Annotated in this window: 51 protein-coding genes and 9 pseudogenes; 38 read left to right on the top strand and 22 right to left on the bottom strand. The window is 59.8% G+C overall.

From position 1 onward, the window contains the following. Positions 1-184: 184 nt before the first annotated feature. The gene (locus EJ076_RS10390) at positions 185-937 is read right to left on the bottom strand and encodes a class I SAM-dependent methyltransferase (protein ID WP_109670908.1); all 753 of its coding nucleotides are present in this window, start codon (positions 935-937) and stop codon (positions 185-187) included. A 283-nt stretch (positions 938-1,220) separates the two neighbouring features. Here EJ076_RS10390 and EJ076_RS10395 point away from each other — a divergent pair, with 283 nt between their 5' ends. The 9 genes from EJ076_RS10395 to EJ076_RS10430 all read left to right on the top strand — a co-directional run bounded on the left by EJ076_RS10395 (position 1,221) and on the right by EJ076_RS10430 (position 12,026). Beyond that, a complete protein-coding gene (locus EJ076_RS10395; RefSeq protein WP_164548598.1) occupies positions 1,221-2,735 on the top strand; it encodes a polysaccharide biosynthesis C-terminal domain-containing protein in 1,515 nt (504 codons plus the stop codon). Positions 2,736-2,760: 25 nt separating this feature from the next. Then, positions 2,761-3,543, top strand: coding sequence for an FkbM family methyltransferase (locus EJ076_RS10400; protein WP_109670904.1), 783 nt, complete (start codon positions 2,761-2,763; stop codon positions 3,541-3,543). Between the two features lie 40 nt (positions 3,544-3,583). Continuing rightward, on the top strand, positions 3,584-4,339 hold the full coding sequence (locus EJ076_RS10405; RefSeq protein ID WP_109670901.1) for an AAA family ATPase: 756 nt from the start codon (positions 3,584-3,586) through the stop codon (positions 4,337-4,339). Positions 4,340-4,435: 96 nt separating this feature from the next. Continuing rightward, positions 4,436-5,743, top strand: a complete 1,308-nt coding sequence (locus tag EJ076_RS10410) for an O-antigen ligase family protein (protein WP_109670899.1) — start codon at positions 4,436-4,438, stop codon at positions 5,741-5,743. A 110-nt stretch (positions 5,744-5,853) separates the two neighbouring features. Continuing rightward, complete coding sequence (locus EJ076_RS10415) at positions 5,854-6,093, top strand: Trm112 family protein (protein WP_109670897.1); 240 nt, start codon at positions 5,854-5,856, stop codon at positions 6,091-6,093. 325 nt (positions 6,094-6,418) lie between these two features. After that, on the top strand, positions 6,419-7,639 hold the full coding sequence (locus EJ076_RS10420; RefSeq protein ID WP_109671178.1) for a glycosyltransferase: 1,221 nt from the start codon (positions 6,419-6,421) through the stop codon (positions 7,637-7,639). Beyond that, on the top strand, positions 7,636-7,812 hold the full coding sequence (locus EJ076_RS35150) for a hypothetical protein (protein WP_164548599.1): 177 nt from the start codon (positions 7,636-7,638) through the stop codon (positions 7,810-7,812). The genes EJ076_RS10420 and EJ076_RS35150 overlap by 4 nt, the downstream gene beginning before the upstream one ends. 1 nt (position 7,813) lies before the next feature. Further along, complete coding sequence (gene asnB / locus EJ076_RS10425) at positions 7,814-9,811, top strand: asparagine synthase (glutamine-hydrolyzing) (RefSeq protein WP_109670895.1); 1,998 nt, start codon at positions 7,814-7,816, stop codon at positions 9,809-9,811. 1 nt (position 9,812) lies between these two features. Next, on the top strand, positions 9,813-12,026 hold the full coding sequence (locus EJ076_RS10430; protein WP_109670893.1) for an exopolysaccharide transport family protein: 2,214 nt from the start codon (positions 9,813-9,815) through the stop codon (positions 12,024-12,026). A gap of 225 nt (positions 12,027-12,251) precedes the next feature. Here the strand turns inward: EJ076_RS10430 and EJ076_RS35470 are convergent, their stop codons facing one another. Both EJ076_RS35470 and EJ076_RS10440 read right to left on the bottom strand, forming a co-directional pair. After that, complete coding sequence (locus EJ076_RS35470; protein WP_206438782.1) at positions 12,252-12,557, bottom strand: hypothetical protein; 306 nt, start codon at positions 12,555-12,557, stop codon at positions 12,252-12,254. Positions 12,558-13,035: 478 nt separating this feature from the next. Then, positions 13,036-13,560 carry a helix-turn-helix transcriptional regulator gene (locus EJ076_RS10440; RefSeq protein WP_245462999.1) on the bottom strand — a complete coding sequence of 175 codons (525 nt, stop codon included), beginning with the start codon at positions 13,558-13,560 and terminating at the stop codon, positions 13,036-13,038. A gap of 624 nt (positions 13,561-14,184) precedes the next feature. Between EJ076_RS10440 and EJ076_RS10445 the strand changes: the two genes are divergently transcribed. After that, on the top strand, positions 14,185-15,738 hold the full coding sequence (locus EJ076_RS10445) for a PAS domain S-box protein (RefSeq protein WP_342770059.1): 1,554 nt from the start codon (positions 14,185-14,187) through the stop codon (positions 15,736-15,738). Positions 15,739-15,762: 24 nt separating this feature from the next. Here EJ076_RS10445 and EJ076_RS10450 read toward each other — a convergent pair whose 3' ends face one another. Further along, positions 15,763-16,443, bottom strand: coding sequence for a response regulator transcription factor (locus tag EJ076_RS10450; protein ID WP_126067743.1), 681 nt, complete (start codon positions 16,441-16,443; stop codon positions 15,763-15,765). Positions 16,444-16,911: 468 nt separating this feature from the next. Between EJ076_RS10450 and EJ076_RS10455 the strand changes: the two genes are divergently transcribed. The 8 genes from EJ076_RS10455 (at position 16,912) to EJ076_RS10490 (ending at position 26,641) form a co-directional block, all read left to right on the top strand. Further along, the gene (locus EJ076_RS10455) at positions 16,912-17,634 is read left to right on the top strand and encodes an NDP-sugar synthase (protein ID WP_109671176.1); all 723 of its coding nucleotides are present in this window, start codon (positions 16,912-16,914) and stop codon (positions 17,632-17,634) included. 47 nt (positions 17,635-17,681) lie between these two features. Beyond that, positions 17,682-18,818, top strand: a complete 1,137-nt coding sequence (locus EJ076_RS10460; protein WP_126067744.1) for a DegT/DnrJ/EryC1/StrS family aminotransferase — start codon at positions 17,682-17,684, stop codon at positions 18,816-18,818. Next, a complete protein-coding gene (locus EJ076_RS10465; RefSeq protein ID WP_126067745.1) occupies positions 18,815-19,489 on the top strand; it encodes a sugar transferase in 675 nt (224 codons plus the stop codon). Before EJ076_RS10460 ends, EJ076_RS10465 begins: the two co-directional genes overlap by 4 nt. A 44-nt stretch (positions 19,490-19,533) precedes the next feature. Further along, the gene (locus EJ076_RS10470; RefSeq protein WP_126067746.1) at positions 19,534-20,538 is read left to right on the top strand and encodes an NAD-dependent epimerase/dehydratase family protein; all 1,005 of its coding nucleotides are present in this window, start codon (positions 19,534-19,536) and stop codon (positions 20,536-20,538) included. Beyond that, complete coding sequence (locus EJ076_RS10475) at positions 20,535-21,770, top strand: hypothetical protein (protein WP_126067747.1); 1,236 nt, start codon at positions 20,535-20,537, stop codon at positions 21,768-21,770. Before EJ076_RS10470 ends, EJ076_RS10475 begins: the two co-directional genes overlap by 4 nt. A 27-nt stretch (positions 21,771-21,797) precedes the next feature. Then, positions 21,798-23,057, top strand: a complete 1,260-nt coding sequence (locus EJ076_RS10480) for a polysaccharide biosynthesis/export family protein (protein ID WP_126067748.1) — start codon at positions 21,798-21,800, stop codon at positions 23,055-23,057. Between the two features lie 459 nt (positions 23,058-23,516). After that, the gene (locus tag EJ076_RS10485) at positions 23,517-25,271 is read left to right on the top strand and encodes a type I secretion system permease/ATPase (protein WP_109670878.1); all 1,755 of its coding nucleotides are present in this window, start codon (positions 23,517-23,519) and stop codon (positions 25,269-25,271) included. Positions 25,272-25,297: 26 nt separating this feature from the next. Beyond that, positions 25,298-26,641 (top strand): HlyD family type I secretion periplasmic adaptor subunit, encoded by a 1,344-nt coding sequence (locus EJ076_RS10490; RefSeq protein ID WP_126071003.1) that lies wholly within the window; start codon positions 25,298-25,300, stop codon positions 26,639-26,641. Positions 26,642-27,349: 708 nt separating this feature from the next. Here the strand turns inward: EJ076_RS10490 and EJ076_RS10495 are convergent. Both EJ076_RS10495 and EJ076_RS10500 read right to left on the bottom strand, forming a co-directional pair. Beyond that, positions 27,350-28,370 (bottom strand): annotated as a pseudogene (locus tag EJ076_RS10495) (integrase core domain-containing protein). Positions 28,371-28,611: 241 nt separating this feature from the next. After that, positions 28,612-28,827 (bottom strand): hypothetical protein, encoded by a 216-nt coding sequence (locus tag EJ076_RS10500; RefSeq protein ID WP_126067749.1) that lies wholly within the window; start codon positions 28,825-28,827, stop codon positions 28,612-28,614. Here EJ076_RS10500 and glmS point away from each other — a divergent pair. The 3 genes and pseudogenes from glmS to EJ076_RS10515 form a co-directional block, all read left to right on the top strand. Further along, positions 28,798-30,621, top strand: a complete 1,824-nt coding sequence (glmS, locus tag EJ076_RS10505; RefSeq protein ID WP_126067750.1) for a glutamine--fructose-6-phosphate transaminase (isomerizing) — start codon at positions 28,798-28,800, stop codon at positions 30,619-30,621. The genes EJ076_RS10500 and glmS overlap by 30 nt on opposite strands. Before the next feature lie 37 nt (positions 30,622-30,658). Beyond that, a pseudogene (locus EJ076_RS35735) lies at positions 30,659-30,775 on the top strand (addiction module antidote protein, HigA family); the annotation flags it as partial. 111 nt (positions 30,776-30,886) lie between these two features. After that, positions 30,887-31,163 (top strand): annotated as a pseudogene (locus tag EJ076_RS10515) (alcohol dehydrogenase catalytic domain-containing protein); the annotation flags it as partial. Between the two features lie 294 nt (positions 31,164-31,457). Here EJ076_RS10515 and EJ076_RS10520 read toward each other — a convergent pair. Together EJ076_RS10520 and EJ076_RS10525 are read right to left on the bottom strand one after the other, a co-directional pair. Continuing rightward, positions 31,458-31,880 (bottom strand): response regulator transcription factor, encoded by a 423-nt coding sequence (locus EJ076_RS10520; protein WP_126067751.1) that lies wholly within the window; start codon positions 31,878-31,880, stop codon positions 31,458-31,460. Between the two features lie 422 nt (positions 31,881-32,302). Next, positions 32,303-32,557, bottom strand: coding sequence for a hypothetical protein (locus EJ076_RS10525; protein ID WP_126067752.1), 255 nt, complete (start codon positions 32,555-32,557; stop codon positions 32,303-32,305). Between the two features lie 112 nt (positions 32,558-32,669). On the opposite strand from EJ076_RS10525, the pseudogene EJ076_RS10530 reads away from it, so the two are divergent. Further along, positions 32,670-32,858: pseudogene (locus tag EJ076_RS10530) on the top strand (IS5/IS1182 family transposase); the annotation flags it as partial. Between the two features lie 425 nt (positions 32,859-33,283). Beyond that, a complete protein-coding gene (locus EJ076_RS10535) occupies positions 33,284-33,847 on the top strand; it encodes a hypothetical protein (protein WP_245463001.1) in 564 nt (187 codons plus the stop codon). A gap of 146 nt (positions 33,848-33,993) precedes the next feature. On the opposite strand, the pseudogene EJ076_RS10540 reads toward EJ076_RS10535, so the two are convergent. Beyond that, a pseudogene (locus tag EJ076_RS10540) lies at positions 33,994-34,574 on the bottom strand (MgtC/SapB family protein). A gap of 119 nt (positions 34,575-34,693) precedes the next feature. Then, the gene (locus EJ076_RS10545) at positions 34,694-35,050 is read right to left on the bottom strand and encodes a hypothetical protein (RefSeq protein WP_245463002.1); all 357 of its coding nucleotides are present in this window, start codon (positions 35,048-35,050) and stop codon (positions 34,694-34,696) included. Positions 35,051-35,218: 168 nt separating this feature from the next. On the opposite strand from EJ076_RS10545, the gene EJ076_RS10550 reads away from it, so the two are divergent. From EJ076_RS10550 to EJ076_RS10560, 3 genes are all read left to right on the top strand, one after another. Continuing rightward, entirely contained in the window at positions 35,219-35,407 is a 189-nt protein-coding gene (locus EJ076_RS10550; RefSeq protein WP_126067754.1) for a DUF2934 domain-containing protein, read from the top strand. A 67-nt stretch (positions 35,408-35,474) separates the two neighbouring features. Continuing rightward, on the top strand, positions 35,475-35,657 hold the full coding sequence (locus EJ076_RS10555) for a hypothetical protein (RefSeq protein ID WP_126067755.1): 183 nt from the start codon (positions 35,475-35,477) through the stop codon (positions 35,655-35,657). Positions 35,658-35,696: 39 nt separating this feature from the next. Then, positions 35,697-36,104, top strand: a complete 408-nt coding sequence (locus EJ076_RS10560) for a DUF427 domain-containing protein (protein ID WP_126067756.1) — start codon at positions 35,697-35,699, stop codon at positions 36,102-36,104. Positions 36,105-36,147: 43 nt separating this feature from the next. Here the strand turns inward: EJ076_RS10560 and EJ076_RS10565 are convergent. Beyond that, positions 36,148-36,568, bottom strand: a pseudogene (locus tag EJ076_RS10565) (HD domain-containing protein). A gap of 25 nt (positions 36,569-36,593) precedes the next feature. Continuing rightward, positions 36,594-36,989: a GFA family protein gene (locus EJ076_RS10570; protein ID WP_126067757.1), complete on the bottom strand. Its 396-nt coding sequence runs from the start codon at positions 36,987-36,989 to the stop codon at positions 36,594-36,596. A 190-nt stretch (positions 36,990-37,179) separates the two neighbouring features. Here EJ076_RS10570 and EJ076_RS10575 point away from each other — a divergent pair, with 190 nt between their 5' ends. Beyond that, a complete protein-coding gene (locus tag EJ076_RS10575; protein ID WP_126067758.1) occupies positions 37,180-37,788 on the top strand; it encodes an isochorismatase family cysteine hydrolase in 609 nt (202 codons plus the stop codon). A 28-nt stretch (positions 37,789-37,816) separates the two neighbouring features. Here EJ076_RS10575 and EJ076_RS10580 read toward each other — a convergent pair whose 3' ends face one another. The 5 genes and pseudogenes from EJ076_RS10580 to EJ076_RS10600 form a co-directional block, all read right to left on the bottom strand. Continuing rightward, positions 37,817-38,260 (bottom strand): PPC domain-containing DNA-binding protein, encoded by a 444-nt coding sequence (locus EJ076_RS10580; protein WP_126067759.1) that lies wholly within the window; start codon positions 38,258-38,260, stop codon positions 37,817-37,819. Between the two features lie 21 nt (positions 38,261-38,281). After that, entirely contained in the window at positions 38,282-38,599 is a 318-nt protein-coding gene (locus tag EJ076_RS10585) for a plasmid stabilization protein (protein WP_109672689.1), read from the bottom strand. 76 nt (positions 38,600-38,675) lie between these two features. Further along, positions 38,676-40,256 (bottom strand): annotated as a pseudogene (locus EJ076_RS10590) (DHA2 family efflux MFS transporter permease subunit). Positions 40,257-40,267: 11 nt separating this feature from the next. Beyond that, positions 40,268-41,242, bottom strand: coding sequence for an HlyD family secretion protein (locus EJ076_RS10595; protein ID WP_245463003.1), 975 nt, complete (start codon positions 41,240-41,242; stop codon positions 40,268-40,270). Positions 41,243-41,571: 329 nt separating this feature from the next. Then, positions 41,572-41,742, bottom strand: coding sequence for a hypothetical protein (locus tag EJ076_RS10600; protein ID WP_126067761.1), 171 nt, complete (start codon positions 41,740-41,742; stop codon positions 41,572-41,574). A gap of 164 nt (positions 41,743-41,906) precedes the next feature. Here EJ076_RS10600 and EJ076_RS10605 point away from each other — a divergent pair, with 164 nt between their 5' ends. Genes EJ076_RS10605 through EJ076_RS10620 form a run of 4 tightly spaced genes read left to right on the top strand, consistent with a single transcriptional unit; the run spans position 41,907 to position 46,316 of the window. After that, positions 41,907-42,524, top strand: coding sequence for a (2Fe-2S)-binding protein (locus EJ076_RS10605; RefSeq protein ID WP_126067762.1), 618 nt, complete (start codon positions 41,907-41,909; stop codon positions 42,522-42,524). Between the two features lies 1 nt (position 42,525). Beyond that, positions 42,526-43,548: a xanthine dehydrogenase family protein subunit M gene (locus tag EJ076_RS10610; protein ID WP_126067763.1), complete on the top strand. Its 1,023-nt coding sequence runs from the start codon at positions 42,526-42,528 to the stop codon at positions 43,546-43,548. A gap of 3 nt (positions 43,549-43,551) precedes the next feature. Continuing rightward, positions 43,552-45,831, top strand: a complete 2,280-nt coding sequence (locus EJ076_RS10615) for a xanthine dehydrogenase family protein molybdopterin-binding subunit (protein ID WP_126067764.1) — start codon at positions 43,552-43,554, stop codon at positions 45,829-45,831. A gap of 23 nt (positions 45,832-45,854) precedes the next feature. Beyond that, positions 45,855-46,316 carry a RidA family protein gene (locus EJ076_RS10620; protein ID WP_126067765.1) on the top strand — a complete coding sequence of 154 codons (462 nt, stop codon included), beginning with the start codon at positions 45,855-45,857 and terminating at the stop codon, positions 46,314-46,316. Between the two features lie 53 nt (positions 46,317-46,369). Here the strand turns inward: EJ076_RS10620 and EJ076_RS10625 are convergent, their stop codons facing one another. Beyond that, positions 46,370-48,079: an HAD-IIB family hydrolase gene (locus EJ076_RS10625; RefSeq protein ID WP_126067766.1), complete on the bottom strand. Its 1,710-nt coding sequence runs from the start codon at positions 48,077-48,079 to the stop codon at positions 46,370-46,372. 238 nt (positions 48,080-48,317) lie between these two features. Here EJ076_RS10625 and EJ076_RS10630 point away from each other — a divergent pair, with 238 nt between their 5' ends. After that, a complete protein-coding gene (locus EJ076_RS10630; protein WP_109672712.1) occupies positions 48,318-48,824 on the top strand; it encodes a ferritin-like domain-containing protein in 507 nt (168 codons plus the stop codon). Positions 48,825-49,058: 234 nt separating this feature from the next. On the opposite strand, the gene EJ076_RS10635 is transcribed toward EJ076_RS10630, so the two are convergent. Together EJ076_RS10635 and EJ076_RS35155 are read right to left on the bottom strand one after the other, a co-directional pair. Beyond that, the gene (locus EJ076_RS10635; protein ID WP_126067767.1) at positions 49,059-50,030 is read right to left on the bottom strand and encodes an SDR family oxidoreductase; all 972 of its coding nucleotides are present in this window, start codon (positions 50,028-50,030) and stop codon (positions 49,059-49,061) included. A 64-nt stretch (positions 50,031-50,094) separates the two neighbouring features. Next, complete coding sequence (locus tag EJ076_RS35155) at positions 50,095-50,316, bottom strand: hypothetical protein (protein ID WP_164548600.1); 222 nt, start codon at positions 50,314-50,316, stop codon at positions 50,095-50,097. Between the two features lie 202 nt (positions 50,317-50,518). On the opposite strand from EJ076_RS35155, the gene EJ076_RS10645 reads away from it, so the two are divergent. From EJ076_RS10645 to EJ076_RS10660, 4 genes and pseudogenes are all read left to right on the top strand, one after another. Next, entirely contained in the window at positions 50,519-51,253 is a 735-nt protein-coding gene (locus EJ076_RS10645) for an SDR family oxidoreductase (RefSeq protein ID WP_126067768.1), read from the top strand. An 84-nt stretch (positions 51,254-51,337) separates the two neighbouring features. Then, positions 51,338-51,505 (top strand): annotated as a pseudogene (locus EJ076_RS10650) (NADP oxidoreductase coenzyme); the annotation flags it as partial. 3 nt (positions 51,506-51,508) lie between these two features. Continuing rightward, on the top strand, positions 51,509-52,012 hold the full coding sequence (locus EJ076_RS10655) for an SRPBCC domain-containing protein (protein ID WP_126067769.1): 504 nt from the start codon (positions 51,509-51,511) through the stop codon (positions 52,010-52,012). A gap of 55 nt (positions 52,013-52,067) precedes the next feature. Beyond that, positions 52,068-52,880, top strand: a complete 813-nt coding sequence (locus EJ076_RS10660; protein WP_126067770.1) for an SDR family oxidoreductase — start codon at positions 52,068-52,070, stop codon at positions 52,878-52,880. A gap of 43 nt (positions 52,881-52,923) precedes the next feature. Here EJ076_RS10660 and EJ076_RS10665 read toward each other — a convergent pair whose 3' ends face one another. Further along, on the bottom strand, positions 52,924-53,760 hold the full coding sequence (locus tag EJ076_RS10665) for an AraC family transcriptional regulator (RefSeq protein ID WP_245463004.1): 837 nt from the start codon (positions 53,758-53,760) through the stop codon (positions 52,924-52,926). An 82-nt stretch (positions 53,761-53,842) separates the two neighbouring features. Here EJ076_RS10665 and EJ076_RS10670 point away from each other — a divergent pair, with 82 nt between their 5' ends. Both EJ076_RS10670 and EJ076_RS10675 read left to right on the top strand, forming a co-directional pair. Continuing rightward, positions 53,843-54,229: a hypothetical protein gene (locus EJ076_RS10670; RefSeq protein ID WP_126067771.1), complete on the top strand. Its 387-nt coding sequence runs from the start codon at positions 53,843-53,845 to the stop codon at positions 54,227-54,229. A 234-nt stretch (positions 54,230-54,463) separates the two neighbouring features. Continuing rightward, positions 54,464-55,381 carry an NADP-dependent oxidoreductase gene (locus tag EJ076_RS10675; RefSeq protein ID WP_126067772.1) on the top strand — a complete coding sequence of 306 codons (918 nt, stop codon included), beginning with the start codon at positions 54,464-54,466 and terminating at the stop codon, positions 55,379-55,381. 272 nt (positions 55,382-55,653) lie between these two features. On the opposite strand, the pseudogene EJ076_RS10680 reads toward EJ076_RS10675, so the two are convergent. Next, positions 55,654-56,578: pseudogene (locus EJ076_RS10680) on the bottom strand (LysR substrate-binding domain-containing protein). Positions 56,579-56,676 lie beyond the last annotated feature (98 nt).

The raw sequence follows: 56,676 nt of genomic DNA on the forward strand, positions 1-56,676 counted from the left end.
GGCCTATGCCACGGAGTGCGGTCTGCAGTTGTTGAGGTTCGATCAATATCGTGAGAACGGCCTGGGTGCTCGGCTTCGGACCACCGGCGCATTAGGCGAAGCGGTGTGTATCAGTCTTTAACAACTATCGGCGGCCTGGTCCCGTGATGGCGGTGCGCTATCGAAAGGCCTTCAAACCGGCACGTCAAGCCTTTACCTTCTCAAGGACGAACAGCCGTTCGCAGGATAGCAGTGGGAGAACGCTGAAGGAGTCCGTCAGGGCGAGCCCGACTTCTTCGAAATCCTGTCGCGCAACGTCAAGTCTCACGGGATGGGGTGCGGAAATTCCTCCGGTAATCATCTTTCGCAGCTTCAGACGTATTCGCTGGAAACGAGTTGTCAGACCGTAGGATACGATTAGCCGATAGCTGGAAATGCGCGCCAGTTCATTGATAATGTCTCGTCTGAGATGGGGCGGAATAAGATGGATGAGCCGGAGACAGACTACCGTGTCAAAGCTCTCGTCGGCGAACGGAAGCTTTGTCACATCGCACCGGATGAATCCTCGAAAACCCGGCTGACCTTCGTACGAGGTCTTTGCCAAAACCATCATTTCCATTGAGATGTCCGCGGCGAGCACCTCGCGACCTTGCTGGCTCAGCACCTGAGCCAGCTTCCCGGTTCCACAAGGGACATCCAGCAGTCGAGACGGACGCGGGCTGCATCTCTCCAGCGCCTTGCCGATGCAGCGCTGCTCTCTTCGGGCGATGATGTACGATGCCAAGCTGGAGAGCTTCAAACGGCCCTCATACCCCTTCAGGTACCAACTCGCAATGCTTGGATCTTGGTACTTCTGTTTGGTTGCAAGCTCATAGCTCGCGACCTCGTCGTCGTAATTGACAGGTTCAGTGATGGGTGCGTTCGATACGGCGCGAGCCATCTTCAAATCCTCGATCATCGGCTCACTTTCGCTTTTGTCTTCTCTTGTCCGGTGTTCGTAACCGCTTTGCCAAGGTTCAAACTACCGTTGGCTCGCGATGCGCGCGATTGGGCGCGGCTCGGAAGTCAGCAACCCGAAGGCGTACGTTGCGGAAGCGAGGCTTCCAGAACGCGCAATGTTTTGCATCCATCGAACGGATGAAGACTTGCCCGGAGTTGACGTTACCGTGCTTGCCTCACGGATGCACCGCGGGAAATTCCCGATCGACCTTTGTCGGGAAGTGGGAGGAACGGAAAAGCGGATGGAGGAGGAATCCAGAAAATCGGTGAAGGAAACGATGCAGTTGGAACGCCAGCACGCAATCGCGGCAACGTCCGTTTTCGATGATTTGGCGACTGACGACTTTGAGCTAAAACGCGATAGCTGCAAGAGGGGTTTCGAGCCACCTGGCCAGCAGCTGACTGCCAAAGAAGGGACCGGCAGTCATGGTTTAACCCGACGCCTGTCTCACGCAAGCGTTTGGGCCTTGTTTATTTACGCGGCGGGTGCCGGGTTGACCTTCGTAACCCAGATCGCGATCGCCCGTCTGGTGGGCGCGGCGAGCTTTGGAACCTACACCTACGTGTTCGCCTGGATCACGCTTTTGTCTTATGGCTCGACTCTCGGTTTTCACGTGGCCGTATTGCGGTTCGTGCCAGCATATGAGGCAACAAACCAATTTCCGATGGCCCTCGGGTTCATCCGTTTTGGATCCAAAGCCTGCATCATATTGGCAATTCTGATCGCGGCGGTTGGCGCGCTGATCGTGGTGGAGTGGCCTCACCATCTGGAACCGGAGCTTGCCATCAGTGTGTTAATCGGCTTGGCGACGCTTCCGCTAATCACAATCTATCTCACCGGCGCAGGCGTCGTGCGCGCCTTTGGGGGTGTTATTTCCGCACTCCTGCCCGAGCGAATTGTCCGTGACGGACTTATGCTCGCCCTGCTCGGCCTCGCAGCTTATTTCACGCCGTGGCGGTTGGACGCGACGGCGGTGATGTGGATGCTGCTGATCAGTTCAGCCACCGCAGCCTTCATAACGGGTGTCAGCGTCTGGCGCCTGTGGCCCGCTGGCCTAAGTGCCGCGCCGCCGACCTATGCCTTCAAGGATTGGTGGCCTTCGCTTCTTCCCATCATGATCATGACATTCGTGGACGTTCTGATGAACCGGACGGCTGTGGTGCTGCTCGGAAAAATCGGCTTCATAAAGGGGGCCGGGATATTCGGGGTCGGATCGAACATCTCGTTGCTTCTCACTCTACCACGTGTTGCGGTGAGCACCGCTTTCGCCCCGGCTATCTCGCGCCTGTTCGCGCGTAAGGATTTGACGGGACTCCAAGCACTATTCGCAAGAGCCACAATATTGTCCTTTGCGGGCGGCGTGGCGCTGGCGCTTCCACTGCTCGTGCTTACCGAACCGGTGTTGCGTGCGTTTGGAGGTGAATTCACCTCCGGCGCGCTGATAGCTCGGATTCTGATAGTGGGACAGCTATTCGCGGCGGCAGTAGGGCCGCAGCAGCAACTCTTGACGATGACAGGCCACGAGCGCGCCGCGGCTATACTGATGTCTGTCGCGGCACTCGTTAATGTCCTTGGTTGCATCGTAGGTATCGCGTTGAATGGAGCTGTTGGGGCAGCCATCGTCACCAGCGCGACGGCGGTTTTCCTGAGCGTTTGTCAAGCGATCTACATCCGCTCCCGGTTAGGGATTCATCCCGGATTAATCTGGGCGATCAGACATGTGCGTGAAGCCGTGATGGCGGGTCAGTTGCGCTAGCAAACCAATAAAATGGAGTCGATGGATGCTCATGGCCGCAGAGGGATTGACGACAAAGTTCATCGGAAAGACGCGGCAATCAGTGGACGTTTTGCGAACTGATGGGCTTGGACGATTCCTTCAACTCTCGGCCTTGTCGCTAAGCGAACCGCTTAGGTTTCAATGGCTTCGTCGTCGTGTTGCGGCCGATGCACGGCAAGCATTGACTAGACTAAAGGTGGCAAAGCGAAGCCGCGGCTTGTTTATCGATTGCGGCTCGAACATTGGCCAAGGTTATAAGTTCTTTTCTCAGTACTTTACGCCAGACCACTATGACTACGTCCTGATCGAACCCAACAAAAATTGCTTTTCGTATCTTTGCGCTTTGTGCACTGGGGAAATAAATATTGAGATCATCGGCAAGGCGGCCAGCGTCAGGGACGGTCAAGTCGAACTATTTGGCCCCCCCGCGGACCGGGCGGAGCCCACTCACGAAGGTTGCTCGATTGTCGCGGACCACAATGGAAGTCTGTATCAGTCAGAGAGGTTTGCACCGGATCTTGTCGAAACGTTTTCACTGTCGCAGATGATTCGAGCAAAGCGTGATCTATACGACATTGTCATTCTAAAGCTCGATGTTGAAGGCGCTGAGTATGACATACTCGACGACGTTCTCAGCTCCGGCACACATCGTGATATCTTCGCGGCATATGTAGAGTTTCATTCTCTGTATGTGCGGGGTTCCGAGAAAAGACGAAAACAAGTCGTCGAGCGCGAAATAGTACATGCTTTCTCGGATGCAGGCACTCGCTTCAGAAGATGGATATAATATCCCTGGTGAAGGGCTATCTCTTGGTTTGGGTTGAACAATGATCCTAGAGTTATTCGGGCCTTCTGCTGCCGGCAAGACGACCTTGGCGTCTGAGTTGATGCGCCTTCTGAAAATTCAGGGATACACCGTCGTATTACAAATCGGGGATCGCCGGCATCCGCTCAAAAGAGCCGCCTTAAAGTCATTTTCGAGTTTGTATTTGAGGTGGACAGGACAGCGATCTCCGGCTGCGGAGATGCTTGAAATGTTTCCGCCTAGGAACGAACTGTGGGCCATTCGTCTGAAGTGGCATCTAGAAGTTCTTATCCGGGCTTGGAGTATAGCTCAGGCGTCCGATGACGTTATTTCAATTTTTGATCAGGGAATGGTTCAATCCGTCTGCTCACTCATTTTATTCAGCGGCATAACCGATCGTGAGAGCTTGGCGCGCGCTCTTGATTTAGCGCCTAAACCGGACCTGCTCATCCGATTACAGGCGCCGAGAGAAGTTCTAGAGGCGCGCCTTCGGGAACGCCGGCGTAACCTTGGCATCATTCAACAGCTTCTCGAAGTCGATCTACAGAGCAGTCTCGATCATATTGATCACGTCAATCTCGTGGTCGAGCAGCTTGAATCACACCGACTTCCCACGATTTGCGTCGAAAGCTTGGATCCAAGCGGCCTCGCAACCGCTGCCGAAGTTATAGCACAGCAAGTGCGCGAAAGATTTCACGCAGCACAGGCGAGGTCCCTCGTCATTGGTCCTGAAAGGGACGCGGATTTCAATCAGACGGCGCATCACTATCATGTCTGACATTGGAGAAATTGGTCCGCTCATTTGCAAAAGGCGCAACCGCGCGAAAGTGGCGACATCATGTGACCTTAGCTCGCCTTCGCCTGGACGCCGCAGATGGTAATCCGAAATGTGCTCTTGGCCTGCGGTGTGGTGATGTCGTACGCGACACAACTCACCGTACCCATAGTGCACACCGGTTACGGCGAAACATTCCTCGTGCTTTGGATACTGCTCTCGATTGGACGTATCCTTGGCGGCGGCCGCATGGAAGCCTCGCCCGTCTTCGCCAAGCTCGCCGGCTTTTGGGCACTTATGGCACTTGCTCTGGGCCTGGGCATTATCGTTGGGTACCTGACCACCGTCCTGTATCTGTCCCCGTTACTGCACGACCTGCTAGCCTATCTCTTGCTTGCCAGTGTCACCTGCCTGGCCGCTGCTGAGCCCGATGCCGCTCGCCATCTTCGCGATTGTGCCTGGTGGGTTGTCGCAATCGCCAATGTTGGCCTTGCCATTCAAGTGGCACTTGGCTGGGGGTGGATCAGCCAGTCCGGTGTCAATCCGTGGTACTGGGATCGCTTCTGCGGTTGGTCAGATAATCCAAACCAGCTTGCACTTTACTGCGCGCTCTTTGGACCTCTGGCCTTGCACCTTGCAACGACCGCGACCAACCGCTGGGGAAGGTTCTTAGGGCTCTGCGGCTTGATCCTGCCGTTCTATGTCGGCAGGCTGACCAAGAGCGATACATACTTATACACCACGATCCTGACGGGTCTGATGTTCCTGGGATTGCGGACGCGGACGTGGCTCAAGACCGGCGGTGGAAACTCAAATCTTTCCCGCCAAATCGGCCTCTTGTTCATAATCGGCTTACTGCCGCTGGCAATGGCAATGACCCCCTATGTCGTCACCGGGTTCGACAGCGCCGAAGCGTTCGCCAAGAGCCTTACGAAGGACAAGGGCGGTCAAGCAACCGAGGACACTATGGCGCTTCGCCTTTACCTCTGGAGCGAGGCAGTGGACAAGGGCCTTCGATCGGGATCGCTGGGGCTGGGCCCTGGTCCGCACATGGAACGCCCCCCTGTCAGCAACCAGCAATTTCTGCCACACCCATTCGAGGCGCACAGCACATTTCTTGATCTGTACAGTCAAGGTGGGTTCATTGCAGTCCTGGCGTTGATGTGGATCGTCGTTTCTTCCGCCATATCCGCTTGGCGCGCGAAATTTGACGCCCTGCTAGCCCTTTTGGGTTCGATCATCATCTTCAGCATACCGCACTTGATCATACGCCATCCGATCATGTGGTTTGCACTCATGATTTGCCTGTTTGCGGGGAGTCCACGGATTACAGCCGCAGCGCGAATCTCGCGAGACGGCTTGTATGTCGGCAAGCGCGCTCGCATCTTGCATGTCGCCCAAGAGTGACCTCAGTTTTTGGAAAACGACATGCCATGAAAACAGATACCTAAAGCGCGTCGCATGAAACCGTTTCAACGCGACCCGCATTCTTACCTTGGCCAGGAAAGGAATAGCAGATGGATGCCGATAGACGGGAGAAAGAGGATACTTCGTTCAATCCCAGGCTGTTGGACTGGCTGGTATGCCCAATGACCAGGAGCTTACTTGCCTGGGATGCAGATGATAAGGAACTCGTATCGAAAGCCGCCGGACTTGCCTACCCGATACGCGATGGCATTCCGATCATGCTGGCGTCGGAGGCACGAGCGATCACCTCCGCAGTTGTCAAATCCAGTGCCCCAAGCCGAAAACTCTAGGCCGCATTCCGACGCAGGCACATGAAGGAAGGTGTGCCGCAGGATATCGCCCCCTTTGTCGACGGACCTCTCCGTGCTTGGCCATCATCCCGGCAGTACGGACCACGTTGACACAGTGCGTAGCCATCTGACCTTGTTCGCCGCGGCGGCTTGTTGCCAGAACACGATTTGCTTCATTCGAACAGACGAGGACAGTGGGCAGGGCTCCTCCTAGCGTTGGCTTCGCGTCATGAGCGCAGAGGAGATGAAGCGGGCCCATGAAAGAAGACCCGGAAGCCAGCAACATTGCGCGACGGAGCTGCCGTGCATGTTCGGGGAGGGTGGTATGAGCCCGCATCTGGTTTGCGTGGGAGGTGAGGATCACCTCCTGAGAATTCCCTTCCTGCTGTCCCTGCGCGAAAGAGGCTTTCGGGTCACCGCGGTTTCGAGCAGTGATGGTGCCGCATTTGCGCCTCACGGCATTGCACATCACCAATTGAGTTTCGACCGCTTTGCCAGCGGCAGCGCAGAGTGGGGCACCTTGCGCGCGGTACGCAAATTGCTGTTGGAAATCCGGCCGGACATCGTCCAGAGTTTCGATACCAAGCCGAATCTTCTGACACCCATTGCGGTACGAGGGCAGCTTCCGGTCATCCGCACCATCAATGGACTTGGCTGGACATTCTCCTCGCTGGAGCCGAGGGCGTTGGCCCTGCGTCCGATTTTTTGCTGTCTGCAGGGACTGGCCTCCATCTGGACAGCCGCGACCGTGTTCCAAAATCGGGACGACCAGGCTTTCTTCGCACGCTACCGGCTCGTCGGACGCGGCAAGGGGCGACTGGTCCACAGTTCTGGAATCGACGCGGATGCGTTTGCCAATGCGCGGGATCGCGGTCCTTCGGCGACGGCGATGCGCGAAGAACTTGGGCTCCAGTCTGCGGAAATTGTGATCTTTGTCGGTAGACTGACCCGCCAGAAGGGAATCCCGACTCTCCTTGAAGCGGTGCCCCGCGTCCTGCGCGAGAGGCCAAACGCACGTTTTGTGCTTGTCGGCCCGTGGCAATCCGAGGGCCCGTTTGCCGTCACCAAAGCGGATATTGACCGATACGCACCTTATGCAATCGCCCTTGGACCGAGGCGGGATGTTCCAGCACTTCTTGGCATGGCTGACTTATTCGCCTTTCCCACCCAGTATCGCGAGGGCGTCCCGCGCGTCCTTCTGGAGGCTGGCTTGGCTGGATTGCCGATCGTGGCCTCAAGGATGCCCGGCTGCAACGACGTGGTCGAAGACGGGTGGAACGGCTATCTCGTCCCACCCCGCGATGTGGCAGCCCTCTCATCCAGAATAATTGAAGTTCTGTCTGATCGCGCGCACGCGAAGCTCATGGGAGGGCGCTCGATCGGATTTGTTAGGGAGCAATTTGCGCTGTCCCGTGTCGTCGACCAGTATTGTGATCTGTACGAAAGTGTTCTTGATGGCCGAACGCCTGGTAAGCCTTCACATTCGCCCCCCGCCATCTCGATGACGCAGGAAGCAAGCCGACGGTTGGATGAGGCGCGGCAATGATCCGCGACGCAATATTGGCGCTCGCCGCCGCGATGTCCCATGCGACGCAGCCCGCCGCTGCGGGATTGCCAACAGGCCACACCGAATTGTTTCTGACGCGCCGGCTCGTTCTATTGATCACGCAAATTCCAATCAGGACGATTGCGACGACCGTCCGCCAGCGAGGGGGCTAGCATGTGTGGGATCACTGGAATTCTCCTGGCCCCAAACACCGCCGATGCGGGGTCGCTCAGGGCAATAGGACAGATGACCTCCGCTCTTCGGCACCGTGGGCCGGATGGCCAGGCGGTATGGACGAACCGTGAAGCCGGTATTGCTTTTGGTCACCGGCGCCTGGCCATCGTCGATCTGACCGAGGCCGGCCGCCAGCCCATGCAATCGGCGAGCGGCCGCTATGTCATCACCTTCAATGGCGAGATCTATAATTTCCAAGATCTGCGCCGCGAATTGGAAGGCGCAGGCCACTGCTTCCGCGGAACCGGTGACACGGAAGTCATGCTGTGCGCGATCGAGAGCTGGGGTCTCGAGGCGGCACTCACGCGCTTCGCCGGCATGTTCGCTTTCGGACTTTGGGATCTGAAGGAACGGATACTCCATCTCGCCCGCGACCGAATGGGCAAAAAGCCGCTCTATATCGCCTCGACACAAGAAGCGCTGCTCTTCGCTTCGGAGCTGAAGGCAATCAACTGTTTCCCGGGGTTCAACCCGGAACTCAATGTCGATGCGGCGGCGATAATGCTTTCAAAAGGGTGGGTGCCAGATGACCATTGCATCTGGCAGGGTGTGTTCAAGCTGCCGCCCGGTTCGGTCCTGTCCGTGACGGCAGCGGATTTCGCCAATGCCCGCGGCGCTTGTGCGCTTGCCCATCGCACTCGATACTGGTGGTCGCTGGCCGACGTGGCCTGCAAGGCGCGGCGGGAGCCGATCGCCGGCAGCGACGAGGAACTCACGAGCGAGCTTGACAGTCTGCTTCGCCTTTCCGTGCGCGAACGAATGGTCGCGGACGTGCCCCTTGGCGCCTTTCTGTCGGGTGGAATAGACAGCTCGACCGTCGTCGCGCTGATGCAGGCGCAGTCCAGCAGGCCCGTGCGCACCTTCACCATCGCGTTCAGCGAGGCAGGCTTCGACGAAGCGCCTCATGCCGCTGCGGTTGCACGGCTTCTGGGCACCGACCACACCGAGCTTAACCTTTCACCAGCCGAAGCGCGCGACGTCATTCCGGAGCTGCCGCGCGTGTGGGACGAGCCGTTCGCCGATGAATCGCAGATTCCGACGCTTCTGGTGGCGCGGCTCGCCCGCCGGCACGTTACGGTAGCGCTGTCGGGTGACGGCGGGGACGAATGCTTCGCTGGCTACTCCCGGCACTTCATGGCAGCCCGCCTGAGAAAGCTGCAAGGGCTTCCAGCACCATTTCGTCGGATGGTGACGGCGGGGATCGGTTTCCTGGCTCGAGCCTCGCTGCACGATTTCGCCGGCAGGTTGCCGTTATCGGAAAATGCACGGCACGCGTTGCGAAGCGACCGCTTGAATCGCCTTAGCCACCTGCTCGAGGCGACAGGTGAGGATGATCTGCTTCGGCGTCTAACCGGGACTTCGTCCCAGAACCTGCTTCATCATCAGCCACCGGCGTCGCGCTCCGGCTTGCCGCAACTCGACGACATGTTGTCCCGTCTCCTGTTCGACGACATGACCGGTTACCTGCCGGGCGATATATTGGTGAAGCTCGATCGCGCGACCATGGCCAGTAGTCTCGAAGGTCGATGTCCAATTCTCGACCATCGCGTCGTCGAATTTTCCTGGCGACTGCCGAACCACTTGAAGGTTCAAAATGGCAAGGGCAAGTGGATTCTTCGTCAGTTGCTGGGCCGCTATTTGCCGCAACGGTTGATCGATCGGCCAAAACAAGGTTTCGATGTTCCGATCGGAGCCTGGCTCAGGGGGCCTCTGCGCGCTTGGGCAGCGGACCTCATTGCAGGAATACGTCTGTCGGGCGACGGGATGCTCGACTCCGTAAAGGTCGATGCTTGCTGGCATGCTCACACCAATGGCGAACGGGATCATGCTCGCGATTTGTGGCCGGTGCTGATGTTCCAGGCCTGGCATAACGAGGCCATGCGGCCATCGAATCCGGCAACCTGTCTTTCTCACGAGATCGAAATCCCAGGGGCATGACATGGAAGGTTCCATAGCCAGACGCGCCAAACTGCCGCGTATCACGCAAGACGCTGTACCGAGGTTCGAAAACGACGCTGGCATGCGGCGACCGCAGCACAGGCGCGCGGAGGCATTAACCCCTTTCCATCAACTCGTTATCGTGATCGGGAGACTGAAATGGTTCGTGCTCGCCATCGCTCTGCTGGGTGGCATCCTGGGCGGACTTGCGGGGCTCGCTCGTCCTGTGTTGTTTGAGGCGACCACGCAGATAATCATCGATGCGCCAACCAGAAATACTTCTGCTGGCAGCACGGATTCTGTTCAGGACCTGGTGGATTCCAGCATTGATGACCATCTGACGATGCTCTCGTCTCAAATCCATCTGCGTCGAGTCCTGGAGGCTTTGCACAGGGCGGAGGCGCCCGACGCTGCTGGGAAAACCGGCTCCAACGCCGTTTTGGGCGGTCAGCGCAATACGGGCTCGTTCCTGAGCGGTCTCATGAGCCGGATGTTGTCGCTGGGCAAGCCCCCAACAGGCAGTCCCGAAGCAGCGGATGCCGCCGAACTGAAGATGCTGAGAAACGGAATGAGCGTTGGACAAGAGCTTCGGTCGCGGGTCATCACCATCGGCTTCACCGATGTCAATCCTGCACGTGCTGCTCTGGTCGCGAACACTTTCGCCCGGGTCTACATCGACAATCTCATAGAGGAACGTCGTGCATGGGATCAGACCGAATTGCAATCGGTGGTCGCCAGCCTGCCAAGAGTACAAGGCGATCTGGTCGATGCAACTGATCGTCTGGAGACATATCGGCTGACCCATGGGGCCGTCGATCAAAGCGCGGCAAACGACGCGGCCAATGAAGCTGCGGAGCTCAACCGGCAGATTTCCTTGTCGAAAGCGGACCTATCGACCGCCGAATCGCGCCTTCACCGCATCCAGGAACTGCGAAGAACAGATGCGCCGCTGTCGGCGGTCGCTGCTGAAATCGCGTCACCGGTCCTCGCCGCCCTGATGGCCCGTCAGTCCAATGCCGGCGGAGACAAGGGACTGAGCAATACGATCGATCAGGAGATCGAGCAGGGTATCGCTCGGCAGAACGCGGAGGCAAACATCTATCGCGCCCAGGTTGCGGCGCTGGAGGAGCGTAAGAAGGTGCTCGATGCAGTTGTCACTGATACCGCCAGCCGCCTTTCCGGCTTGCGCGCGCTCGAGCCGCAAGTAGCCATCGTAACGCAACGCTACAACGACCTTCTCAGCCGGCAGCAGGATTTGATCCGGCGCATTGCGGCTCCGTCTCCTGGCGTCTCGCTCTTCTCGGCTGCATGGCCGCCGGCAAGTCCCAAGACTCTACCATGGGTTTTCCTGGTTCCTCCTGGAATGGTTGTATTCGGTCTCATCGCCGCCGCCTTCGTCCTGGCGCGCAACCATTTTAACAAAACCTTGCGCAGCGAGGCCGAAGCCGAGGCCGAGCTTGGGATCCCCTGCGTGGGACTGCTTCCCAAGATATCGAAGCCGCACGCGAAACAGCTTCGGCATCTGATTCTGGGCCAGCAGAACTCGCCCTTCAGTCGCGCCGTGACCTCCGTTCTTGTCACCGCGGCGCCACCTCTGGGGAGAGGGCAGCAGCATATCATTCTCGTAACGTCCAGCATCCAGAATGAAGGCAAGACAGAGTTGGCGTGGGGCCTGGCACTGGCGGCCACACGGCTCGGAGGACGGGTCCTCTTCCTCAACCTTGATGGCAAGGACGTGCGGCTCACGAACGAGTTTCGTGGCGAATCCAGCACCGCCAAGGCCCGTAACTCCTTTGGGGATTATGTGAGTGACCGCTGCTCCCTGCAGGATGCGATCACGAGAATGCCGGAAATCGGCGTCGATCTTATGAGCGCACCAGCGCCCTCGGATGATCTGTTGACGCTTCTGTCCACGGTGGATAGGTCTCGATTTACCGACGAGCTGCTCTCGGTTTACGACGTCGTCATCATAAACGGGCCCTTGGGGCTCGGCGGGCCAGAAACCAGGCTTCTAAAGCGCTGGGCGCATGCAGTGCTTTTTGCCGTTCGTTGGGCCAACACGCGGCGCAGTATTGCGCGCGGCGTTCTTGGCTCACTGCAAGCCGGTGGGTCGGTAACCATTCCCGTAGCAACTGTGCTTACCCAGGTTAATCTGAAGAAGCATGCCGGCTATCGGCTCGGTGATAGTGCCGACCTCCTGCTGGCGAGGATTTGATGAGGCACCTTCGCCCGCTCTCATGGTGCTGCAGGAAACCAACCGCGGTTCCAAGACCGGGCCTGACCTAGAACGATCATTGTAATTATACGAGCGCCAGGATCCGCTATCTCAGCTAGAACAACGTTGGCACGCGCTCGTCCGGGAGTGGCACTGGAAACGCCATGACCCGAAAGAAGAGGCCGTCGTAACAACTACGATCGCCGGCGCGCTTGCCCTGGGCATTCACCATTGAGCCGGCCGGAAGCGCGTGTCCTTGGCAATGGGTCTGGAGAAATGAACGGCGTTGCCCTTCTTTTCGGGGTGTCGTAACCGCCCGTGTTTTGTGCCCTTAGGCGTGGATGAGCGTTTGCCCTTCTCGGCTGGCGAGCCTTTGATGAAGTTCCGGTACCATTCCACAAAACGCAGCGCGCCGTCCTTAAGGGCTGCCGCCGGTGTGAAGCCGACAGCTTGGCGAGGATCGTTGACGTCGGCGTGGTCCCAGAACGTCGCAGGGGCGAGGGCACATTGACCCGAAGGCGTGGCGGCCAAGGGCCATCTCGATGGTCGCGATCAAACGGTTAATCACTTCGGGCGGATCATTGCCGATATCGTAGATCCGATGCGGCGCCGAACTGGTGGCCGGACTAGCCGCGCGACCGTCCCAACCCGGATCCGCGCGCGGCGTCGTCGCGAGGACCCGGACCACCCCTCGACCATATCGTTGCTATAGGTGAAGTCTCGCATACGTGCCAGCGTTCGCTATTTCGATCGTTCGCTCCTCGGCGATGGCGTGGGTGAACGCATAGACCGCCATGTCGGGCCTGCTCCAGGGACCGCAGACGCTAAAGAACCGCAACCCGGTGGTGGTAAGCCAGATAGATGGCTGTACGACAGCGCCGAAGGCCCGAGACTGCACCATCAGTCCCATGATCTGCGGAACGCGGCCAGGAGAAATGCCGCTGCGTTGCCACGGATCTTCGATCGCATGGATGTCGGCGGATGTTGGCACCCAGCGAAATCGCCAGTCCTATGGTAAGACCGAAATGCGTCCCAGAAGAGCCACCAGTTCCGCTTGGCGCTTTGTCTCGGTCTTTGCGAACAGGGAGGCGAGCTGAGAGCGGATTGTCGTGCGGCTGAGGTGCCAGCTGCGGGCGATCTCCAGGGGCGCGTCGCCTTGCGCCAGGCGTAACGCGAGCTGGGTCTCCGCGCTGGTCAAGCCGAACATTTTTTGCAAGGTCTGAGGGTTCGCCGCCGACGTGTTTTCACGGTCAACCAATGCGACGATGCTGGTCCCATCCGGTGCGATGGCGCCCGTCTCATTCAGGATCACTGGCCTGTCGCCTCTGCTCCGGATTACCACCCAGGACAGGGAGCCTGGATGGAAACGGACCGGAACGTTCGCGACCAGCCGCCTTAGTCCGGCAGAAATCTCGCCGGCCGTATCGGCCGCTTCACCCTGCCGCTCGAGCGTGTCTTGAGCGGCTTCGTTCCATTCGATTACCTTCTTGTTGCGGTCCAGCATCAGGTAGCCACAGCCGATACGGTCAAGCATGCCGGTTATGGACTCCAGGCTGCGTGGTCGCCGGATTCTGAAGTTGGCGTCGGACCGATCCGGGAAATGTGTCGAGTCCGCGTGGCGCGGCTGTCTCAATACAATGTATTGGTTGCTTGCAACCGTATCGTTGTGCCTATGAATAACATTCATCGCTTCCATCCCAATAGTGATTGATTGCGACTTGAGCAAATTTCCAGATATTACTTTCATCGCGCATCATTTTGAATCAAACCGTGCTCCTTTGCCTTCAATTCGACATAGCTAAGAACCCTTCAGCATTTCTGTTCCGCTGCAGTCGTTGAAGCACGCTTTCCGATGAGCCCTTCCGAGTATGATTTTATTCGTCGGCTAAGGCATGGCAATCGAGCAGTGGTATTAGGTTGCCCCTTCTCGACCTAGTCTCGACGGGCTAGACAGAAGGTTGTAGATTGGCGCATGCGTTCATACCTCCGTGGGCTGAAATCGTGGGTGTCAGGCCCCCCGTTAACTCACGTCGCTTCCTTATCGGTGCTGGCAGTCTCGATAATATTCGAGACGACAAATTCAATACTTGTTGGGCAGGACGGGGCGTTTGTCGCGTTAATTCCCGCTATACTTGTGATTGTATACTTGGAGGGTCGTGTGGCCGCGATCGCTGCGACGCTCTTCATGGCCGCAGCCGGCTTGGGGGCACGCCGAGCCCTGAACGCTCAGCTATCTGCTGAAGACTGGACGCGCGCCATCTTCCTTCTTGTCTCAGGTGGCTTGATCGCCTTTATGTTTCATCGCCTGCGACAAGACTTGCGCGGGGCGCTTGAGGTTGCGGAGACAAGGCTCGCCGCCATTGATGCGACGGAGACCCGCTATCGTGGCGCTTTCGAGCGCGCAGCCATGGGTTTTGTAAACACCAATCGACGGGGCGAGATGCTGCTGTCGAACAGCCGCCTTCGGGATATGACAGGCTACGGAGAAAAGGAACTCGCCCAGCTAAACCTAGAGGAACTCATACATCCAGACGATCGAGATTCCGTTCTGGGGCCGCTGAGAACTCTGGATCGTACCGCTTCCTTCGCAGCGGACGTCCGTCTGTTGAGACAGGACCGCACGACATTCTGGGCCCGCCTGGCCCTGTCGTCATCCCAGCCTGATGAGGTGTCCAGCGAGAGCGTTTTCGTGGTGGTCGACGATATTTCCGAGCGACGAATGGCACGCGAGGCGCTGCGCGCCCAGAAGGAATGGCTTGATCTCGCTTTGTCCGCAGGGCGCTTGGGCACGTGGCGTGTCGATCTCGAGGACGGGACAGTCACCGGCTCAGGTAAGTTCTGGGATATTTTCGGGCTGCCCCCGGCTCCCATCCGCCGCCTGGAAGAACTCTCGACCGTTGTTCATCCGGCCGATTGGCCCAAGCTAGCTGCCTCCGCTATACCATCGTCGGCTGTGAACTACGACATCGAGATTCGTGTCCGGCGGTCGGATGGCCATGTGCGCTGGATTGCGTTGCGCGGACGGCAGGAAAAACACGGCGATGGTTCGTGGCGCATCGGGGTGGCCGCCGATCTGACCGAGCGTCGACAAGCCACGCTTCTGCGCATCGCGGTGAAGAAACGCGAGCTCGTCATGGCCGAGGAGCGCCATCGGTTCAGCAACCTGTTCCCTGTGATTACGGCCTTGGTAAATATGATCAATCCGCCAGAGAACGACGTTGCCAAATACAAGGAAATGCTGATTGACCGGATACGCACGCTGCAAGCGACGCACCTGCTTCTGTCAAGTCCTGCCAGCATGTCGGGGTTGCTTCACGATCTCGTCGCCCAGGAGTTGCAGCCCTTCAAGGAGACTCGCGACATAACCATCAGCGGACCCTCCATCACCGTACCAAGTGGCGCCGCCGAGAGCTTTGCGATGCTTCTCCATGAATTGACGACCAATTCCGTGAAATACGGTGCGCTGAGTGATCCACGAGGTAGGCTCGAAGTGAACTGGCAGTTCGCATCCGACGGCGCGGGCGACGACGTCGTCTTCGATTGGGCAGAATCGGGGCGGCGGAAGAACTCAAGCGTCGGACGCCACGGCTTCGGTTCCATGATAATCGGAGTGGACGGAACGCCGATTGTCGGCCATTCGCCCAAATTTCAAATATCGGAAGATGGACTGCGATATTCGTTGCGGCTATCGCGGAAGGAACTTGAATTCTGAAGCGCGCATCTTGCCTGGCATGCATCAGGTCGCGTTCTTCAACGGCCAGCTTTGCAGCAAAACCGCTGCTTCGGTGCGGTTTCGCGCCCCAAGCTCGCGCATAATGGCAGCGACATGAATTTTCGTCGTCGCTTCGGCGATATCCAGACTGCGGGCGATCTCCTTGTTCGAGTATCCCTCCGCCATCAGCTTGAGGACGTCCTTCTGCCTCGATGTTAGTCTGTCGAGATCGCTGGCGCCCACGCGCCGTCGCACCAAAGATCTTTGGGAAGGCGGAGATATCTGGTGCTGTCCTTGTCCGGCAGACGTTCGCGACAGGAGCGCTGGAACATAGATACGGCCGGCGAGGATCTCGTTCACGGCGAACAGGACTTCCTCGTCTTTCTGTGACTTTACGATGTAGCCGTGAAGCCCGATCGAAAGTGCCTTGAGGATTTCCGCGCGTGAATCATCGGCTGAAACGATCGCGAAGCGCGTGTTAGGATAGGCAGACAGAACGTCGCCTAGCAATTCCTGATGGAACAAGCCCGGCATGTTCAGATCCAGAATCGCGAGATCGATCGAGGCTTGCTGTTCCAGAAGACTGACCACGGCATCGAAGCACGCGGCGTCGAATATTTCGACACCTGGAATGCCTGCCGTCAGTGCCAACCGCAAACCGAAACGATACAACCCGTGATCGTCGGCGATGACGATCCGATACATTGCACTACCCCAACAACGCTTACTCTGTCTGGCAACCGGGCGTATACCAGCCCGCTAAAACTCCACTACCCTGAGACGCACGGACCCGTGATGGGCCTAAAATCGTGGCCAACCATTGGTCGCTGCATCAGTAAAATCCTCGGGACAATCCACCGACGTCCCCGCCCACAAACATCATCACTTGCTAATATGTATCCCAAATAGCGATAAACTTCAGCTATTTTTTATAAACCTTTCGTGAGATGCCGTGCCGGACCAGGGTGTACCTCACAAGCAGATCCTGATCGCTTGTTTGATACCGCAAACGCGTTGGATCACTCCCATTCGAATGCAGGACGACGCTTATCCGGAGTGGCCGTACCATTCAGCATGCGATGTTCGGATTGGCTTGAGGGGGCGACTCTCCGAGCACCATTCGGCACCTGCTCGTGACGATCATGTCCGGGCTGAATGAACTGGGAGGATCGGATGAAAGCGGTGATTCAATGTGGTGGAATGGGGACACGCCTGCGGCCCTTTACATCGGTCTTGCCGAAGCCGTTGATGCCGATTGGAGCCCGGCCGGTTCTCGAGCTGCTTCTGAAGTGGCTGCGGCGCAACGGCATAGAAGAGGTTTATATTACGACCGGATATCTCGGCCATTTGATCCGCAGCGTCTGCGGCGACGGATCTCAGTGGAATCTGAAGATCCGATATACGCAGGAGATGGAGCCGCTCGGCACCATCGGACCTCTCTCGCTGATCAGAGATGAGCTGAACGATACGTTTGTCGTGCTCAATGGCGATGTTCTCACCGATCTGAGCCTCAGCCGCTTTGTGGCTTCGCACCGCATGCATAAGGATCCGGTCACGATCGCGACTGCCTGCCGACTGATCAAGATGGACTTCGGCGTCATCGACGAGATCGACAATGCGGTTCAGCTCTTCCGGGAAAAGCCGACACTCTCCCATCTCGTCAGCATGGGAATTTACTGCATGAACCCGGATGTTCTGAAGTTCATTCCTTCCGGCATTCCGTTCGGGTTCGATGATCTGATGCTGCAGATGATGCAGGGCGGCACGACCGTGCATGTGTACAAGCACGACGGACTCTGGCTCGACATCGGTCGCGTGGACGACTTCCAGAACGCACAGGCGATTTCCTGGGAAGACCAGTCGACTTCAATCGAAGTCGCCGCCGCGGCAGCATGATCCGGATTTAGAGGCCGAGTCCGCGGATATTGGTTCAGGAGGTCAAGATGCTCTTAGTGAGCGCCCCGATATTAGGCGTACCGGAGAAGCTAGCCCTCTCAAAGGTAATTGATAGCGGCTGGCTGACCATGGGAGAGCGGGTACGAGCTTTCGAAGAGGCCTTTGCCGACATCCATGGTGCGGAGGATTGCGTTGCGGTCGGTTCGTGCACCGCCGCGCTTCATCTCATCCTGCACGCACTGGGGATCGGCCCTGGCGACGAGGTGCTGGTTCCCTCACTGACCTTTGTGGCGACAGCCAATGCGGTGCTCTACGTCGGGGCGACCCCGGTCTTTGTCGATATCGAATCGACCGACGTGCCCTTGATGTCGATCGAGGAAGCTGAAACGCGGTGCACGCTACGCACTAAGGCGGTTATTCTCGTTCACTTCGCGGGCTATCTCGCCAATCGGGAACAGTGGCAACGGTTCGCCCGTGCCCGAGGGCTGCATATCATCGAGGATGCCGCGCATGCCCCCGGCTTGAGGGAAGTGGGCACGTTCGGCGCCGCCGCGGCCTTCAGCTTCTACGGCAATAAGAACCTGACAACGGCGGAAGGGGGCGCCGTGATTGCTCGTGACCCGGCTCTGCTCGACAGGATTCGGCAAGCCCGCGGACACGGGATGACCACCGGGACACATCAGCGGTTGAACAGCCGTACGCCGCAATATGATGTCACCATGCTTGGGTTCAACTACCGCATGGATGAGCTGCGGGCGGCGATTGGGCTGGTTCAACTTGAGAACCTGCAGGAGTGGAACGAAATCAGGCGTATCCTGGCCGTCTTATACCGCCGCCTCATCGCTGAACGTTGCCCGGCTGTGACAATTCCGTTCGCCGAACCCCGGACGTCTGCCCACCACATCATGCCGATCCTCCTGCCGCGCTACGCAACGCGGCAGGCCATCATAGACGAACTGCGGACGCAGGGGATCCAGACCACGATCCACTATCCGCCAGTGCACCAGATGACGTTCTACCGCAGGCTTTTTCCCAACACCAATTTGCCCCGCACCGAGGACTTTGCACAGCGAGAGCTGACAATTCCACTGCATCCCCAGATCACTTCACCTGTAGCCGAAGCGGTTGTGACTGCTCTCGCAACCGCGCTCGACGGCTGCGCAAGAGCAGGAACCGCGGCATGAATGCGTCGGATCTATCCCTTCACAGGCCTTCTGTTTCAAGCTCCGCGCATGGCTTCGCAAGACGTTCTATCGACCTCGCGGTCGCAAGTCTCGCGATCGTCATATTTGCACCACTGATGCTGGTGATCGCGCTGGCACTTGTGTTGGAAGGCGGCCGTCCCGTCTTGTTCCTGCAGACCCGCGTGGGGGCTGGTGGCCGGCCCTTCCGCATGTACAAATTCCGCAAGTTCGGTGTGGGCTGCGGCCCCCATGGCCACCCTCTGACCGTGATGGGCGACAGCCGCCTGACGACGATCGGCCGGTTCCTCGCCGCCACAAAGTTCGACGAGCTGCCGCAGTTGTGGAACGTCCTCAAAGGCGAGATGGCGATCATCGGTCCGCGCCCCGAGAGCCTGGCTTTCGCCGATTGTTTTCGGGGCGGCCTCGAGGCCGTTCTACAATACAAGCCTGGCCTGCTGGGCCCGGCCCAAATTCTTTTCCGCCACGAGGCGCATTTCTTTCCTCGATCCGTGGATCCGATTCTGTTCTACCGGGAGGTCATCTTCCCCGCCAAGGTCAGGATCGACCTTTCCTATTATCCACGGCGCACCATCGCCTCAGACATCGCGTGGATGGCGCGCGGCTTTCTGGCTGTTGTCAGCTGGGCTCCATCGCCGCCGATTGACGTCTGAAACCCACACGGGAGCACCGCAGGTCAGCCAAGGAACGCGCAATCATGAGCTACAATGGCAAGAAAGTTCTGGTGACGGGCGCGGACGGATTTATCGGGTCGCATCTCACCGAAGCGCTCGTCTGCAACGGGGCTGATGTCACGGCCCTAGCGCTCTACAATTCCTTCGACAGCCATGGCTGGCTGGACGATCTTCCGGACAGCATTCGAAGCCGGCTGAAGCTCGTCCGCGGTGACGTCCGCGACAGCGCGTTCCTGAACCGGATCATGCGTGGTCAGACCGTCGTATTTCATTTGGCCGCCCTGATTGCGATTCCATATTCCTACGCGGCTGCCCAGTCCTATGTGGAAACCAACATCCTGGGCACGGTGAACGTCCTCGAAGCGGCGCGTCAATGGGAGACGGAGCGCGTTGTGCATACCTCCACGAGCGAGGTTTATGGAACCGCCCTGACCATGCCTATCCGCGAAACTCATCCACTGCACGGACAGTCGCCATATTCGGCATCCAAGATTGGCGCCGACATGATGGCGGAGTCCTACGCGAAGTCGTTTGATGTTCCCGTTGTCATCCTGCGGCCGTTCAACACATATGGCCCGCGTCAGAGTGAGCGAGCCATCGTGCCGACCATCATCCGCCAGGCTCTCGACCCGAATTGCCCGGCGATCATGGTCGGCGACACGAGTCCGATCCGCGACCTGACCTTTGTCGAGGACACAGCGGCAGCATTCCTGACCGCGGGTTTGGCCGGCCTGGAATTCGGCCACGCCTACAATGCCGGCAGCCAACGCGCCGTGACCATCTCTGACGTGTTGGATCTTGTCCTCGAAATGAGCGGTTCAAAAAAACCGGTCCATCGCGACGAAAACCGTTTGCGGCCGCAAAATTCGGAGGTTCGCGCCTTGCTCGCGGATTCCTCGCGCTTTGAGAGCGAGACTGGATGGCGGGCGCAGACGAGCTTGCGCGACGGGCTTGAGCGAACGATCGCATGGTGGCGGGCGCGGCTTAGCGAAGGCCGGGTACGCCGCGAAAAGGGCTACATGACATGACCCTGCTCCGGCGGCATTTTCTGGTGTTGTTGCTGATTGCCGGTGCCCTGTCTCTGGGTGTCTACATGAGCGGGGGCCGGGAAAGCGGCGCAATGGAGCAGTCGGCCCTACCGGCAGCGGAAAACCTGCCGGACTATCTGCGTCCAAAAAAGGATCCGGCATCTGGCACCATTTTCGTGCGGATCACCAAACCCGGAATCCTCGGCTCAGGGATCACATGCGGCAGGAACTATTGTAGCCACCGTTATTCAAGCGCCCAGGCGTGGAATGCGGACCAAAGCCTTTTCCTTATCGCCAATGGTTGTGGGGGCATGTGCTTTCTCGACGGGCGTACCTATGTTCCAATGTTCCGCCGCGATCGCTCGACCGAATGCGAATGGCATCCCAAGGATCCCAATCTGATGATTTGCGTGGGTGGTCGGCGGATTTCGACCTGGGCGCCACGCACCGACCATGAAGAGGTGGTGTTCGTCTCGTCAGCCTATGACGATCTGCAGTTCGGGCCGTACAAGGGCAATCCGAGCCTCGACGGCAACCGCATTGCGGTGCTTGCGACGCGCAATGACGGCAAAGCGGTGGTCTTTGGCTACGACCTCAGGCTGCAGCGGAAGTTTGCGGATATCGATCTGGCCCAGCTTCCGGGGACCACCCACTACTGCTCGATCTCTCCGTTAGGGATCAACATTCTGTGTTTCCAGGAATTGCCGGACGGTAATGAACCGAGCTTCATCTTTTCAATTGATGGCGCCTTGCGCCAGAAGTGGGCGGAGCATCATCGCCCCGGCCATGGCGACATGACGATCGATGCCGACGGCAGCGAAATCTACGTCGGCATAAGCAAATCGGATCCGGACAAGTATCAAGTGATCAAGCGGCGTTTGGGCGACGGCAAGGTCACCGCGCTGATGAAATATGGCGAAGCCCAGCATGCGTCCCTCAGATCTCTGGACAGGCCCGGCTGGGTGTTTGTCAGCTATGCCGGGATACCCGCCGAGGTATCGAAGCACAAGGATTGGGCGCCATATTCGCAGCAGGTCGTTGCGCTGCGCACGGACGGCAGCGGGGAGGTGCGCCGCATCGTCAACACGCTGAATGCTCCGTTTGACTACTGGAGCGAGACGCATGCCTCGCCGTCTCCAGACGGCTCACAGATAGTCTGGTCGAGCAATTGGGGCGTCCCCGGGGGCCCGGTCTACGATTTCGTTGCCCGTGTTGAATGGCCTCGGAGTTGATGTCGACGCAGAAGGAGATTGTCGCAGATGGCCTTCCCTGAACGAACCGCTCTTGCTTCAGTTGCCGTCATGTGCCTGACATCGATGGCTGTCGCCGGCGATATCGAACCTTATAAACTGTCACCTGGCGATGCCGTCGAGATCGGGATAGCGTCAATTGCGGATCGAACGCAGCGAGCTGTGGTCCAGATGGATGGCAATATCGCGCTTCCCGAAGTCGGAATGGTCATGGTCGCAGGCCTCACGGGGTCCGAATTGCAGACGCGCATGCAAACGCTTCTGCCGACCAAGATTTTTCATGTGCGCCTGCCCGACGGCAGGGAGCAAATGGTCGTTATCAAGCCAGACGATGTGACCGCCACTATCGCCGATTACCGTCCGATCTATGTGATGGGCGACGTGCTTACCCCGGGACAACAGGCCTATCGTCCGCTCATGACCGTGCGGCAGGCGCTCGCCGTCGCCGGCGGCTTCAGCCTTTTGCGGTCACGGGCGGGCCAGACCGGACCGGATCCGGTTGATCTCAGGCGAGACTACGAAACATTGTGGGGTGACTACACCAAGGACTATTTTCACGCCGCCCGGCTCCGCGCCGAACTTCAAGACCAGGCGGATTTCGACACGCAGATACCACAAGGATCACCTCTGTCTCCCAGTATAGGAGCAGCGATCGCCCAGGCCGAAGGGGACGGGCTGAAGATTGCGCTGAGCGATTTCCAGCAGGAGCAGGCTTTTCTTGAGAAGGGCGAGAAGGACACCGCGGATCAAATCGAGGTGTTGCAGAAGCGCGAACAGGTCGAGGCCGAGGGCGTGAAAGCGGATCAGGAAGACCTGGCGCGTGTAACAAAGGTTTTTGAGTCAGGTAACCTGACCAACAACCGGCTCGCCGATGTCAGACGCGCCTTGCTTCTCTCTTCAAGTGGCGCGCTTCAAACGTCGGTCGAACTCATGCGGGCGCGACGCCAGCAGGAGGACTATGTCAGACAGCACGAGCGCAACGAGAATCAGAGGAAGATCGGTTTGCTGATCGATCTGAAGGATACCAACGCGCGGCTTGCCGACGTCACCACCAAACTCCACGCTGCCAGCGAGAAGCTGCAACCGACCGGGGCATCCGCCCAGCCATTGCCGATTGCCGGTGAAACAATCCGGGCGCAAGTCACGATCGTCCGCAAGATGAGCGAGGAGTGGCGCAAACTAGCGGCCAGTGAAGATACGATTGTGATGCCGGGGGACACCGTCGAGGCCAGATTCAGCACTGATCTGCAAAGCGCGGCAGTTCAGTAGGCGGCCTCGATCGCGGGCCGATAACGATGGCTCGGGGCTCACTGCTTCGTAAAGGCCATCGAACGCAACCGATCGGAAGATCACGGCAAGACCGAAATCCAGGCTCAACGGTTGCGGAAGTGAATCCTGAGTCGGGAACCGGCGTCTGCGTCCGGACGGGCGAAACGCCGCCGAAAAGGATTGTGGCGGTGCCGATCTGATTTGCAGCATGCGACATGCGCAGCCATCCATCTCACTTGAAATGGCGGCTTCTTCCCGTTTTCCACCGATTTAATATGTCAATTCCACGTTTCTCGGGCCGCCGTCACGATTTCGCTACATTTGGGCCAAAGGGCACATAAGTTAGCGGGGCGTAATATGATACAGCGAAGAGGGAACGCCCCTGAAAACCGAAAAACTGTCCTTGGCCGGTAAGGCCAGCGAGCTTGCGCGACGATTTCTCATTAGAAGTCACGAGCTATGAACCCCGGCGGAAAACTTTCGCCCGACCTGCGTGCCGCTATGCTGGGCTCCGCGCCCGCGCTGGTAGGCGTTGGCGCGTTCTCGGCGGTCATAAACATTCTCGCGCTGACCGGCTCCGTCTATATGCTGCAAATCTACGATCGCGTTTTGCCTTCGCAAAGTGTTCCGACACTTGTCGGATTTACGATCGGTATGCTGGGCCTTTACGCCGTTTATGGATTGCTGGATTTCGTGCGGCTTCGCCTGCTGGTTCGAATCGGCAATCGCCTCCATAAAACTCTGCAGCAACAGGTCTTCGCTCTCTCGCTTTCCCTGCCGCTCCTCGGCGGGCAGAATGCGAGCCGGCTGCAGCCGCTTCGCGATCTTGATCAGTTGCGCGCCTTCCTTTCCGGATTGGGGCCGACTGTCATCTTCGACGCTCCGTGGATACCATTCTATCTGCTGGTCATCTATCTGCTGCATCCGTCGCTCGGTCTGCTGGCAACGAGCGGTGCAATTGTTGTCGTGCTGCTCACCGTGATCGCGGAAATCCTTGGCCGCGGACCAGCCGCACGGGCGTCTGAGACACTCGTATCGCAACGCAACCTGGCCGATTCCGGCCGCCGCAATGCGGAGGTCGTGCGCGCCATGGGCCTTTCCGGGCGGCTCGCCGGGCGCTGGAGTGAGATCAATCACGCATATCTTGCGCACCAGGAGCGGCTCTCCGACATTGTCGGCGCCACTGGCTCACTGTCGAGGGCGCTCCGTATGGCTTTGCAGTCTTCTGTTCTGGGACTTGGTGCGTATCTCGTGATCGGGGGGGAGGCTTCGCCGGGTGTGATCATAGCATCGTCTATATTGCTCGGCCGCTCTTTGGCCCCAGTTGATGCGGCGCTCGCCAACTGGAGAGGGTTTGTCTCGTTCCGGCAGAGCTATTCCCAACTGACGGCGGCGCTTGCCGCCTTTGGCAGCCGCGGCGAGCTCATGCAACTGCCACGGCCAGAGGCGATGCTGAAGGTCGAGGATCTGACAATAGCGCCGCCAGGCCAGCAAAAGCCGACCGTGACCAACGTGAGCTTTCATTTATCCTGTGGGGCCGGGATGGCCATCGTCGGCCCAAGCGGTTCCGGCAAAACCACACTTGTGCGCGCGTTGGTGGGAGTGTGGCAGCCACTGCGCGGAATGGTACGATTGGACGAAGCTTCGCTTGATCAATGGGGCCATGAACAGCTTGGCGCCTATGTCGGCTACCTCCCACAGGACGTTGAATTGTTTGACGGAACCGTTGCCGACAACATTTCGCGATTTGGCGGCGCGGGCGACGCCAAGGGTGTGCTCGCAGCCGCCAGGGCCGCTGGCGTCGACAAGATGATCATGCGTTTGCCGGATGGTTTTCAAACACGCGTAGGCGAGGGAGGCGCAGCCCTGTCGTCCGGACAGAGGCAACTCGTCGGGCTCGCCAGGGCCCTTTATGGCGATCCATTCCTTGTCGTCCTCGACGAGCCCAATTCAAATCTGGACGTCGACGGCGACGCCGCGCTGGCCGGGGCGATCCTGGCGGTGCGCCGGCGTGGTGGCATTGTCATCGTTGTTGCCCACCGTCCTTCTGCCCTCACCAATATCGATAGCGTACTTGTCATGGCGAATGGGACGCTTCATTCGTTCGGCTCGCGCGAGGAAGTCTTGGCGAACGTTATCCGGCCATTCCCCTCCACCGCAGCCCGGTCTGCATCGGCCGTCCCGATGCAGAAAGGAATAAGCGGTCATGCGTGAGGTACTATCCTTTGTCTGATATTACCCTGTCGACATGCGCTCCGATTGGCGATGGAAACCGGAGGTCCGGGGCGAATGCAGTCGATGCGCGGGACGATATCCGAGCCAATCTCATTCTTGGCTTGGTGATCACGGCTCTGTTGATTGCCGGCGGAGGGCTTTGGCTGGGTTTGACCAAGATCGCCGGCGCGGTGATTGCGCCTGCCACCGTGGTGGTCGAAAGCAACACAAAAAAAGTCCAGCATCTGACGGGCGGCACGATCGGAGGCATCTTCGCACAAGACGGGGACCATGTGCGGGCTGGCGATGTGGTGGCCAGGCTGGACGACACGCTGACACGGGCCAACTTGCAGATAATCAGTGAGGATCTCGATCGCACGACCGTTCGTCTTGTCCGGCTGGAGGCAGAGCGACAAGGTCTGCCGGAAATGCAGCTTCCGTCCGGCCTTCGGATGCGCATGGGCGATCCGCAACTCGCAGCGCTCGTCAGCGGCGAGCGCGCCCTGTTCGAAAGCCGTGCAGCTGCGTTGACGGGACAGAAGGCGCAATTGCAAAGCCGCTCGAAGCAACTCGAACGTCAGATCGATGGCCTCAAGGCGCAACAGACCGCCGAAGACCAGTCCGTGGTCCTGCTGGACGGGGATCTTGCCGATATCCAAGCGCTCTTCTCAAAAAAATTGGTGCCCAAGGAGAGACTGAGCAACGTCAGATTGGATGCCACCCGGGCGCACGGAGAGTCAGGACGACTCGCGGCGGCGGTTGCTGAGGCGCAAGGCCGAATCAGCGAGACCGAACTGCAGGTCCTTCAGCTCGATGAACAAAGGCGCAGTGAGGTCACCAGCGAACTTCGTGAAACGGAAGCCAAGCAGACCGAACTCAACGAGCGCCAGGTTGTGGCGCAAGACGAGTTGACGAAAACGAGCATCCGCGCTCCGCAATCGGGCACGATACAGGAATCCTCCATCCACACAATTGGCGGCGTGATCGCTCCTGGGGAAGTGCTCATGATGATTGTCCCCGACGCCGACAACCTCGTCGTCGATGCGTTGATCCCCCCATCGCGCATAGATGACATTCGTCCCGGTCAACGGGTGTCGATCCGGTTCCCGGCTTTCGATGCCGGCACGACGCCGGCTTGCCAAGGATCGGTCAAGCGCATTTCGGCGGACCTGATCAAGGATCAACAACACCAGCTCTCGTATTTCTCGGCACGCGTCGACGTCGAGAACAAGGCGGCCTGCCTGACCGATGCCAAGGTGCTGAAACCGGGTATGCCGGCCGAGGTTCACATCAGGACCGACGAACGCTCGGTCTGGTCTTATCTCCTGAAGCCTCTTACCGATCAGATGTCGCGGGCTTTCCGCCAATGAGGCGGCGAACTGTTGGAAGCGAGCCGCAATTATGAGCAGCTCTTGCCCTTAAGACGCGGTGAACGTCCTCCGCCCAACGCGTAGTATGGCACGCGCCGCCCGCTCCGCCGTCACGGGAATCTTGGTCTCAACGCTCTCCTGCGGCAGGACGTAGGTGGCCTTAAGCAGCCTCTCCTAGGAGAGCAGTTCGCGGATTCGGGCATGTGCCAATGCGATTTCGGCCCACAGGTCTTCGCATTCCTGCCGGCGGACATCCAGTTGGATCTGATCGGATGCCCGGTGCAGCGAAAGCTGTGAAAAATTGGTGGTTCAGCTTATCGGTCTCGGCCTCCCTGGTGAGGGCAGCCAACCTTCGGCAACCTGCCTTTCACCGCGTCGCTCCATTGGAGCCTGAATCTAGCGATCTCATTCGAGGACTCGCTATTTGCCTTGATGTAAGCTCCAGTCGCGACTGGAGGCTCTGGATTTCAGAACGCAATCCTCGGATTGACGCGGACGGCCTTCGCTCTCCGCATCCTTGCCCCTCCATGATGCGGGCGGCAGCGCTGGCTCCGGTTGTCTGAACAGTTTCCCGCGAATGATAAGTGGCGTTCCGCCGGATTTCGATCATTCGATTGCGCTGGTGTCGTGTGTGACGCCGGGAGGGCGATAGACCGACCGTAGTCGCATCCACACCCAGCGGCGGAAATTCATGCCGCCGCCATGATGTCATCGGACCAAAGTCCGCCTCGTGTCCGGCATGCGCCGGTCAAGGCTGAAATGGGGGCGCGGTCGACTATAAAAATCCAGGTATCGGCCACGAGAAGGCGCGCGATAGCGACGCGGTCCTCGGCATTCAGATAGACTTCTTCACACTTGTCCGATTTCCAGATGCGCTCGACGAAGACATTGTCGCGCCATGCGCCCCTGCCATCCATGCTGATCGCTATTTCGTTGGGATCAGGACATCGGCGAAGAGCTCGCTGGTGGCTGCCCTGATCGGTGTCGCAAATGCCGGGCGCGCTACATTTTGTCAGGGCGTTGTCCAGCGCTTCGAGACAGAAGTCCGCTTCCATCGTAATCGACACGCGATAGCTGAGCACGCGCTGGCTGAACCAGTGGACGACGGCGGCCAGACGGACAAAGTCGCGCGCCAGCGAGATATAGGTGATGTCCATCGCTAGATCTGGTTCGGACGATCGACCTTCAGAGCGGGGGAGATAGGGAAAGATTTTGTTGCCTGGCGCGGGTTTCGAGGTGTTCGGTCGGCGATAGATCGCCTCGGCGCCCATGCGCTTCATTAGCGACGCCCTCGCGGTTGGGAAATGTCGCGCACCCGCGAACGGGTATCTAGCTCCAGTTCATCGATGGGGCGCATCAGCGCGAGGTCCTTGGCTGACACCGGCCGCGTCTAGTGTGGGAAGGTCGTGGTTGCGGTCGATCATCGCTTTACGCTCAGCATGCCGGCCTTGATGAGCGCGCATTCCAAAAAACAATTCTCCAGTGCCAGCTCTCCGATCTTGGCGTGAAGGGCCTTCAAATCCACCGATGGCGCCTCGGCGCTCGCAACGCTCGAGCCGAAGACGCCGGCGGGGCCATCAAGCAGTTGCGCCTTCCAGGCTGTGATTTGGTTCGGGTGAACATTGAAAAACTTAGCGAACTCGGCCAGCGTCTTTTCGCCCTTGATGGCAGTCAGAGCCACCTTGGCCTTGAAAGCCGGTGTGTGGTCGCGTCGCGTGCGCTTCGTCATGGTCTCTCTTGATTCGCGGCAACCACGTTGCCGGTGTCCAGATTCCCAAAGCCAGCTCTGTCCCCATAACTTTCGCGTCCCCAGACAGATCAAGCGGCCCGACAGCTCTGGGTTGGGGCATCAGGCGGCCGGGCCTAACCGGCTGTTGGGGATGTGTCGTGGTTGCCGGCTGGGTCAAACTGCGCCTCGGCTGGCGGCCGCGCATCATTCAAACGAACACTCTTCGCCGGGGCGGGCTGCCTCAGCGATTGCGCAGGCCTGCTGCCTGGAGCTGCGCCCTCTCGGCCTCTTCGGATTTCAAGCACGACATTTCAGTTCCGATTAAATCGGCAGGCTCCTCCAAACGAACGATCAGCCCGCAATCAAGGATGGGTAATGTGGTTTTCGGCAATAAGCCCGGATAATGCTGGCTATTGGGGACGAGGCCATGTGCGGTATTGTTGGAATCGTCGGCCATTCGCAGGTTGCGCCGCTCATCGTCGACGCGCTGAAGCGGCTGGAATATCGCGGGTATGACTCGGCCGGCGTCGCCACCATCGAGCATGGCCAGCTTGCCCGCCGCCGCGCCGAAGGCAAGCTGATCAATCTCGAGCGCCGGCTCAAGGACGATCCACTCGCCGGCACGATCGGCATCGGCCACACACGCTGGGCGACGCATGGCGTGCCCAACGAGACCAATGCGCATCCGCATTTTTCCGACGGCGTCGCCATCGTCCACAACGGCATCATCGAGAATTTCGCCGGACTGCGCGACGAGCTGATCCGCGACGGCTATTCTTTCTCGTCGCAGACCGACACAGAAGTCGTCGCCCATCTGGTGGCGCGCGAACTGGCCAAGGGGCTGAAGCCGGTCGAGGCCGCGCACCAGGCGCTGAAGCGGCTGGAAGGCGCCTTTGCGCTGGCCATCATGTTCAAGGGCGACGAGGACCTGATCGTCGGTGCCCGCAATGGCCCGCCTTTGGCCGTCGGCCATGGCGATGGCGAGATGTTCCTGGGCTCCGACGCCATCGCGCTCGCCCCGTTCACCAATTCGATCACCTATCTCGAAGATGGCGACTGGGCGGTGGTGCGCCGCAACGGTGTTGAGATCTTCGATATCGACGGCAAAAAGGTCGACCGCAAGCGCCAGCAGTCGCTGTCGACCAGCTTCATGGTCGACAAGGGCAACCGGCGCCATTTCATGGAAAAGGAAATCCATGAGCAGCCCGAGGTGATCTCGCACACGCTGGCGAATTATCTGGATTTTGTCGGCGGCGTCTCCAAGCCGCTCGACCTGCCTTTCGATTTCGCAGAGATCAACCGGCTGGCGATTTCTGCCTGCGGTACGGCGTATCTCGCAGGCCTGATCGGCAAATACTGGTTCGAGCGCTACGCGCGGCTGCCGGTCGACATCGATGTCGCCTCCGAATTCCGCTACCGTGAAATGCCGTTGTCGAAGAATGATGCGGCCTTCTTCATCTCGCAATCGGGCGAGACCGCCGACACGCTGGCCTCGCTGCGCTACTGCCGCAAGGCGGGAATGAAGATCGGCGCGATCGTCAACGTGCGCGAATCGACCATGGCGCGCGAATCCGACGTCGTGCTGCCGACGCTGGCCGGACCGGAGATCGGCGTTGCCTCGACCAAGGCGTTCACCTGCCAGCTGTCCGTCCTGGCTTCGCTAGCCGTGCGGGCTGGCGTGGCGCGGGGTACGATCTCGAAAGAACAAGAGAAGGCCTTGGTGCGCGCGCTTTCGGAAGCGCCGCGCTATGCCAACCAGGTGCTCAAGCTCGAAGAGCAGATCGAACGGATCGCGCGCGAACTCTCGCGCTACAAGGACGTGCTCTATCTCGGCCGCGACACCAATTTCCCGCTGGCCATGGAAGGCGCGTTGAAGCTCAAGGAAATCTCCTACATCCATGCCGAGGGCTATGCCGCGGGCGAGCTGAAGCATGGCCCGATCGCACTGATCGACGAGAACATGCCCGTCATCGTCATCGCGCCGCACGACCGTATTTTCGAAAAGACCGTGTCGAACATGCAGGAAGTGGCGGCGCGTGGCGGCAAGATCATCCTGATCACCGACAGCAAGGGTGCGGCGCTGACCAGCGTCAAGACGATGGAGACGATCGTGCTGCCCGACGTGCCGGAAATCATATCGCCGATCATCTACGCGCTGCCGATCCAGATGCTGGCCTACTTCACCGCCGTGTTCATGGGCACCGACGTCGACCAGCCGCGCAATCTGGCGAAATCGGTGACGGTGGAGTAGGTTTTGCGTCGCAAATTGGGAGATAGGGCCGCATGACATCCGCAGTCCAGTTCATCCTGGAGCATTCCTGCTTCAAGAATATCTCGTCCCGCTCGGCATGAGTGCCGGCGCGCTGGTGAAGCTCAATCTTCCAGGCACTCGTATCGAACGCATCAAGGGCTTTACCGCCATGTTGGGGGTTCCCCGCCGGGCCACCAAGGTCGCCGCATATTGATCAGAAGGCGCCTGCGTTTCGGCTCGGCAGAACACTCATTGGGAGAGAAAGATGAAAACCCGCGCCAGTGTCGCTGCCGGAAAGCCGGTGGAGATCATGGAGGTCGATCTCGACGGTCCGCGCGAGGCGAGGTGCTGGTGGAGATCAAGGCGATCGGCATCTGCCACACCGGCGAATTCACGATGTCGGTCGCCGATCTCGAAGGCCTGTTTCCGGCGATCCTCGGCCATGAGGGCGCCACCTTCGTTGTCGGCAAGGTGTCACCATGCTCAAGAAGGGCGATCACGCCATCCCGCTCCACACGCCCGAATGCCAGCAGTGCAGGTCGTGAAAAATGAACAATAAGCAGCGATTGTCGTCAGCGTAAAGTCAACAAGATGATCCTCGGTTCTGCTAGCCAGGAGAAGCAGAGCCCAGCCACGGTGAGACCGAACGCCACAGACAACCATCCAGCACTAGCGGCCGTATGAATGTCTGAACCCTGGCGTCCGACAAAAAAACGGCAAAAGTGAATGCCGCCGTTCCATCATTGAGAATCAGCCTGAATGACCGAGATGCTGAAGTGTTCGGGCGCCGTCAGGCGTACGAAAGTCTCATGAAGAGATCCGCGGACCGCAGAGGATTATGGGCATGGCCCGGCGCTCGTTGCCCTGGCTACTAGCTCCGGGGGCAGCCACTTCTCTCCGCTTGCGACCTGCCGCATGCAGTCCAAGAGTACTTCGGTGGCATATTCCTTTAAGAGGATGCCCCATACCCCCATTGAAATTGCGTCCGCGATCTGGCGGCCTGTTAGAGATGCGGTGAGGAAAATTACCTTCACCGGTAACCGCTCCTGAAGAACGGTTCGCTGAATCGCCAGCCCGCCAACATTCGGCATGGAGACATCAAGCACGGCCAGATCGGGTCGGAGATCGCTAATGAGCGATAACGCTTGCACCCCGCTCGCCGTTGCTGCCAGCACATTGAAATCCGGCGCGGCTTTCAGCACACCCTGCAATCCGCGAAGCAGCAAAGGATGATCGTCAGCGAGGACAACCGAATACATTGTCGCGCTACCTAGCCCCGGGGCAATGCAATGCGCAGGCCAGTCCCGGCGACACACCGCAAGCTGTCAGGTTACCCTTGAGTTCGCTAACCCGCGCGTACAGCGTCTGAGTAACAAAGCCAAAAACGGGGTTTGACATGCGAACTCCTTTTCGCGCGATCCTTGCATCGCGATCGGCGGAGCCACACAACAGTCAACGCGGGGCGCAACCATGATCGCTACAATCGGCTCGCAGCGCGAACCGCTGTGTCGCGAACGAGCCACGATCCATTTCGAGGAACCGGACAAGAAAGAATAAGAGACCAACGGGGCGATTGCACCGTACCAATAGGTGGTAGTCCAGCTATTTCAGCACGTCCAATCTGCTAGGCCATGAACTCATAAACCCGGGCAGGCGAGCTAGGAGGGCTGCGGTTTGCCGGCTACCGGCTTTGGGATGAGATGTGGTCGATCACGCCGCTTCCTTCCACATAGTGGATCATGCCCGCTGCGGCGGTTTCGATCATGACGCCGGATGACAGAGTGCCGCCGCCGAGCATTTCGGTCGTAGGCATGTCCCAAGTGTCATAGCCTACTGCAAACTCGCGGGTATCAAAATCGCAGACAATCAAGCCTCTCATGCCATCGGCGACTACCTCGTCGCCAACTTTCATCTTCTGCCCCGTCGCGTATTGCATCTTGCTACCTCTTCACAGGTCCGTATGCAGCGACTGGCATAATGTCCGCGTCGACCGTGCTCGCGCAAGTATGGAGCTTTCATGTTCCGCCAGTTTGTGATTCAGACTGCCCATGCGCCGATACGATCTGACTGACTTCGAGTGGCATGTGATCGAGCCGCTCTTGCCCAACGGGCCGAGAGGCGTGCCGTGCTACAACCGCTTCGTGCGATGACGAAAAGCAGATCTGTGGGACCGGCTGATGGACGCCGTTACGGCCGCGCATGACGGCGACATCCAGATGATCGACAGCACATCTGTCGCCGCCACCACTGCAACTCAAATGGCTGTATGCGCTATGGCCGGGTAGCGCCACAACTGGCAAGGCAGGAGCTGCAGGGGTTCCAACGCCTCAGCAAGTCCCGCGATCCCTAGGGGCGCCGCGCCGCGGCCGTGAATGGGGCGGCGGGGTTCTACCCTATTGCCGGCGGCTCAAAGGCTGCGTCAACTCCAGACGCTCGGAAGAAGTGCGGTTGTGTTCCACTGCTTGCGCTCGAGTGTCGAATGGAATCGCCACCGTGCTGCCATCGACTATGGCGACAGCCAGGAAGGGGAGCCCGCTCACCGGAGGCGAATAGACAGTATACGTCGGACTTTTCATTAGGTGATGCTAACATAATGATAGCGGGTGATCAATCTTTGGCGTCCGGGATGCCGATCACCCGGTGCCCGGGGGGTGGGCAAGGTGTGAACGGCACCGCGCCGGGATCAATGGATCGGGACGGCGCCGTCCAAGAGGCCTGCGGCTGGTTAACCTCGTCGATTGCCCTAGCTCTCTGGTTGGAGAGGAGACTGGATATGGCAATTTATGGTCTGAGGGTGATCAGCTTCATCTTCGTCGCATTGGCCTTTGTCCCGGCCGCAGCGCACTTCTTCTCGATGTTCAACAAGATGAAGCTCGACGGGACGAGCTATCTGGCCGCGCAACGCGCCTATGATGGCTGGAGCCTGTTCGGCATCGTCGTGCTCGGGGCATTGCTCTCCACAGCCGCCCTGGCAGTCTTGCTTTACCGGTCAGGTGGGGCTTTCGGCCTTGTTGTCCTTGCCTTCATCAGCATCGGTGCCACCCAACTTGCCTTCTGGACGCTGACCTATCCGATCAACCAGGCAACCCGGAACTGGACCGTTCTGCCCGAAAACTGGGAGCTGCTGCGGCGCCAGTGGGAATATTCGCACGCCATCGCCGCCGGCCTCAATGCCTTGGCGTTGCTGGTGCTTTTCATATCAGCGCTTCGCGCAGCGGTGCGTTGAACGACCACGTCTTCACCAGCGCATAACGCAGTCCATCAGTGCATAGGCTCGCGGACCAACTGGAACTTTCTGATTTCGGCGTGCTGATCGATCAATGCAAGCAAATCCGTTGCGGGCCGCTACGGTCCGGCCGGGTCCAGCCAATTTCAGGAAAACACCGCGTCGTCGCGATCCGGGCCACGTTCAAGCCCGACCAACCGCGCCCGGTAGCCGAGCGGCTTGACGATTTCGGGTAGATCGTCCGCCTTTCCATCCTTGCATGCGACATCCAGTTCAGCACGATGGTCGCGTGGAATACGCACGTCGATCCATTTCAAAACGAGAACCGTCAACAAGGTCAGCAGCGTTCTGGCTGCGCCTAATCCGTATTGACCACCACCGAATGCCAAGCCGATCGCCGTCATTACCCACAAAGTCGCGGCCGTGGTGACCCCACTGACAAGGTTGCCACGACGAAGGATGGCGCCGCCGCCGATGAAGCCGACGCCGGTCAGCACGCCAAGCCGAAAGCGCAACACATCCATCGAGGCAAAGGAGTCGGGGCTCTTGCCGCCAACTCCCAGCAAAATATTTGCCTGGACCATCGTGAGGGCGGCGGCCAGTCCGACGAGGATAGTCGTTCTGCCGAATGACCGCGCGCTTCGCGATCAAGTCCTATCATCGCAGCGGCAAGCACAGTCAAAACCAACCGCGCCGCGATATCTTGCCAGTCTGGATTTAGAGGCATTGGACGGAACCGAATTGGAAGGTCGATTGTCGTGCAATCCAATTCTGGGGCGCGCGTTAGGTTCCCGAGCCGTGTCGGGGCGCTCTCGCAACGGCGGTAGCAAATTGAAATCCGCAGTACTAGCGGCGCGGGCGGCGCAACGGGATGCGCACGACGTTCTCCGATCCTGGCAGATCAAAGGCCATGGCTAGTTGGCGTACGGCGGCCATCTCCACGATCAGTTCTTCGATCGAAAGATCCGGCAGACCGGTCTTCACCCTCTGCCGCACCCGGATCGCAAGCTCATGAACCCGCACCGGGACGAAAAGCGGGCTGTCGTCCAGCAGCTTGCCGATTTCGATCACCACATCGGCATCAATGTCTTTCGGCAATTCCCGCATGGGCGTCACCTTGTTTTCGGGCAACAGCCCAAGCATTGCCCAGGCAATGGGATCGGAGAGGAACATGCCGGGGCCCCGATCGATGGCCAGATTCATAAATCCGCCGGCGTCGGTGTGTCACGAAGAAATGTCGGTACGGAAATTACCAAGCGCGTTCTTCGCGCAATCCACAAGCGCCTTGCCCAAGATCGCGGCTTCGGCAGCGGCCGAAGGGAACAAAAAATATCATCTGGAATTGAGACTTATGGATCGGAGGATCGAGTCATGGACAGCAGGGAAGAGCGCATAAAACGGCGAGCCTATGAAATCTGGGAGCGCGAGGGCCGTCCGGCCGGACGAGAGGAGGAACACTGGGACCAGGCCGTGCAGGAAATAGAGGCGGAAGGCCCGGAGGCCGAGCGCGAAGTGGCCGATCCGATGGTTGGAGTTGGCTCGAAAAGCACCAGCGGTTGAAGACCAAGCCAGGCAACCAATACGCCTAAGCTTCGTTGGTCAATATCAACCAGAGGAGGCCTCGACAATGAAAACCTTGTCATTGCTGATCTTGGTCGCTGGTCTCACGCTTGCTGCCTGCGACAACAACACCGAGCCGATGAAAGCCAACACCGACGCGGTCAACAAGAACCCGCAGGTGGATCAGGATGCCAGGCCACAGTCCACGACTGGCGGTGATCAGCCAGCTACCGTGCCTGCGAGCAAATGACCTTCGATCTCATAACGCCTATTGGCAAGGAGAACCAATATGCAAGCTTCAGTCGCAACGACACGCCATCCGGGCCGACTGGCCATAGAGCCCTTTGCCGGCACGGTGACGGTACGATTTTCAGACGCCATAGTCGCAGCCACGGACCGAGCCAAGGTGCTGCGGGAAGAGGGATGTGAGCCTGTCTTCTACATCCCTTTCGAAGATATCTATTTCGACCTTTTCGAAAAGACCGACACCACGAGCGAAAGCCCGATGAAAGGCACCGCCAGCTACTGGCGCGTCCATGCCGTAGGAAGCTCGGCCGACGATTTCATGTGGGCATATGAAACTCCCGACACTGCGGCGAGGGCAATCGCGGGCCACGGCGCGTTCGATCCTGAAAAGGCGCGCATTGAGGTCGAGCCGTCGGAAGACAAGCGGCATACGCCCCACGTCTTGGAGTAGATCGCTCGTGCGCACACCGGGCCGGGCTGAGGCCTCGGGTATGCTAGCGCCGCGGAAACTCCTCATCAAGAATGCGTAGTGCCTCTTCGTATTTGACAGTCGATGCCCCAACTTGTCGCGCCTGCCAGACATTGTCTTCCAGATCCGCACGCTTCACCGGCAGCGCCAGCGGGTTCGATGCGGCTCGTCGCACGAAGGCGAAATAATCCTCACCATCCCTGCGCGACATGGCGTCGACAGCAGAAGCGACCGTCGGACCGAAGCCCGCTTCCTCGAGCTTGGTCCGCGTCCCAGCCATCGCCTTTTTCCAGCACGTCATGAAGGTAGGCAACGACCTTCTGATCCATCGTTTCGACAGCATCAACGACACGTCGGCAATGCTCGATGTAAGGCTGCCCGGTCTTGTCGCGTTGCGACGCATGGACCTCTTCCGCGATCGTGGCCGCGCGGTAAAAGATGCTCATCTGGCTTCCTCTTCAGGCAATGGTTTCACCATCGCTCCTCGGTATCGTGGTGCGGCAGCTCTATTCCACAGCAAACCCAGCCAAGTCGCTGCCCCGACCCATAGTTGTAGCGCGGCTCCAGGTGGGCCGGATCGTCGAACGTTCCAACATGCAGCGCGATCTCGCCGGGCGATGCGTCATAGGAAAGGCTGAGCGGCGATCCGCAAGAGGAGCAGAACCCCCTCTGGGCGATCGGCGAGGACCTGCGATAGGTTGGCGTCGCATTGATCCAGGCGACGCTTTGAGAAGGCACCCAGGCCAGAACCGCGAAGGCGCTGCCAGTCGCTCGCCGGCACATGTCGCAATGGCAGTAATGCACTCTCGGTTCGCCTCCAACGCGAAAGCGGACCGTGCCGCAGAGACATCCTCCGCTCAGTTCCATGTTGGTGTCCCGGCTGATTTACGGCCCCCGTCGCGTGGTTTCATGCGAGTAGCTCCATTCGTCTCAGCGGAAACGCCACGCATTTGCGTCGGTTCCTGGTGCCATCTCAGGAACCAGTCCCGGCACGTGGCGTTGCGTGTCTTTGCTAGGAAGCTGTCGTGGACACATACTGCCGGTTGGAGACGCGCTGATGTCGATGCCAGGCTTGGCCTATGGTCCCCTTGGCGATCGATGCATGCATGTCTGCGTGGATATGCAGAGGCTGTTTGCCGAGCCGTCTCAATGGGCAACACCCTGGATCACCCGTGTCCTCCCACAAATCGAAAGACTGGTCGAAAGACGCGCACCGCAGACGGTCTTTACGCGGTTCCTGCCCGCCCGAAAGGCGGGGCAGGGCGTCGGCACGTGGAAGCGCTACTACGAGCGTTGGGCTTCGATGACGATCGAGACGATCGGACCCGAAATGGCCGAACTGTTGCCGTCATTGGCCGGTTATTGCCCGCCAGCCGCAATCATCGACAAGCACATCTACTCGCCCTGGTTCGAAGGGAGCCTCAGAGCTCTTCTGATGGCACGCGATATCGATACACTGGTCATCACGGGTGGCGAAACAGATGTATGCGTTCTGGCAACCGTGCTCGGGGGCATCGATTTCGGCTATCGCGTGGTTCTGGTCACGGACGCCCTGTGCAGCTCTTCCGACGCAACCCACGACGCGCTGCTGACCGTCTATCATCAGCGGTTTGCGCAGCAGGTCGAGACAGTCGAGATGGAGACGGTTCTCTCGAACTGGACGTGAACCCGCCCTGCCGACCGCTCCTTGAAGCTCAAGCGTCCAGGTTGATCAGCGCAACCCCGAGTTCCGGACGCTTGCTGCGGCGTAGATGGCCTGGGGCTTCCACCAGCGTGACTTCCAGCGTTGGCCGAACGATGCCTTCAAGAAGGTGCCCACCTCTTGTGGTTCCGTCGCTCAATCCGAGCACCGCATGGACATGCACGCTGGGCTTGCCATCGTCGCCCAGCGCGATATCGCCGATCGCGCTCAGCACTTCGCATTGTTCGTCGATCGGGATCTTGCGGTAGGTCTTCGCTTTCAGGTCAAACCAGCCGACGGTCGCTCGTTCGAACGCACCGATGGCGGTCAAGGAAGCGCTGCCGATCTTATGGTCGACCGCGAAGCCGGTAAGGCCAGCGAATGCTTCTTCGCCAAGGTCCAGCACCACGACGAATGTCCTTTGTCCGCTGACCTCGTTGACGAGTTGTGATTTCATGCTGATGCTCCGAGCAACCAGTCAATGGGCGCGGTGTTCGGCGTTCCGTTTCCGGGTGGCTGCGGCCTTCTTGGCCGATTCCGATCGGCTTGCAGCTGAGCGTGACGCCGATGCCTTGCCGCCGATTCTACCGCCCTTGTGTGCCGCCGGATTGCCTGTGTGCTCACCTCGTCCGGAGCCGCCTTCCTTCTTGCCGCCGCCATCATCCTTGTTGACCGTCGCCCATGCGCGCCGTTCGGCTTCCTTGTCGGAAACCCCGCGCTTCTCGTAGCCTTCTGCGATGTGATCGGCCTTGCGTTCCTGTTTGTCGGTGTATTTCGATTTGTCACCGCGTGGCATGATTGTTTCTCCCTTTGTTGGATAGGGCCTGAACGAAAAAGCCGGCTAGAGAGTTCCGGCGCCGACGATATTTCAGCTAGCGCTTGTCAGGCTTTGGAGACCGCAGCAGCAAGGCGAGGGGGACAAACAACGCCGTCACGATTGCGCAGTAGCGAAAGACGTCGACATAGGCGAGCAGCGAAGCCTGGCGCGCGATCAACTGCCCAATCCAGCCGACGGCCTGTTGCTTGGCCTGGAGCATAGTCGATCCCTGGGCAACGAAATGCTCGGTCACCTGACGCAGCACCTGTTGGTATTAAGGAGACGATTGTGCCGTATGACTGACAAGGTTTGCCTGGTGGAGCTGCGCGTTCTGAGCGATCACCGTGTTGGATAGCGACACGCCAATGCTGCCGCCGATGTTGCGGGCAACATTGATCAGCGCCGACGCCTGATTGGTCTGCTGCGGAACAAGGCCGACGTAAGCGGCCGTCGAAATGGGGATGAACAGGAACGGCAGGCCAATCATCAGGAAGATGCGCGCAAAGGCAAAGAAGCGGAAGCTAGCGTCCGGGGTGAGCGACGTCATATGCCACAGCGCGACCACCACAACGGACATGCCCATCATGATCAGATATTTGGGCTGCACGACGCCGGCGGCAAATCCCGAAATCGGCATCAGCATCAGCATGGCGATGCCGCCCGGCATCATCGAGAGGCCCGACAGGGTCGCCGTATAGTCGAAAGCGGTCTGCTGCAGCTGCGGCATCAACTGTGTGGTGCTGAACAGCACGGCGCCGACCGCCATCATCACCAGGAACGACGTGCCGAACTGACGGCTGAACAGCAGGCGGATGTCGACGATCGGATCGCGGTGACTGAACTCCCATGGGATCAGCAGCAAAAATGAGATCGCCGAAATCGCGGCAAAGGTAGTGATAAAACCTGATGCGAACCAGTCGTTACGCTGGCCTTCATCAAGGAAGATCTCCAGGCAGCCAAGTGCCGTGGCGACCAGGATGAACCCGACCCAGTCTATCCGGAGGCCGCCCTTCAACCGTTCCTGCCGTTCGCGTTCGAGCACATCAGGCTCGACCAGCAGCCACTGCACGAGGGCAAGCGACATGATGCCAAACGGCACGTTGATGAAGAAGATCCAGTGCCAGGAAAAATTGTCGGTCAGCCAGCCACCGATGGTCGGCCCGACGGTCGGCGCGACGATGACGGCGATGCCATACAGCGCGAACGCCTGCGAACGTTTTTCCGGGGGAAAGGTGTCGGCGAGGATCGACTGTTCGCTGGGCGCCATGCCCCCGCCGCCAAGGCCTTGCAGGATCCTGAAGACAATCAGCATCTCCAGGTTGGGCGCCAACCCGCACAGCAGCGATGCTATGGTGAAGGTCGCCACACAAAACATGTAATAGCGCTTGCGGCCGATGACGCTGGCCAGCCAGCCGCTGACCGGGATGATCACGGAATTGGCGACCAGATAGGTGGTGATCACCCAGGTGCTTTCGTCCATTCCCGCCGCCAGGCTGCCGGCGATGTTGCGCAGGGCGACGTTGGCGATCGAGGTGTCGAGCACCAGCATGAAGGTGGCGATCGAGACGATGACCGCGATGAGCCAGGGGTTGCGGCCACCGGCGGCGGACCGGCTTTCGCTCGCGCCACCGGCCATTTCGACGGCGCTCATCTCACCTTGACTGTCGGTACAACCGACAGGCCCGGACCGAGCAGCACGCCCGGCGGTTGGTCGAAGACGATCTTGATCGGCACGCGCTGCACCACCTTGACGAAATTGCCCGTGGCGTTCTCGGCCGGCAGCAGGCTGAAGGCCGTGCCACTGCCTGCCTGGATGCTGTCGACGCGACCGTGGAAGGCCTTTTCGGGATAGGCGTCGATCTCGATGTCAACCGACTGTCCCGGCCGCATCAGGTCGAGTTGCGTTTCCTTGAAATTGGCCTTCACCCAGACTTCGTCGGGAACAAACATCATCAGCACCTGGCCGGGCTGAGCATACGTCCCGATGGCCGCCGAGATGCTGGTTGCCCGTCCGGCAACCGGCGCGGTGATGGTGGTGCGCGACAGTGTGGTGCGCGCCTGCTCCTGAGTGGCTTTGGCCTGATTGAGTTTTGCTTGCGCGCTCTTTTCCTGCGCCTGCAAAACAGTGACCTGGCTTTTCGTGGCAGCCACGTTTGCTCCAGCGCTGTCGAGGGCCGCCTGATCCTGACGCAGCGTCGAAGCGGCCTGTTCGGCCTGCTGTTGAGTGGAGGTTCCCTTGGCCAGCAGCTCGCGGTTGCGCTGGTCCTCAGCCTTGGCAAAATCGAGCGCGGCCTGGGCTTGCGCCACCTGCTTTTGTGCCGCATCGATCTTGGCGTTTTGTGCTTCGATCTGGGCTTCGACATCGACGATGCCGGCCTGGGCGGAAGCCACGCCGGCATTCGCCTCCGCGAGGCTCGCCTGATAGTCGCTGTCGTCGATACGCAGGAGCACGTCACCGGCTTTCACCGGCTGGTTGTCGGTGACCGCGACATCGGTGATGCGGCCCGAAATCTCGGCACCGATCGTCACCGTGCGGGCATCGATGAATGCATCGTCAGTCGATTCATACTGGCGGGCGTTCAGCCACCACAAGACCAGCCCCAAGGCAATCAGGAACAGCACGAGCAAGATCGCGATGGATATGTAGGGGTGCCGTCGTGGGAAGCGCAGCAGGCTGGGCTTTGGTTCTTCGGCGTCGTTGTCACGCGTTTTGCTCTTCGTAGCGTCAACCCGGCCCGCATCTTCCCTGCGTTTTGGCGAGGCGTCTGATCTGGCCCTGCGCGACGTACCCTGCGTGTCGCTGGTTTCGGCAGGCTCTTTGGTTTGGGTTTTCGCGTCCACGGGAGAACTCTCAGGAAGGTGTCGACCGTTTTGGCAGTGGCGAGTCAACGACAGCCGCTCGCAAAAGGTTCCTGACGACCGATAACGGCTTCGCGCCGGGTGAAGTCGACTCAACCGATTGCGAACCTGATCACGATCGCCGGGATCACGATGCCGACCAACCCGGCTATGAAGATGATTCGACGTGTGCGTGTTCGCAGGATGATCTCACCCTGCCGCGCCCGCTCCGCCGAGAATACACGCCCATTGTCACTGTTCTTGTCATGCCGATCATCGCCCATGATCGTTTCTCTCGTGCTTTCGAAAGACAACCATCGCCCGGCAGGTGAAGTTCCGGATGCGTCGATGCAGCCAACAAAAAATTGATCACAGGCGCGTGAGGAGGGAACTTTGATCTTTGCGGTTGGTTGGGTCCGCTTGAGACCCAGCCAGCCCGGAGCCAGCCATGTCCGAAGCCAAAATTGCCAGTGGCCTGAGCAGACGCATGTTCATGACGGCCTCTGTTTCGGCGGTAGCGGCAATGCCGCTTGTCAATTCCTCGAAGAGCGCTGACCAGCCAACGTCCGCCAAACCGGCCGGACCGCGCGACCTGTCGGCGGTTTCAATGCGTATCAACAAACAGCCCTACAACCTCGCGCTCGACAATCGCACCAGCCTGCTTGACGCTCTGCGCGATCATATTGGCCTGACTGGCACCAAGAAAGGTTGCGACCACGGGCAATGCGGCGCGTGCACCGTTCTTGTCGATGGAAAGCGGGTGCTCTCGTGCCTGAGTTTCGCCATCATGAACCAGGGCCGCGAGATCACAACCGTGGAAGGCTTGGTTTCGACGGACGGGGAACTGCATCCGGTCCAGCAGGCTTTTGTCGATCACGATGCCTTTCAATGCGGCTATTGCACACCGGGCCAGATCATGTCCGCCATCGGGTGCATCAACGAAGGCCATGCCGGGTCGGAAGATGATATTCGCGAATATATGAGTGGCAATCTGTGCCGCTGTGCTGCCTATCCGAACATCGTTGCGGCGATCGTCCAGGCCCGCGACGAGATCAGGAGGGCCTAGGATGCGCCCCTTCGTCTATGAACGCCCAACCAGCGTCTCCTCAGCGGTCGACATCGCGACCCATGCCGATACTGGGCAGAGTCCGCCGACTGCGGCCAACACGCAGTTTATCGCCGGTGGCACCAATCTGGCCGACTACATGAAGCTCGGTGTCGCGCAACCGGAGCGATTGATCGATCTCAACACTCTCGTCGAACCCGCCTTGCGGCAGATCAGGATAGAGGATGATGCCATTCGCTTCGGGGCGTTGGTTCGCATGAGTGAAGCAGCCGACAACGGGGATGTCAGGCGTCGTTGTCCGCTCCTGGCCGAAAGTCTGAAGTTCGCCGCCAGCGGCCAGCTTCGCAACATGGCGAGCCTCGGCGGCAATGTGCTGCAGCGGACGCGCTGCGAATATTTCCGTGAAACCTCCTGGCCATGCAACAAACGTGAGCCAGGTTCCGGTTGCGCCGCGATGGAAGGGTTCAACCGCCAGCATGCGGTTCTCGGCACCAGCGATGCCTGCATTGCCGCATACCACGGCGATTTCGCGCAAGCCCTGATTGCGCTCGGCGCAACCGTCGACATCGAAGGCCAGCAAGGAAGACGCACGCTTGCCTTTGCCAAGCTGCATCGGCGGCCGGGCGAGACGCCGAACATCGAAACGGATCTCGCGGTAGACGAGCTCATCACCGCGATCGAAGTGCCGCTCGCGCCATGGAGCAGCAGGTCGCGCTATTTGAAGATACGCGATCGCGAATCCTACGCGTTTGCGCTGGCGTCCGCGGCTGTCGCGCTCGACATGGACGGCGACACGGTCAGGAGTGCGCGCATCGCTCTTGGCGGTGTAGCAACCGTACCATGGCGTGCGAGCGCGGCGGAAGACACGCTCAAGGGCAAGGTGCTTGATGAGGCCGCGGCCCAAGCCGCCGCCGATGTCGCCTTTGCCGATGCCAAGCCGCGCGAACACAACGCGTTCAAGATACCGCTTGGCAAGCGCACGCTGGTGCGGGCGCTGCTCGAAACCCGTGACATGAAGGTCTGACCTATGAACCAAGCCGCGCCAACTCCCAAAGACAATCAGGGCGATCCCGTTGTCCGTATCGATGCCCGGCTGAAGGTTACCGGACAGGCCAGTTATCCCGCCGACATCGCCACGGCCAACGTCGCCTACGGCGCCCTTGTCACAAGCAGCATCGCTCGAGGCAGGGTGTCCAAACTCCATACGCAAGACGCCAAGGCGGTACCTGGTGTGTTGGACATCGTCAGCTATGGCGACATGGACAACACCGACAAACCGAAATTCGGCAACACCGGCGCAAGTTCGATCGGGCCGTTGCACGACAAGACGATTTTCCACGATGGCCAGATCGTCGCTCTGGTCGTTGCCGAGACCTTTGAGGCGGCGGAAGAAGCAGCCACGTTGATCCACGCCGACTATGAGGACGAACCACCCAGCGCCACCTTCGAGTCAAAAGGCGTGAAGGTGGAGCCGGCTGCCGGCAAAAGCCCGATGTTGAAGGAGGATGCAAAAGCCGGCGACTTCGACGCCGCCTGGGCGGAGGCGGCTGTGAAGATCGACGAAAAATATTCGACGCCGACCCAGCACCACAATCCGATCGAACTGTTTTCGACCACGGCGATATGGCAGGGCGATCAACTGACGATACACGAGCCCTCGCAGAACGTGACCGGCTGGAAGGTGGAACTGGCACGCCAGCTGAAGCTCGACCCCGCCAACGTTCGAATCATCAGTCCCTATATCGGCGGGGCCTTCGGCTCGAAGGGACCGATGACGGCCCGCACGGCCATCGTCGCCATCGCCGCGCGGCGAATTGGTCGTCCAGTTCGCTGCGTCGTCAGCCGCATACAGGCCTTCGGTACGCAGACCTATCGCGCCGAGACGCGGCATCGGATCCGCATAGGCGCCGGCAAGGACGGCCGCATCACGGCGTTCGGACATGAGGGCTGGGAGGTGACGTCACGCCCTGACCCTTATGTCGTCGGTGGCACGTCCGCCACCGCGCGCATGTACAACTACGGCTCCGTCCTGACGCATGTTTCGTTGGTCCACGCCGATCGCAACACGCCTGGATACATGCGGTCACCACCAGAAACGCCTTACGTCTATGCGCTTGAGAATGCCATGGATGAAATAGCCGTTGCGCTTGGCATGGACCCTGTCGAGTTTCGCCGCATCAATGAGCCGGACAAGGAACCGATCGGCGGCAAGCCATTTTCCAGCCGCTCGCTCATCAAGTGCTACGATCAGGCCGCGGAGGCCTTTGGCTGGGCGAAACGCGAGCCCAAGGCCGGCTCGATGCGTGACGGCGACTGGCTGGTCGGCATGGGATGCGCGACCGCGATCTATCCGACCGCCGTCGCACCCTGCGCTGCCAGGGTTAGGTTGACAGCCGACGGCGAGGTTCGAGTCCAATGCGGCTCCCATGAAATCGGCACCGGCGTTCGCACCATCGCCGGCCAGATGGCGGCCGAAAGGCTAGGAGTCGGCATGGACAAGATCAGCGTCGAGATGGGTGACAGCGCCTTGCCGCCGGCCCCGGTGTCGGGCGGCTCGATTTCGACAGCCAGCGTCTGCTCGGCGGTGATGAAGGCCTGCGATGCCGTACGCGACAAGCTGTTCGCGGCCGCGGCCGGCAACGATGGTCCCCTTGCCGGTTCGGCCAATGCGAAACTGGATATGGCGGATGGGAAAGTCGTTGCGGAGACTGGCAAATCGGCAAAGCTGGCCGATGTCTTCAAGGCCATGCGGGTCGGCGCCATCGAGGAATATGCCGAATTTGCGCCCAAGGGTTCTTCGCCGGAGGCACTAAGCAAGCTCTATGCCGGACAGCCGGAATTTCATGGTGGGGAAGGAGACAAGGATTCGGTCAAATATGCCTTTGGCGCCGAGTTCGTGGAAGTGCGCATCAATCGCTACACCCGTGAGGTCAGGGTGCCGCGCATCGTCGGTGCCTTTGCTGCCGGGCGCATCATGAACACGCGCACCGCGCGCAGCCAGTTGATGGGCGGTATGATCTGGGGGATCGGCCAGGCTTTGCACGAGGCAACGGAGATCGATCGGCGGCACGCGCGCTACGTCAACCGCGACCTGCAGGACTATCTGGTGCCGGTCAACGCGGACATCAAACAGGTCGACGTGATCCTCGTCCCGGAAGTCGATCACGAGGTCAATCCTGCCGGTGTCAAGGGGTTGGGCGAACTTGGCAACGTTGGAACAGCTGCCGCCGTGGCAAGTGCGGTCTATCACGCCACCGGGAAGCGCATCCGCGATCTGCCAATCAGGATCGACGATTTGATAGACTGACGATTTGGGGCATTGGACTGAAAGTGGAACTCGTAACCCATAAGAAATTCAAAAACGGCAGGTTGATGCCGTGGGGAAAAGGCACGGTCGTCAGCGGAGCAAATGGATTTGTCTACCTTTGCGGAAACACGGCAACCGCCGACGATTATGATCCAGCCGGAAAGAAGGGAGGCGGCTTCACTGGCGATGCAGCGGCACAGTGGCGCGCCATTCTGACGAACATCAAATCAGATCTGGAAGAACTCGGTAGCGCGCTCGACTACCTCATCCGGCTCACCTTCTTCATCAAGGGGCCGTTTCCCGATGGTGGCGTTCTGAGTTCTCCCAATTTTCGCCTGGACGTGCTGGACGAGTTCTTTGCCGAGCATTGCCCGAAGCACTGTAGCTATAACAACCCGCCGCCCTCGGAGGTGATCGGGGTTGCGGCGCTTGCGCAAGCCGACATTGTTGTTGAAATTGTCGCGATGGCGGCGCTGCCTGATTGAATAGAGTTTCCGCGTGCAATAGCGCTGGCTTAGTTACCCTTGGCTCTCGCGTATCATTCCGGCGCTGTGGCTGGCGCCGTGTAACGGCGGCGAACGGCATCCAGCACGCGCTTGCGGCTCTCCTCAGCGGATAGTGTTTTGTCCTCTTCCGCCTCGGCCGTTTCGCGTGCGAGGTCCTTGTCCCTGATCTGATGCCGGAACCATTTGGAATAGTCGCCGGCATGCAAATGAAACTCCCAGGTCTTGTCGTCGATGCCCTCAGCGATCTGGGCAAAGATCGTCAGATTGTGGGCTCTGAGGTTCATCGCATTGTCAGGGCCGTGGAAATAGAAGCTGCCTGCTTCATCGAGCTGGCCTTCGGCGTATTTGCGGCTGTGCCGCTTGAGGGACTGGCGCGGCTCGATCACCTTGACCGTTTTGACTTTCTTGCCTGCCTGCGGCCGCCAGAACAGCACGCGTGCGCCCTTGGGAGTTGGGATGGCCTTCGGTGCCTCAATGCCTGTCTCATGGCAGAAGACCTTCACCACGTCCTTCGCCTTGGGGCCGAGCGCAATGATAGCCGTCACCAGGCGCAACGCGTCGGTCGAGATCGCCTCGGGGTGAACAGTGATCAGGATTGTGCCCGGCAATTCCAGTGACAGGACAGCCCGCGTATCGTCGCGCCGCTTGGGCAGGAGATGATGCGCTTCATCGATGACGAGCCAATGCGGCCTTGCGGTGCGGCGGCGAAAACTGCCGAGGCCGGGCAGCAGGTCGGCAAAGAAATCAGGTCGCTCATTGACGCGCAGCGCCAGTCCATTGACGACGATATTGCTGTCGGCCTTGGCGATCAGATCCAGCACCTGCGCCTTTGTCGGTGCGCTTGATCCGTCACCAAGCCGCACGGCGCCCTCGAGGCCGTCGTAGTCTCCCTCGGGATCGAAGACGCAGAACTGAAACTTGCTCTCGACGAAGCGCTCCGTCAGCGCGGTGGCCAAGGTGGATTTGCCGATGCCCGAACTGCCGGCGATGAGGACCGTGTCGGTCGGAGACAAATAGATCTCGTCGCCGCCGGCCGATCCGAGAACGATACCGTCGTGGCGCCTCGATACGATCGCGTGATCATGCTTGATCATATTGTCGATCAGCTGCTCCACGCCTTTGCCGCGTGCGCCACGCATGACCAAGTTGGCTGTATCCTTGACCGCTGGAATTGCATTATCGACGGCGACACTGCAGCCGCAGGCCTGCAGGAAGGCGTGGTCGTTTTCGGCGTCGCCGACGCCGATGACATTGTGCGGTGAAAGACGAAGATCCTGAAGGGCGGCAGCCAGCCCGGTAGCTTTGTTGATGCCGCTCGGCAGAATCATCACCGCGCCCTTGTTGAAAATGATTTCCAGTTCGAGGCCCATCTTCTTGATGACCTCGAGCACCGTGGCCTGATGGGGTTCCCAGGTCGCGATGATCGACTGGCCGACCGACAACGGCTTGACGCCCTGTTTCTTCAGTCTGGCGACGAATTTGGGCTCAGGCGAAGGGGCGATCACCCGCTCTTCCTCGCTGGCCGGCGTGTAGATCAGCGCTCCATTCTCGGCGACGACCTTGTCGAAGAGACTGACCTCTGAGAAGACGCGCTTGAGATCGGGCAGTTCGCGCCCGGTGACGAGAACGAGCTTGCGGCCGCTTTTCTTGAACCGCTTGAGGGCAGAGAGCGTTTTCCTGGCGACGATTCCGTCATGAGCCAAAGTGCCGTCATAGTCCGTCGCCAACGCAATGAAATACATTCTGCCAACCCTTCACGGTTCTGGTTCGCGCTCTGGGTAGAACGTGCCGTCGAGACAAAGGCTCCAATCGGAGAAATAGCGGGCTTTCGAAAAGGTGGGCACTTTCACCCGAAAAGTCAGGAACCCCCTCCGGCATTGGTACGTTGACCGACAAGCTGGGGGCCTCAGTCTCGGCTGTCGCGGCAGCGAGCAAACCGCGCCGCTAAAATCCACATTGAGCGCAATGAAAGGCAAGGTCATGGGCTTCTTTTCGAAGGACATCAAGACACTCGACGATCTGTTCGTGCACACGCTGCGGGACATCTACTACGCCGAAAAGCAGATCGAGAAAGCGCTGCCGAAGATGATAGACAAGGCAACCGACCCGCAACTGAAAGCTGGATTCGAAAAACATCTCGGCCAGACCAGGGGCCATATCGAGCGCGTCGAAGAGGTGTTCGAGTTGCATGGCGTTAAGGCCAAGACGGTCAACTGCCCGGCAATCGACGGCATTCTCGAGGAGGCCGACGATGTGAGCGGTGACGTAGATGACAAGGAAGTCCTCGATGCGGCGCTGATCGCATCGGCGCAGGCCGTCGAGCACTATGAGATGACACGCTACGGTACACTCATCGCCTGGGCCAAGCAGCTTGGCCGCACTGACTGTGCTAACGTGCTGGCCAAGAACCTCAGAGAAGAACAGGCGACCGATCGCAAGCTCACCGAAATGGCGGAAAGCAAGATCAACCTCCAGGCCGCTGAATAAGGCTGAAACCGGGCTGGCCGGAACTTCGGCCGGCCTGGCAGCTGTCAGTGCGGCAGCTCGATGCCCAAGGCCGCCGATTGCTTGCGTAGCGCCTCGCCGTCATCCTGCGGCACATGCGGGCGGGTCCTGCAGGTTCCGTGCAGATGCGGTATGCTGCGTAAGCAAGCGCCATCCTGAAAAAGCAGACGAACCACCCATCCTACTCCTTGGTCATACGTTTCGTTTCGGCCACCCTCAGTAGCCTCCGACAACCGGCAAAATCTCACCGGTGATGTAACTTGAGCACTGCGGCGAGGCGAGGAACACATAGGCTGGCGCAAGTTCTTCCGGTTGTGCGGGCCGTTTCATCGGCGTGTCCATCCCGAATTTCGAAACGTCATCAGCCTCCTTGTCCGATGGGTTCAGCGGTGTCCACACCGGACCTGGCGCAACCGCGTTTACCCTTATCCCCTTGCCGATCAGATTGCCCGAAAGGGCCCGCGTAAAGGCGTGAATGCCCCCCTTGGTCATTGAATAGTCGACCAATTGCTTTGAACCGTCGATGCCGGTTACCGAACCGGTGTTGATGATCGCCGAACCTGGCTTCATGTGCGGTATCGCCTCCTGTGCCATGTGGAAGTAACCATAAAGATTGGTCTTCAGCGTCGTGTCGAAATGCTCTTCGGTCAGTTCGCTGAAATCGCTGGAATGGATCTGGAAGGCTGCATTGTTGACCAGCACGTCGATACGGCCAAATTCCTTCACGGTCTCGGCCACCGAGTGGCGGCAGTGATCGCGATCGCTGACGTCGGCCTTGACCAGAATGCAGCGTCGTCCCTCTTTTTCCACTGCGGATTTGGTCTCTTCGGCATCCTTGTCTTCGGCGAGATAGACGATCACGATGTCGGCGCCCTCGCGGGCGAACAAAACCGCCACCGAACGGCCAATGCCGGAATCGCCGCCGGTGATGAGCGCTACCTTTCCGTCGAGTTTTTTCGATCCGAGATAGTATGGCGCATCATACAGCGGCGCCGGCTCGATCGCCCATTCATGCCCAGGCTTGGGTTGATGTTGCTCGGGGAAGGGAGGTTCGGGATACTCGCGCGCACCGGCCTGCATGGCGCCTTGCTGCTTGCCATTGCCATTCGATTTGTCCTTGGCATCGATGCCACGCTGGATATGGCGTTGCTTGGCCGCTTCGCCCGCTATTTCCGACTTCATCTGCATGATCGTCTCCTCGGCTTGGAGAGGGAACAACGCATGGGCGGCCAAAAGGTTTATGGCCAACGCATCATTCCTTCAAACCGGCGACACGCTCGAGAAATGACCGTTGCAGTGTGGCGCGGCCGATCATCCGAAAAGCCGCATTCCGGAATGTCGGCAGGACAGGACTGTCCGATTGCGCCACCGACACGACACGCTCGGTGAGTTTGATCCAGCGCCGCCCTACCGGCCATCGCTCGCCACTGTGGCCGGCAAGCGTGCGCGACGGCAAGAAAGTAGCGAACGTCATCCCAGTCGATCATGGTGCAATCCGGCACCGCGCGGTGCGCCTCCCCAAGCCCGACATCAGTCGCCCAGCCGGATCGATTTCGCACCACCGATGTGCGCGATTGCGCACTCACCGCCCGACTTCGGCGAACCCATCTTGAGGCTCTCGCGGGCCTTTCCCGTACGGCCAAAGACACCAGACGGCGAAACGAAGGATGCACGTCATGACGAGACTGAGTGGAAAGACCGCCGTCATCACGGGTGGCGCGACCGGCATCGGCCGCGCGTCGGCAAAGCGCTTCATCGACGAGGGCGCCTTCGTCTTCATCTTCGGCCGCCGGCAGGACGCGCTTGACGCCGCTTTGGCCGACCTTGGGCCCAATGCCCGCGCGGTGAAGGGCTCGGTCTCGGATGAGGCCGATCTCGACCGGCTCTACGCTGCGGTGAAGGCCGAGCGCGGCAGCCTCGACATCGTCTTCGCCAATGCCGGTGCGGGAGGTCCGCTGCCGCTCGGCCAGATCACCGCCAAGCACATCGACGAAACCTTCGACACCAATGTGAAGGGTACGATCTTCACGGTCCAGAAGGCGTTGCCGCTCATGGGCCAGGCCGGTTCGATCATCCTGACCGGATCGAGCGCCGGCACGACGGGCGCCCCGGGCTTCACTGCCTATAGCGCGAGCAAGGCGGCAGTGCGCAATCTCGCGCGGACCTGGGCGGAGGACCTGAAGGGCACCGGCATCCGGGTCAACGTGTTGTCGCCCGGGGCGACGGCGACCGAACTCGCGAAGGAAGCGCTGGGCGAGGAGGGCCAGAGCGCCTACGGCGCGATGACTCCGCTCCAGCGCATGGCCGATCCCGCGGAGATCGCGGCGGTGGCTGCCTTTCTCGCGTCGTCGGACAGCAGCTTCATGACCGCCAGCGAAGTCGCCGCCGACGGCGGCCTAGCACAACTCTGACGCACTACGCCCGGCCGGGCGCTCCATTTGATCGTTCGCAGCCACGCAGGGCGTGACAACCCAAGGAGAAAACATATGAGCTACGCTAGCGACGATGACGCGGCAGCCACCCCCGTCCGCGCCCTGGTCGAACAACTGGGATTCGCGCCGGTCTGGCTGGGGAGACTAGCGGAGGGAGGATCGCTCATGCAGGCGCGGGACAAGAGCTGGGCGCCTCTCATCTTCCAGGATCTGTTCAAGAAGGCGTCGTGAACAATGTATGACCGTGTAATCTGGCCCGAGCGGCACGACCCGAAAATCTCGGCCATCTACGCGCTCAATGACATCGACGTGAAAGCTCCGCCCGAAGTGGTCTGGAAGCTGCTCGTCGATGCCGAGAACTGGTCGCGTTATTTTCCTGCCGAAGATCAGGTCAAAATCCTAAGCGGCGGGCGAGAACTGGCGCTCGGGACGCGATACAGCCGGGTGACGGTCGGCTTTCCGATGAGCCTTGTCGTGACGGAAAGCGTGCCTGACCGCAGGCTCTCCTGGGCGACGACCGTCGATGGTGACGAGACAGGTTCTAGCGCCTACCACGGCTGGGTGATTACGCCCACGGCCGACGGCTGTCATGTGCTGACCGAGGAGACGCAGCAGGGTCCCTGGTTCCTTGAGGAGCTCGGGTGCAAGCATCCCGGCGCGCTCTACCGCTATCACCAGTTATGGGTCGAAAGCCTCGCTGTCGCTGCGGAGGCGGAAGTCGCGCAGATGGCAGGGTAACACGCCTGTTCTGACGCCAGGGCTAGCGGCCCAAATGCAATCGGAGATGAATCACATGAATATCGAACTCAAGGGCCGCAAGGCGATCGTTACGGGCTCAACGGCGGGCATCGGCCGCGCCACTGCGGAAGGACTGGCGCGTGCCGGCGCCTCGGTCGTCATCAACGGCCGTGGACGCGTCCGCGTCGATGAAGCGGTGCGACAGATGCGACAAGCCTTTCCGGACAGCGACATTTCCGGCATCGCCGCCGATCTGTCGACGGCGGCGGGCGCCGAGACCGTCTTCGCGCAGGCGCCCGACGCCGACGTCCTCGTTAACAACGTGGGGACGGCGTACATCCGCGACTACAACGGCATCGAGGACATCGCGAAAATCCCCGATGAGGACTGGCTCGGGCTGTTCCAGCTGAACGTGATGAGCGGCGTGCGCATGGCGCGCCATTACCTGCCGCGCATGGTGAGGAAAGGCTGGGGCCGTGTCGTGTTCGTCAGTAGCGAATCCGCGGTCAACATCCCCAAGGAGATGCTCGACTACGGCATGACAAAGACCGCGCAGCTGGCGGTCTCGCGTGGGCTTGCCGAGGCGGTAGCGGGCACGGGCGTCACTGTCAACGCCGTCCTGCCGGGGCCGACCCGGTCCGAAATCCTGGGCGACTTCATGGCGAAGCAGGCCGAGGCGAACGGAGTCACGCGGGAGGAAGCCGAGCAGGGCTTCCTGAAGGCGATGCGCCCCACTACGCTCATCCAGCGCTTCGCGACGACCGACGAGGTCGCCAACATGATCGTCTATGCCTGCTCGGAGCAGGCCTCTGCAACGACTGGTGCGGCGCTGCGCGTGGAAGGCGGCGTGGTCCGCTTCGTCGCTTAAGCATGCCGTTGATTGTACGGACGCTTAGTGCCGAGTTCTTCGATTAGCGAGATCCATCCCGGAGTGCATCGAACTCGCGCGGCGGCCTCCCGGTCACCCGACTGAACACGCGCGAGAAGGCGGCCGCGCTGTCGTAGCCGACCTGCGCCGCGACACTCTTGACCGGTTTACCCTTGCCGAGAAGCTGGCGCGCGATCGTCATGCGCCAGACCGTCAGGTACTCAATGGGCGTCAGGCCGACCAGCGTCCGAAAATGATCGGCGAACCTCGTGCGTGACATGCCCGCAACGTCGGCCAGATCCTCAAGCTTCCAAGGCTTCTTCGGCGCCTCGTGCATCGCGGTCAGCGCCTTGGCCAGGCGTGGGTCGGCGAGCCCGGCGAGCACGCCGGTCGAAATGATCCCGCTCTCAACGACGTGACGCACGATGAGGATCAGGAGATAGTCGAACAGCCGGTCGAGCGCCGCCTGGCGGCCACCAGCTTCAGAGAAAGCTTCGCCGATCAGCAGATCACAAACCGGGCCCAGCGCCGGATGAGCAGCGAGCGGCAGGACCACACATTCAGGCAGGCCCTGGCCAATCGGGTTGCCCTCCGCACCCCCGAGTTCGACGGTCGCGCATACGAGGTCGGCTCCGCGCCCAGGATCAACTGCGAAACTGTGGGTCCGCCCGCGCGGCAAAAACAGCAGGGTCGGCTCAACGAGTTCGAGGTCAGCTTGTCCGTCCTGGGTGACCGTGAGCGCGCCTGCCTTGAAGAGGTGCAAATGGCCCACACCAGTGAACTGCAAGGTCTGGCACAGGTTCCCGGTGAAGAACGTCCGGGCCGTCGGCGTTACATGAGCGAACAGGGCAGCGAAGGGGTCCATCGGGACGATCAGCAAAGTTATTGGCACCAAGCGTCACCCATAGTCTTCCATATGAGTGGTGTGCAAGTCCCCAGTCCTCAATCAACCGGAGAGTCTCATGAATATTCGCTTCGTCACAAAGACCGTTCACGCCTTCCTGGACTATCCCGTCGCGCTGAGCCTGATGGCAACGCCGTTCCTGCTCGGGCTCGGCCATGCCAATTCGCTAGCGCTTTGGGTATCGGTCGCAACTGGCGTCGCCGCCCTCATTCTGACCCTGTTCACCAATCACAGGACTGGTGTAGTCCGAGTGCTGCCATTTGGGCTGCATGTCGCGGTTGACCGCCTCGTCGGCATTACTTTCGTCGCCGTGCCCTTCGTGCTCGGCCTGCAGGGACTGGACGCCTGGTACTACTGGGCGAACGGTGCTGCGGTTCTCCTCGTCACCTTCGTGCTCAACGCGCCCGAAAGCGGGGAGCGCGCACTGAAGACGGCGCACCCTTAGAGGCTTTGCTAACATCATGCGGCAGCGGCCGAGTTAACCCTCGGTCGCCGCCGGTGCTTGAACCACGCAAGTTCGCTCCCCAATGGCGATCCGTGTCGCTGCGGCACACGAGCAAATTGACATCAAGGTCGTCGCGGAAAGTATCGGGTCGATAACTGGTCGCGTAAGATCGAAAAGACCCTTCCGCGCCTGCAATTTATCCTGAACCAACAAATGTCTGAGGAGACGACAGCCATGAAAGCGATCATTGTGACGAACCAGTCTGCGGGAACGGCCGGCATGACACTGGTGGAGCGGCCCAAGCCACAGGCAGCGATAAACGACGTCGTCGTTCAGGTTCATGCCTCGGGCTTCGTCCCGACCGAGTTGGAGTGGCCTTCGACCTGGACCGACCGCCGCGACCAGGCGCGTACGCCATCGATCCCTGGACACGAACTGGCCGGAGTGGTCGTTGCCCTGGGGTACGGCACCACTGGTCTTTCAGTCGGACAGCGGGTGTTCGGTCTCGCTGATTGGTATCGCGACGGCACACTGGCGGAGTATATTGCCATGGAAGCACGCAACCTCGCGCCGCTGCCAGGCGACGTCGATTTCACAGTGGGCGCGAGCTTGCCAATCTCGGGTCTGACCGCGTGGCAGGGACTCTTTCAGCACGGCCGTCTTCAGGCGGGGCAGAGCGTCCTTGCACATGGCGCAGCCGGCGCGGTCGGTTCGATGGTGACGCAACTCGCCCGTGAGGCTGGTGCTTATGTCATCGGCACCGGACGCGCGGCCGACCGACAGAAGGCACTCGACTTCGGCGCAAATGAATTCATCGACCTCGAGAACGACGCCCTGGAAGACGTCGGTGGAGTCGATCTGGTGTTCGATGTTATCGGCGGAGACATCCAGAAGCGGTCCGCAGCTCTGATCCGGGCCGGAGGAACGCTGGTGACCGTCGTCGGCCCGGCCGAGGCGCGGCCCACAGACGGCCTGGCGGTTGACTTCGTTGTCGAGTCCGATCGCGCCCAACTGAGTGAGATCGTCCAGCGGGTGCGGGACGGGCGACTGCGGACGAACATCGGCAAAGTTTCGGCCCTCAACGAGGCCGTTGCAACCTTCAACGCGAGCGAGCGACACACGGGGAAGACCGTCATCCGCGTTCGTCCGTAAGAACTTGGGGAGAGAGGGCGTAAGCGCGTCGTCATATCGCTCAGCGTGTGGCCCGGCGAGACGCGTAGACAATAGTCGAGGAGAGAGGAACCCCTTCGAAGATCGGCTACGGCGTAGACCAAGAAAACAGGGCGCATGGCGGGGTCACGGCCGAACTGCGGCTCGCAGCTCCTTTGGATCCCGGACGGTCCGGTAACGGCTCTAGCTGCAAGGACGGCGATCCATTTTTTCTCTGGCCAATTAAGACCAAGGAGAACTCACATGGGTCATTCTCATTTCGATGATGCTAGCCGCGAGCGCGCAGCCTGGAACGTTGGCAGGAAGGTAGGGACGAACCGCCCGCTCACGCAGAAGCAGATCTGGGCCTCTTTGAGATAGTTCAGAAACGCTGACACCCGAGCGCTCAGGAGCCGCTTGGACGGGTGGAGCGCCCAAAGCACAATGTCAGGTCCGTCGACCTCGCCCCAGTCTACCAGCGTGCCGCTGCGAGCTCGTGGCTCACGAGCGACAAAGGTAAGCGGCCGGCGCCAACGCCGGCTCGCACCGCGTCCTGGACCATGACAAGGGATGTTAGCGCCAGAACGGGCTCGATCATAATTGGGGTCGGGCCGGTGGCGGTCATCACTTGCCGGGTCAGTCGATCGCTCGCCGATCGTACGACGGCGGGCGCTATCGTGTTCGCCGTCGGCCGGGCGAGACCCGGGCTCGCGGCGACCACCAATCGATCGTGCAGGAACGCTCGCCCGATAAGGGTCTCATCCGGATCCGGGTCTACCCAGATCACCAGATCAAACCCCTCCTCGATCATATCCACAGCGCGGTCATCCGTGGAGACCTCGAGCCGAACGTCCGGGTACTTCAGCGCAAAACCGGCGGCGATCTTGCCCATTGCGGTTTGAGAAAAAAGCAATGGTGCACTTATCCGCAGTTTGCCTCGCGGCTTCTGTCCGCCCGAGGCAATCGCTGCTGCGGTTTCGTCCAGTTCGGTCAGCAAATGGCCTGCCCGTTCGTAGAGCGCGCGCCCTTCCTCGGTCAGTTTGAGTGCCCGCGCGTCACGCTCGACAAGTCGCAATCCCAGGCCAGCCTCAAGTTCTGCCACCCGTCGCGACAAAGTCGCCTTGGGGCGTGTGGCGGCCCGTGCTGCACGGCCGAAGCCGCCGCGGCGAGCACGAAATCCGCGAGAGCCAGCAAATCCATCTGTTCCACCAATGAGACGGTGTGTCCAATATCAGCGCCTATCGCATCATATGTGAACCACTCATATTTACGACAACAACCTACCCAACTGCAAACGT

Source organism: Mesorhizobium sp. M7D.F.Ca.US.005.01.1.1 (genome assembly GCF_003952545.1).
Lineage (GTDB): Bacteria > Pseudomonadota > Alphaproteobacteria > Rhizobiales > Rhizobiaceae > Mesorhizobium > Mesorhizobium loti.

Excerpts from the sequence above, each read along its gene's own strand:
- EJ076_RS10390 (WP_109670908.1), bottom strand. The coding sequence starts at position 937 with ATGATCGAGGATTTGAAGATGGCTCGCGCCGTATCGAACGCACCCATC.
- EJ076_RS10395 (WP_164548598.1), top strand. The coding sequence starts at position 1,221 with ATGGAGGAGGAATCCAGAAAATCGGTGAAGGAAACGATGCAGTTGGAA.
- EJ076_RS10400 (WP_109670904.1), top strand. The coding sequence starts at position 2,761 with ATGCTCATGGCCGCAGAGGGATTGACGACAAAGTTCATCGGAAAGACG.
- EJ076_RS10405 (WP_109670901.1), top strand. The coding sequence starts at position 3,584 with ATGATCCTAGAGTTATTCGGGCCTTCTGCTGCCGGCAAGACGACCTTG.
- EJ076_RS10410 (WP_109670899.1), top strand. The coding sequence starts at position 4,436 with ATGGTAATCCGAAATGTGCTCTTGGCCTGCGGTGTGGTGATGTCGTAC.
- EJ076_RS10415 (WP_109670897.1), top strand. The coding sequence starts at position 5,854 with ATGGATGCCGATAGACGGGAGAAAGAGGATACTTCGTTCAATCCCAGG.
- EJ076_RS10420 (WP_109671178.1), top strand. The coding sequence starts at position 6,419 with ATGAGCCCGCATCTGGTTTGCGTGGGAGGTGAGGATCACCTCCTGAGA.
- EJ076_RS35150 (WP_164548599.1), top strand. The coding sequence starts at position 7,636 with ATGATCCGCGACGCAATATTGGCGCTCGCCGCCGCGATGTCCCATGCG.
- asnB (WP_109670895.1), top strand. The coding sequence starts at position 7,814 with ATGTGTGGGATCACTGGAATTCTCCTGGCCCCAAACACCGCCGATGCG.
- EJ076_RS10430 (WP_109670893.1), top strand. The coding sequence starts at position 9,813 with ATGGAAGGTTCCATAGCCAGACGCGCCAAACTGCCGCGTATCACGCAA.
- EJ076_RS10440 (WP_245462999.1), bottom strand. The coding sequence starts at position 13,560 with ATGCTTGACCGTATCGGCTGTGGCTACCTGATGCTGGACCGCAACAAG.
- EJ076_RS10450 (WP_126067743.1), bottom strand. The coding sequence starts at position 16,443 with ATGTATCGGATCGTCATCGCCGACGATCACGGGTTGTATCGTTTCGGT.
- EJ076_RS10455 (WP_109671176.1), top strand. The coding sequence starts at position 16,912 with ATGAAAGCGGTGATTCAATGTGGTGGAATGGGGACACGCCTGCGGCCC.
- EJ076_RS10460 (WP_126067744.1), top strand. The coding sequence starts at position 17,682 with ATGCTCTTAGTGAGCGCCCCGATATTAGGCGTACCGGAGAAGCTAGCC.
- EJ076_RS10465 (WP_126067745.1), top strand. The coding sequence starts at position 18,815 with ATGAATGCGTCGGATCTATCCCTTCACAGGCCTTCTGTTTCAAGCTCC.
- EJ076_RS10470 (WP_126067746.1), top strand. The coding sequence starts at position 19,534 with ATGAGCTACAATGGCAAGAAAGTTCTGGTGACGGGCGCGGACGGATTT.
- EJ076_RS10475 (WP_126067747.1), top strand. The coding sequence starts at position 20,535 with ATGACCCTGCTCCGGCGGCATTTTCTGGTGTTGTTGCTGATTGCCGGT.
- EJ076_RS10480 (WP_126067748.1), top strand. The coding sequence starts at position 21,798 with ATGGCCTTCCCTGAACGAACCGCTCTTGCTTCAGTTGCCGTCATGTGC.
- EJ076_RS10485 (WP_109670878.1), top strand. The coding sequence starts at position 23,517 with ATGAACCCCGGCGGAAAACTTTCGCCCGACCTGCGTGCCGCTATGCTG.
- glmS (WP_126067750.1), top strand. The coding sequence starts at position 28,798 with ATGTGCGGTATTGTTGGAATCGTCGGCCATTCGCAGGTTGCGCCGCTC.
- EJ076_RS10500 (WP_126067749.1), bottom strand. The coding sequence starts at position 28,827 with ATGGCCGACGATTCCAACAATACCGCACATGGCCTCGTCCCCAATAGC.
- EJ076_RS10520 (WP_126067751.1), bottom strand. The coding sequence starts at position 31,880 with ATGTATTCGGTTGTCCTCGCTGACGATCATCCTTTGCTGCTTCGCGGA.
- EJ076_RS10525 (WP_126067752.1), bottom strand. The coding sequence starts at position 32,557 with ATGCAATACGCGACGGGGCAGAAGATGAAAGTTGGCGACGAGGTAGTC.
- EJ076_RS10545 (WP_245463002.1), bottom strand. The coding sequence starts at position 35,050 with ATGAATCTGGCCATCGATCGGGGCCCCGGCATGTTCCTCTCCGATCCC.
- EJ076_RS10550 (WP_126067754.1), top strand. The coding sequence starts at position 35,219 with ATGGACAGCAGGGAAGAGCGCATAAAACGGCGAGCCTATGAAATCTGG.
- EJ076_RS10555 (WP_126067755.1), top strand. The coding sequence starts at position 35,475 with ATGAAAACCTTGTCATTGCTGATCTTGGTCGCTGGTCTCACGCTTGCT.
- EJ076_RS10560 (WP_126067756.1), top strand. The coding sequence starts at position 35,697 with ATGCAAGCTTCAGTCGCAACGACACGCCATCCGGGCCGACTGGCCATA.
- EJ076_RS10570 (WP_126067757.1), bottom strand. The coding sequence starts at position 36,989 with ATGGAACTGAGCGGAGGATGTCTCTGCGGCACGGTCCGCTTTCGCGTT.
- EJ076_RS10575 (WP_126067758.1), top strand. The coding sequence starts at position 37,180 with ATGTCGATGCCAGGCTTGGCCTATGGTCCCCTTGGCGATCGATGCATG.
- EJ076_RS10580 (WP_126067759.1), bottom strand. The coding sequence starts at position 38,260 with ATGAAATCACAACTCGTCAACGAGGTCAGCGGACAAAGGACATTCGTC.
- EJ076_RS10585 (WP_109672689.1), bottom strand. The coding sequence starts at position 38,599 with ATGCCACGCGGTGACAAATCGAAATACACCGACAAACAGGAACGCAAG.
- EJ076_RS10600 (WP_126067761.1), bottom strand. The coding sequence starts at position 41,742 with ATGGGCGATGATCGGCATGACAAGAACAGTGACAATGGGCGTGTATTC.
- EJ076_RS10605 (WP_126067762.1), top strand. The coding sequence starts at position 41,907 with ATGTCCGAAGCCAAAATTGCCAGTGGCCTGAGCAGACGCATGTTCATG.
- EJ076_RS10610 (WP_126067763.1), top strand. The coding sequence starts at position 42,526 with ATGCGCCCCTTCGTCTATGAACGCCCAACCAGCGTCTCCTCAGCGGTC.
- EJ076_RS10615 (WP_126067764.1), top strand. The coding sequence starts at position 43,552 with ATGAACCAAGCCGCGCCAACTCCCAAAGACAATCAGGGCGATCCCGTT.
- EJ076_RS10625 (WP_126067766.1), bottom strand. The coding sequence starts at position 48,079 with ATGTATTTCATTGCGTTGGCGACGGACTATGACGGCACTTTGGCTCAT.
- EJ076_RS10630 (WP_109672712.1), top strand. The coding sequence starts at position 48,318 with ATGGGCTTCTTTTCGAAGGACATCAAGACACTCGACGATCTGTTCGTG.
- EJ076_RS10635 (WP_126067767.1), bottom strand. The coding sequence starts at position 50,030 with ATGCAGATGAAGTCGGAAATAGCGGGCGAAGCGGCCAAGCAACGCCAT.
- EJ076_RS35155 (WP_164548600.1), bottom strand. The coding sequence starts at position 50,316 with ATGACGTTCGCTACTTTCTTGCCGTCGCGCACGCTTGCCGGCCACAGT.
- EJ076_RS10645 (WP_126067768.1), top strand. The coding sequence starts at position 50,519 with ATGACGAGACTGAGTGGAAAGACCGCCGTCATCACGGGTGGCGCGACC.
- EJ076_RS10655 (WP_126067769.1), top strand. The coding sequence starts at position 51,509 with ATGTATGACCGTGTAATCTGGCCCGAGCGGCACGACCCGAAAATCTCG.
- EJ076_RS10660 (WP_126067770.1), top strand. The coding sequence starts at position 52,068 with ATGAATATCGAACTCAAGGGCCGCAAGGCGATCGTTACGGGCTCAACG.
- EJ076_RS10670 (WP_126067771.1), top strand. The coding sequence starts at position 53,843 with ATGAATATTCGCTTCGTCACAAAGACCGTTCACGCCTTCCTGGACTAT.
- EJ076_RS10675 (WP_126067772.1), top strand. The coding sequence starts at position 54,464 with ATGAAAGCGATCATTGTGACGAACCAGTCTGCGGGAACGGCCGGCATG.